Source organism: Roseateles amylovorans, from assembly GCF_025398155.2.
GTDB classification, from domain to species: domain Bacteria; phylum Pseudomonadota; class Gammaproteobacteria; order Burkholderiales; family Burkholderiaceae_C; genus Roseateles; species Roseateles amylovorans.
This window is the reverse complement of sequence record NZ_CP104562.2, coordinates 1,605,765-1,662,394: the sequence shown is the minus strand read 5'-3', so window position 1 is coordinate 1,662,394 and position 56,630 is coordinate 1,605,765. Positions and strand designations below refer to the sequence as shown.

Sequence of the window (56,630 nt, the reverse complement as noted above, 5' to 3'; positions counted from 1 at the left end):
GCCAGGGCCTTCCAGTCCGGCAATCCCTCACCGGTGTAGTTCATCAGCTCCACATGCGCCACCACCGACAACATGCGGTCGCGCACCTCCTTCTGGAAACCGTTCATCACCGACAGCACGATGATCAAGGCGGCGACGCCCAGCGCGATGCCCAGCATCGACACACCGGAAATGAAGGAGATGAAGCGGTTGCGTCGCCCTCCGCGCCCGGCCCGGGTGTAACGCCAGCCGACCTGCAACTCATATGGCCAATTCATAGGGACGGGATGCTAACCGTAAGCGGCGGTCCGGGACGCCGATCGGCCGATTCCTCCCCCCATCCGGCGGTAAGACTGGCGGTGGATCCGGGTCTCCGACAACCTGTCGGATTCACCCGTTTGCGGACGAAAGTCACACGTGAAGGCGGTCGATACGCCTGACGCACGGCGTGTAGGTGATCGCCTGACAGGCCGAGTGCGCAAATGCATACGCCGCACGACGAATTCCCCTGGCAGATTGCATTCGGCGTGCGGGAGAGACTTGGCTCAAGGGAGTTGAGCCGCCATGAAAATCGCATTGATCGACGGATCCGAAATCTTTCGCCGCCAGGTGACCGAACTGCTGCAGGACATTCCCGGCGCGACCGTGGTCTGCCAGGCCGAACACGAAGATGTGGGCGTGCTGACGGTAGGCCTGTGCGCGCCGGACGTGGTGCTGGTGGACCTGACGCTGACCAGCGGCTCCGGGCAGTCCGTGCTGACGCGCCTTCGCCGGGCGGGCTACACCGGCACGGTGTATGTCGTCACCGCCTGCGATGAAACCGAGCACGGGCCCCGCTGCGGGGAACTCGGTGCGGACGGCTTCTACGACAAACAATACGACCTGCATCGGCTGATGACCGCGCTGAACGTCCTGGCCACGGCGCCACGACTCGGTGCGCAGGCGCGGCTGCGGATCGCCAATCTCTGGAGCTGAGCGGGTTCTCTCGTTCTCTGGTTCTCTGGTTCTCTGGTTCTCTGCCTCTGGATTTGCTTGGAATCGTCGGGAACTTTCTTGAGCTGAGCGTCTCCGGAGAAGGCGCCGCACACCGGCCACCGCTCGTACTGCGTTGGCGCGGCGCGGAGCCGGAGAAGCCGGCGGCCTCGTGTCGTCAGGCGCTTCGCATTCCTCCCCGAGGCCGCCGGCTTCTCCGACTCGAACCACCGAGCACCCCGCCGACAGCACGACCGCCACCATCTCAATGAACGACTGGACTGGACCGGTCCGGACGTGCGGTGCTGCGTGTGGTGTGGCGTGGCGTGGCGTGGTGTGGTGTGGTGTGGTGTGCTGGGTCGTAGTGAGCTAGGCTGTGGTGAAGGCAAAGATCCACGCCGTCTCGCAGGGTGCGGGCCAGAGGCCGCGCGGAGGAATGCGGAGCGCCTGACGGAGCGCGGCCTCTGGCTCGCGCCCTGATGCTCGGTCGACCGCAGGACCTCTCTCAGCGCCTGGACTTAGGAGGACGCCACACCGACCACCGCTCGCACTGCGTTGGCGCGGCGCGGAGCCGGAGAAGCCGGCGGCCTCGTGTCGTCAGGCGCTTCGCATTCCTCCCCGAGGCCGCCGGCTTCTCCGACTCGAACCACCGAGCACCCCACCGACAGCACGACCGCCACCATCTCAATGAACGACTGGACTGGACCGGTCCGGACGTGCTGTGCTCCGTGTGGTGCGTGTGGTGTGGCGTGGTGTGGTGTGCTGAGTCGTAGTGAGCTAGGCTGTGGTGGAGGCAAAGATCCACGCCATCTCGCAGGGTGCGAGTCAGAGGCCGCGCGGAGGAATGCGGAGCGCCTGACGGAGCGCGGCCTCTGGCTCGCGCCCTGATGCTCGGTCCACCGCAAGAGGTGGCCCCGCGCCCCAACGTGAGGGACGGGGAGCAAGCAACTGCTCCCCATGAATCCGCGTTCAGTGGGCCTCGTCCCAGTTGGCCCCCACCCCCACTTCGGCGAGCAGCGGCACCTTGAGTGCCGCGACGCCTGCCATCAGGGTGGGCACCTCGGCCTTGACCCAGTCGAGTTCGGCGTCCGGCACTTCGAAGACCAGTTCATCGTGCACCTGCATGACGACGCGTGTCTTCTTGCCTTGCTCATCGAGGGCCTGCTGCACCGCGATCATGGCGAGCTTGATGAGGTCAGCGGCGGTGCCTTGCATCGGGGCATTGATCGCCTGGCGCTCGGCGCCGCTGCGGCGTGGGCCGTTGCCGGAGTTGATCTCGGGCAGCCAGAGGCGGCGGCCGAAGACGGTCTCGACGTAGCCCTTTTCCTTGGCGAACAGCTTGGTCTCGTCCATGTAGCGACGCACACCGGCGAAGCGGGTGAAGTAGCGGTCGATGTAGTCCTTCGCCGACTTCTGCTCGATGCCCAGCGACTGCGCCAGCCCGAAGGCGCCCATCCCGTAGATCAGGCCGAAGTTGATGGTCTTGGCATAGCGCCGCTGTTCCGGCGTGACCGCGTCCAGCGCGGCGCCGAAGACCTCTGCCGCAGTGGCGCGGTGGACGTCCTGGCCCTCCTGGAAGGCCCGCAGCAGGCCGGGATCCTCGCTGATGTGCGCCATGATGCGCAGCTCGATCTGCGAATAGTCGGCACTGACGATGTGGTGTCCCGGCGGCGCGATGAAGGCCTCGCGCACGCGACGTCCCTCGGCCGTGCGGATGGGGATGTTCTGGAGATTGGGCTCGTTGCTCGACAGGCGCCCCGTCACCGCCACCGCCTGGGAATAGGTGGTGTGGACCCGACCGGTCTCGGGGTTGACCATCAACGGCAGCTTGTCGGTGTAGGTGCTCTTGAGCTTGGCCAGCGCGCGGTATTCCAGGATCTTGGCCGGCAGTGGGAAGTCGGCCGAGAGCTTCTCCAGCACTTCTTCATCGGTGGACGGCGCGCCCGTCGCGGTGCGCTTGACCACCGGCAGGCCCAGCCGGTTGAACAGGATTTCGCCAATCTGCTTGGGCGAGCCCATGTTGAAAGGCTGGCCGGCGATGTCGTAGGCGGCCTGTTCGGCTGCCACCATGCGCAAGCCGAGTTCGGCGCTCTGGGTCTGAAGCTTGGCCGAGTCGATCAGCACCCCGGTGCGCTCGATGCGCGCCAGCAGGGCCGAAACCGGCATTTCGATCTTCTCGTAGATGAATTGCAATCCCTGGTCGGCTTCCAGGCGCGGCATCAGGATCTGGTGCACATGCAGGCACATCTCCGAGTCCTCGCAAGAGTACTCGGCGGCCTTGGCCACCTCGACCTGCGCAAACGGAATCTGATGCGCGCCCTTGCCGCACAGGTCCTCGTAGCTCAGACCCTTGCGACCGAGCACGCGGTCAGCCAGCGCTTCCAGGCCGTGGCTGCGGTGCGCCTCCAGCACATAGCTTTCCAGCATGGTGTCGTAAGCCGTGCCTTGGACCGCGATGCCGTGGTTGGCCAGCACATGGGTGTCGTACTTGACGTTCTGGGCCACCTTTTTCTTGAGCGGATCTTCCAGCCACGGCTTGAGCTTGGCCAGCACCACGTCCATCGGCAGCTGTTCCGGCGCGTCCGGGCCCTCGTGACGCAGCGGGATGTAGGCCGCTTCGCCCGGCTTCACGCTGAAGCTGATGCCCACGATGTGCGCCTTCATCGCATCCAGCGAATCGGTCTCGGTGTCGAACGCCGCCAGGTCGGCGGCGTTCAGCCGCTCGATCCAGGCGTCCAGCCGGGCCATGTCGACAATGGTCTCGTACTGCTTGTCCAGCGGAATCGCCGGCGTGGGCACGTCGGCATACGGCTCCTGCGGCCGGGCACCACCCAGATCGGCTTCCGGTGCGGCGTGCTTGGGCGTCGCGCCGCCAAGCTTGCTTTCCAGCTCGCGCTTCAAGGTCTTGAAGCCGTGGCGATGGTAGAACTCCAGCAGACCGGCCTCGTCGACCGGATTGAAGGCCAGCGATTCCAGCGCCGGCCAGCCGGCCACATGCACGCACAGGTCGCAATCAACCTTCACCGTCACCAACTGGCGCCCCATGGGCAGCCAATCCAGCGCCTTGCGCAGGTTGTCGCCGGCCACGCCCTTGATCTTGTCGGCGCTGGCGATGACACCATCCAGCGAGCCGTGTTCGGCGATCCACTTCGCCGCGGTCTTGGGACCGACCTTTTCCACCCCCGGCACGTTGTCGACGGTGTCCCCCATCAGCGTCAGGTAGTCAATGATCCGGTCGGGCGGCACGCCGAACTTGGTCATCACGCCCGCCTCGTCCAGGCGCTCGTTGGTCATGGTGTTGATCAGCTGCACATCCGGCGTGACCAGTTGGGCCAGGTCCTTGTCGCCGGTGGAGATCAGCACCTGGTGTCCGGCCTGGGCGGCCACGCGCGAGAGCGTGCCGATGCAGTCGTCCGCTTCGATGCCGGGCACGGTCAGCACCGGCCAGCCGAGCAGCTTCACCACCTCGTGGATGGGTTCGATCTGTTCGCGCAGCGCATCAGGCATGGGGGCGCGCTGGGCTTTGTAGTCGGGATACCACTCATCGCGGAAGGTGGGGCCGGGCGCGTCGAACACGCAGGCGGCATGTTCGGCGCCGGCATCCTCGCGCAGCCGCTTCAGCATGGCCACCATGCCATGGATGGCGCCAGTGGGCTGGCCCTGGGGACCCCGCAGGTCCGGCATGGCGTGGTAAGCGCGGTAAAGGTAGCTGGAGCCGTCGACCAGCAGCATCAGGGGTTTGCTCATCCCCCCATTGTTGCAAAGGCCCGCGCCTCTCCTGTCAGCATCTTGCGGCGGGCGCGATGCAGGCCGCGACGGGTCGACCCGCCCCCAGGGGCATAATCCCGGCATGAACATCACCCGCCTCGTCACGTTGTTGAGCCTGTTGGGCGCCGGCCTGGCCGGCGCGTCCGCCCAGGCGGCCGAGACACCGCCCGAGCCGCCCGCCCAGTTGCGTGACGTGCCGGACGTGAAGGTCGAACGGATCGTCCAGGAAGACGATCAGGTTCGGATCGAGGAAACCCGGGTGCGGGGCCTGACTCAAAAGGTTGTGGTCAAGAACAAAGACGGCAAGACGCCCGAGTACGAGATCCTGCTCGGCGACACCGGTCGCGACATTCCCGTCCGCCAGGGCGCCGACCGGGGCAATGCCGGTCAGCGGGTCTGGCGTTTGCTGAGCTTCTGAGCGTCCGCCGGCCACCGACCCGACCGCGCAGCCCGTCCAGCCTTGCGCACCTGCGTCGTTGTGGCCCTCGATTGATCCTCGATTGACCCCTCACCGTTCATGGCCGTATTTACCGACGTCACGTCCGACCAGGCGCAGGCGCTGCTGGACGCGCTCTCCCTGGGCGAACTTCAGTCCCTCCAGGGCATCAGCGCCGGGATCGAGAACACCAACTACTTCGTCACCACCGCCCGCGGCGAGTATGTGCTGACCCTGTTCGAGCGCCTGAGCTTCGAGCAACTGCCCTTCTATCTGGAACTGATGCGTCATCTGGCGGCCAAGGGCCTGCCGGTGCCCGCGCCCCAGCCCGATGCGCAGGGCTGCATCCTGCATCGCCTCAACGGCAAGCCCGCGGCGGTGGTGAACAAGCTGCGCGGCGGCCATCAGCTCGCGCCGGACCAGTTCCATTGCGAGCAGGTCGGCGCCGGACTGGCCCGGATGCATCTGGCGGGACAGGATTTCCCGATGCACCAGGACAACCTGCGCGGCTTGGCCTGGTGGCGCGAGACGGTGCCGGTCGTCCTGCCGCATGTCTCGCCCCAGGAGGCCGACCTGCTGCGCAGCGAGCTGGCTTTCCAGGAACAGCTCGGCCCGGCGGCGGCGCTGTTGCCGCGCGGTCCGGTGCATGCGGATCTGTTCCGGGACAACGTGATGTTCGAAGGCCTGCCGGGCCGGGAGCAGCTCAGCGGCTTCTTCGATTTCTATTTCGCCGGCGTCGACAGCTTCCTGTTCGACCTGTGCGTGTGCCTGAACGACTGGTGTGTCGACCTCGACAGCGGCCGGCTCGACGAACAGCGCGCCGCCGCCTTCGTGGCGGCCTATGAAGCCGTGCGCCCGCTCAGCGGGGCGGAGCACCGGCTGCTGCCGGGCCTGCTGCGTGCCGCCGCGATGCGTTTCTGGGTGTCGCGGCTGTGGGACTTCCACCTGCCGCGGGAGGCCAGCCTGCTCAAGCCGCACGACCCCACCCATTTCGAGCGCATCCTGCGCGAGCGCATCGCCACGCCATGGCATGCGCTGGAGTCCCTGCCATGATCCTGCATCTTCAAACGGTCCCGCCGCGCAACGGCTTTGTGTGGGTGCGCCACGGCTTGAAGGTGATGCAGCGCAAACCGTTCGCGCTGATGGGCCTGTTCGCGCTCGCCATCGTGGTGCCCGGGGTCGTCAGCATCGTGCCGGTGATCGGCCCGCTGCTGGCGCTGGCCGTCCTGCCGCTGATCTCGCTGGGGTTCATGCTGGCTTCGCACCAGGTCCTGCAATCCCTGACCCCGACCGCCGCCGTCTTCGCCCAGCCGCTGCAGCTCACGCCGGAGCGCCGCAAGGCGCAGTTGCTGCTGGGCCTGGCCTATGCGGTGTTGTTCATCCTGATCATGCTGCTCAGCCAATGGGTGGACGCCGGCGCGACCGATCGCTTCCGCACCGCGATGCAGGCGGGCCCGAAAGCGGATCCGCAACTCGTGGCCGCCGCCGCGCTGGACCCCAACCTGCTGGCCAGCATGCTGACCCAGTCGGTGCTGCTGACGCTGATCTCCATCCCCTTCTGGCATGCCCCCGCCCTGATTCACTGGGGCGGACAGAGCGTGCTGCAGGCGTTGTTCTCCAGCACCCTGGGCGTCTGGCGCAACAAGGGCGCCTTTGCCATGTCGGGCCTGGCCTGGATCGGACTGGTGTTCGGCGCGTCGATGGTGGTGTCGCTGGTGCTGGCGCTGCTGGGGCTGGCCAATCTGATGTTCATCGCCTCGGTGCCCCTGGTGCTGGTGATCGGCACGGCGTTCTACTGCTCGCTTTATTTCACCTTCATCGACTGCTTCATGTTCGGCGCGCCGCGTGATCTGCCGATTCCGCCGCCGCACCCGCCGCTGCCGCCCTCCCTGCCTGGGGGGATGCCGCCGATGGAGCGGACCGATGCGGCATCATCGGCATCGGCCCCCTCGCAGCCACCGCCCAGCGCACCTGCAGCCGGGCACGACGACACAGCCCCCTCGTCGACCGGCACTGGCACTGGCACTGGCACAGCAACTGATCCTCACGCCGCTGCACCTGCCCAGGGCACTCCCGCCGACACGCCACCGCGCGCACAGTGATCGATCGCCGCGCCGTCGTCACGGCGTTGACATGCTGCGTTTACAGAATGCGCCCGCAACCATTATTTGCGGAGCCATTCCATGAGCATGCAGCAGCCAGGCGATCAGTCCAGCCAGGTCAACGAGTACGACGAAGAAGCGATCGTCAACACCTCGAGCAACGCGCACTTCAGTGACATCCTCGCGGCCCGACTGAGCCGTCGTGTCGCCCTCAAGGGCGGCATCAGCACCACCGCCGTCGCACTGCTCGGCGGCGGCGCATTGAGCGCCTGCGGTGGTGGTGACTCTTCCGATGCTGCCCCTGCGCCAGCCCCGGCTCCCGCACCGGCCCCAGCACCGGCGACACCGCCCAAGCTCGGCTTCACCGCCGTGGCCAAGAACAAGAACGACCTGGTCACCGTGGCCGAGGGCTACAACGTCAGCATCCTGCATGCACTCGGCGATCCGATGCACTTCGGCGACGAGTCCTGGAAGGACGACGGCTCCGAGACGCCCGACTCCTACAACCGCCGCATCGGCGACGGCCACGACGGCATGTACTACTTCGGTTTGTCCGAAGCCGGTGCCTACCAGGCCGACCGCGGCGACCGCGGCCTGCTGGCGGTGAACCACGAGTACGTTGTGGCGCCTTACGTGCTGCATCCGGCCGGCCGCACGGCAGGCGCTGCTCGCAATGCGACCGAAGTCGAGAAGGAAATCTACGCCCACGGCATCAGCGTGGTCGAGACCAAGCGCGACAACGCCAGCGGCGCCTGGTCGATGGTGCGCGGCTCGCGCTACAACCGTCGCGTGACCTCCGCCACCACGATGGACATCACCGGCCCGGCGCGCGGCAATGCGTTGCTGGCGACCAAGTTCAATGCGGCCGGCCAGCAGACCCGCGGCACCAACAACAACTGCGCCAACGGCTACACGCCGTGGGGCACCTACCTGACCTGCGAAGAGAACTTTCTCAACGTGATCAGCCGTGCCGCTGGCGATGACGCCACCCGCAGCGCCAAGGAAATCGCCGGCCTGAACCGCTACGGCCTGCCGCAGAACCGCAAGAGTCCCTACCTGTGGGAGACCGCCGGCACCGACGACCTGTTCGCGCGCTGGAACTCGTCCATCACCGGCGCCACCGCGGCCGACGACTATCGCAACACCATCAACACCTTCGGCTGGGTGGTGGAGATCGACCCGTTCGCGCCCACGTCGACACCGGCCAAGCGCACCGCCCTGGGCCGCTTCAACCATGAAGGCGCCTGGCCGGCGCCCGCCGTCGCGGGCAAGCCCATCGTGTTCTACATGGGTGACGACTCGCGCAACGAGTACATCTACAAGTTCGTCTCCAAGGCGGTCTGGGATGCGGCTGATGTGGGCAAGGGCATGACCGCCGGCGCCAAGTACCTGGACGAAGGCACGCTGTACGTGGCCCGCTTCAATGCGGACGGTACCGGCGACTGGCTGGAGCTCACCTTCGGCAAGAACGGCCTGGACGCCACCAACACGGCCTATGCCTTCGCCGACCAGGGCGACGTGCTGGTCCACAGCCGCCTGGCGGCCGACAAGCTCGGCGCGACCAAGATGGACCGCCCGGAGTGGGGCGCGGTCCATCCGACCACAAGCGAGGTCTACATGACCTTGACCAACAACAACGACTCGAACCGCGTGCCGCCGACTGCGACGCCGACCGGCCGCCAGGCCCGGCCCGATGCCGCCAACCCGCGTTACTACGAGGACCCCAAGGGCACCAGCAACCAGAAGGGCAACCCGAACGGCCACATCATCCGCTGGCGCGAGAACGCCACTGACGTCACCAAGCTGAACTGGGACATCTACCTGTTCGGTGCGCAGGCCGATGCCGCTGCGGACGTGAACCTGTCCGGCCTGACCGATGTGAACGATTTCTCCAGCCCCGACGGCTTGTACTTCGACAAGCGTGGCCTGCTGTGGATCCAGACCGACGACGGCGCCTACACCGATGTCACCAACTGCATGATGCTGGCCGCCGTTCCGGGCAAGGTGGGTGACGGTGGCGTGGCGACCGCTGCGGGCGGCACCAGCACGATCGCCGGCGCCAAGGCGACCGCCGACACGGTGCGCCGCTTCCTGGTCGGACCGAAGGAATGCGAGATCACCGGCATTGCGATGACGCCGGACAACAAGACGCTGTTCTTCAACGTGCAGCATCCCGGTGAAGATGGCACGCCCGACTGGGCCGGCAAGACCTTCGGCAGCTACTGGCCGGCCAACCAAGCCGACCAGACGGTGAAGAAGCGCCCGCGCTCCGCGACGGTCGTCATTACCCGCAAGGACGGTGGCGACATCGGGATCTGACGCCCGTCCTCAGAGAGGCATGCAAGGCCCGCCACATGGCGGGCCTTTTTCATGCGCGTTCCATCACCTCACCGGCCCACCGCCGCACCAAGCCGCCGGGACGACCGATTGATGGGAATCGGCCAGCCAACGATCAAGGCATCAGGCATCAGGCATCAGGCGATCGAGCGATCAAGCCGTCGATCTGTCAGTGGGTCTGTAGATATCGGTCGACCAGTCGGCGAAACGATCGCCGAGAGCCGCTCAGTCGCGGATGGCCATGATGGCTTGCCGCACCACCTCGCGCTCCATCGCCGGGACGGCGAACAGCGTCACGCCCAGTTCCTGGGCCGCTCGCAGCACGGTGGGCAGCCCGACACCGGCGCCGCCCTTCTCGATGTTGATCATCGTCTGGCGGGAAATGCCCAGCGCATCGGCGGCTTCGACCAACGGAATGCGTCGGCGGGTGCGGGCCGATCGAATCGCCGCGCCAAGCGACGCGGCATCCAGGACCGTCGGGTCGTGAGGGGGATCAATGGGAATAACAGTTCGCATGGAGATTCCAGAACCTGAAAAGTTTCAATGCAACCTCCCTCCCAGTCGCGAGTCCGATCTCCAGGCGGACGCCCGGATCTCGGCGATGCACGCGCGCAGCTCCTGCCCAACTCTAACTGTTTCTGAAAAACGGCGTTGTCAGGGCCTCATCGCGGGGTCATCGCGGGGTCATCGCGGCGTCATCACCGCGTCTGGCGACTGCACGGCCCATCGGCCCGAGAGGCGCCCCGGCATGCGGCGGGAGATGCGGCGGGAGATGCGGCGGGCGATGCGGTGCGAGACGCGCCGCGCACGCGCCGCCGGGCCCTCTCGCTCAGTCGATCGGCGTCAGCTTGGCCACGCTCAGCGCCAGCCACTTCACGCCGTGGCGGCCGAAGTTCACCTGGGCGCGGGCATCCGGTCCACTGCCTTCCAGCGTGAGCAGCACGCCCTCGCCGAATTTGGTGTGGAACACGCCCTTGCCGACCCGCAGACCGCCATGTTCGTCGCCCGTCTTTTGTGCGGCCGACTGCTTCATCGACTGCGGCACCGGCGCAGAGGCAAAGGACGGCGGTTCCACCCGGCCCGCGCCCACCATGGACTTCAGCCCGGATCCGCGCTGCCAGGCTTGCTGATAGTCGCGCGCAAAGCCTGAGCCGAAGCCCTGGTTGCGAGGGGTCAGCCACTTCAGCGTCTCCTCGGGGAGCTCCTCCATGAAGCGGCTCTTGATGTTGTAGCGGGTCTGGCCATGCAGCATCCGCGTCTGGCAGAAGCTGATGTAGAGCCGCTGCCGCGCACGGGTGATCGCCACATACATCAGACGGCGCTCTTCCTCCAGACCGTCCGAATCGGACATCGAGTTCTCGTGCGGGAACAGGCCCTCTTCCAGGCCGGTGATGAAGACCGCATCGAACTCCAGGCCCTTGGCCGAGTGCACTGTCATCAGCTGCACCGCATCCTGGCCCGCCTGCGCCTGGTTGTCGCCAGCCTCCAGCGAGGCATGGGTGAGGAAGGCAGCCAGCGGCGACATGATCTCGCCGGTCTCCGCATCCGGCGTCGCCGGATTGGCGGGCGCAATCGCCGCGGGCAAGCCGTCGGCAATCTGGCCGGGGGAGTGCTCATCCACCGGCAGCGCAATCGCGTCCTTGCCGAAGCCCTCCTGGGTGACGAAGGCCTCGGCGGCATTCACCAGTTCGCCCAGGTTCTCCAGCCGCTCTTCGCCTTCTTTCTCGGCGCGGTAGAAATCCGCCAGACCGGAGGTCTCGATCACATGCTCGATGATCTCCCGCAGCGTCAGGCCGGTGGTGGCTTCGCGCATGGCATCGACCATGCCGACGAATCCACCCAGGCTCGCGCCGCCGCGACCGCTCACCGAGCCGATGCTCTGATAGAGCGATCGGCCGCTCTGGCGAGCGCCGTCCTGAAGCAGTTCCACCGTGCGGGCGCCGATGCCGCGCGCCGGGAAATTCACCACGCGCAGGAAGCTGGTGTCGTCGTTGGGGTTCTCGATCAGGCGCAGATAGGCGAGCGCGTGCTTGACTTCGGCCCGCTCGAAAAAGCGCAGGCCGCCATAGACGCGGTACGGGATGCCCGCATTGAACAGCGCCGATTCAATCACCCGCGATTGGGCATTGCTGCGATAGAGCACCGCGATCTCGCTGCGCGCCAGCCCTTGCCGATGCAGCGCCTGCGCCTCCTCCAGCAGCCACTGGGCCTCGGCGAAGTCGCTATTGGCCTCATGCACCCGCACCGGCTCGCCCGGGCCGGCCTCGGTCCGCAGGTTCTTGCCCAGGCGGTGGCTGTTGTTGCTGATCAGCGCATTGGCCGCATCCAGAATGTTGCCGAAGCTGCGGTAGTTCTGCTCCAGCTTGACGACCTTGCGCACCCGGTATTCACGCTCGAAGTCGCTCATGTTGCCCACGCGCGCACCGCGGAAGGCGTAGATGCTCTGGTCGTCATCGCCCACCGCGAACACGCCCTGCCCGTTGCCGGGTGGCGCGAACATCTTCAGCCAGGCGTACTGCAGCTTGTTGGTGTCCTGGAACTCGTCCACCAGCACGTACTGGAAGCGACGCTGGTAATGCTCGCGCACGGCGGCGTTGTCGCGCATCAGCTCGTAGGACCGCAGCATCAGCTCGGCGAAGTCCACCACGCCTTCGCGCTCGCACTGGTCCTCGTAGGCCTGGTAGATCTCGACCAGCTTGCGGGTCTGCTCATCGCGCAGATCGATGTCGCGCGGCCGCATGCCGTCTTCCTTGGCGCCGGCGATGAACCACGAGACCTGCTTGGGGACGAAGCGTTCCTCGTCCAGCTTCATCGCCTTGATGACGCGCTTCACGGCGGAGACGGTGTCGCCCGCATCCAGGATCTGGAAACCCTGGGGCAGGCCCGCCAGCTTCCAGTGCGCCCGCAGGAAGCGGTTGCACAAACCGTGGAAGGTGCCCAGCCACATGCCGCGCACATTGACCGGCAGCATCGCCGACAACCGGGTCACCATTTCCTTGGCGGCCTTGTTGGTGAAGGTCACCGCCATCACGCCGGCCGGTGTGGTGAGGCCCTGGCTCATGAGCCAGGCGATGCGGGTGGTCAGCACCCGGGTCTTGCCCGAACCGGCACCGGCCAGGATCAATGCTGGCTCCTGTCCCAGCGTCACGGCTGCATATTGCTCGGGGTTGAGGTTGTCCAGCAGACCGCGCGGCGAACGCGGGCTGAACAGGTCATCTTGAGACGCGCCGGGCGCACCGAAATCCTGGGAATTCATCCAGCCATTCTAGAGAGGCTGGCATCATGCCGCCTCCATGAAGCCAGAAAAAACCCGCACGGCCCCTGCCAGCCGCCCTTCCAGCACCGCTGGCGACAACACCGGAGTCGCTCAAGCGCCGTCCGCCATGCCGTGCCCGTGTGAAAGCGGCCGCTCCTACGACGCCTGCTGCGGTGTGCCGCACCGGGCCTTCACGGCCGACGGCGCCCGCATCGCGTCGACGGCCGAAGCCCTGATGCGCTCCCGTTACAGCGCCTTCGTGCTGGATCTGACCGACTACCTGCTCGCCACCTGGCATCCGGACACCCGACCCGCCTCACTGGCGCCGAACGAGCCCGGCCTGCAGTGGCTGGGGCTGTCGGTGAAGCGACATGTGCAGCAGGATGAGGACCACGCCACCGTCGAATTCGTGGCCCGCAGCAAGCTCGGTGGCCGCGCCCATCGGCTGCATGAGACCAGTCGATTCGTCCGTGTCGCCGGGGCCTGGCTGTACCTGGACGGCGACCTGCGTTGACCGGGACCCACATCGCTTCCGCCATGACTGGCCAGCCCTTGCCGCCCGACGCTGAGTTGCAGCCCAGGTCGACGTCTGCCGATCGTGCGACGTCGCCGCACACGGACATCGCCGTCGGCATGCACATCTCCACCGAGCCGACCGATGCGGCGCATGAAGCGCCTGTCGTGCACGTCGCGCCGGTGGCGCCATTGAAGCTGCTCTACCTCGACGATGCGCTGGCCGTGATCGACAAACCGGCCGGGCTGCTGGTGCATCGCACCGCCCTGGATGCGCATGAGGACGACGCCGCCCTGCAACGGCTGCGCGATCAACTGGGGCGGCCCGTCTGGCCGGTGCATCGGCTGGATCGCGGCACCTCCGGCGTGCTGGTGTTCGCGCTGAGCGCCGAGGTGGCCAGCCAGATGGGCGTGGCGCTGGCAGAGCGCCTCACCCACAAGCGCTACCTGGCACTGGTCCGAGGCTGGCCCGCTTCTGCACACGGCGTCATCGACCATCCGCTGGCGCGCGATCCGGAATTGCCGTCCGCCGGACAGCCCCATCTGGAGGCCCAAACCGCATGGTCCTGCCTGCACCGGCTGACCTTGCCGGTGAGCACAGACGCCCGTTTCCCCACCACCCGCGTCAGCGTATGGGCCTGTGAACCGGTGCAGGGGCGTCGGCATCAGATCCGTCGACATCTCAAGCATGTCGCCCATCCCATCATCGGCGACGCGAATCATGGCAAGGGGCCGCTGAACCGGGCCCTTGCCGCGCATTTCGGCCTGCAGCGGCTGTGGCTGCATGCCCATCGGCTGCAGTTCAACCATCCGGTCACCGGAGCGCCGCTCAGCCTGGAGGCGCCGCCCGGGCCGGAGTGGGCCGGGTTGCTCGCAGCAGACGATCAGAACGACCCGACGGCCTGAGCCGCCACGGCGCCTCAACCGAAACGCACCGCGTAGATCGGTGGCAGCGTGTGGGAGACGCTGCGCCAGTGGTCGCCGGCATCTCCGGTGGCCCAGAGATTGCCGGTTGTGCTGCCCATCAGCAGGCGCCGTCCATCCTCATGGGCGACCAGGCCATGGCGATAGACCAGGTCATAGCAATGCTGTTGCGGAAGCCCGGACCGCAAGGTGTCGAAGCTGCGTCCGCCGTCCCGCGTCCGGTTGACGACCAATGCGCCATCGACCGGCAGGCGCTTCTCATCCTTCACACCGGGCACGAACCAGGCGGTGAGCGGATCGCCCGCATGGGCCGCCACGCCGAATCCGAAGCCTGAGATCGGCGGATCGAGCGCTTGCCAGTTGGCGCCCGCATCGTCACTGCGCCACACACCGTTGTGATGCTGGCACCAGAGCACCCGGGGGTCGGCCTCGCAGGCGACGATGCGATGCGGATCCTGCGTGTTCTCATCGCCGGCCTGCTCCGGCGGCATGAACGCCGCAAGCATGCCCTTGGCGCTCAGGCGCCACGTGGCGCCCCCATCGTCGCTGCGCCACGCGCCGCCGCAGGAGATGCCCAGCAACAGCCGGTCCGGATCGGCCAGATCGATGCAGATTGAATGGATGCCCGGCGCGTCATAACCCCCGCCAAACCAGCCCAGCCGCTCGGCCCGATGCCACAGCGAATCGACCAGTCGCCACGACGCGCCCTCATCGCCACTGACAAACAATCCGCCCGGAATCGTCCCCGCCCAGATCCGACCATCCGCGCCGCGCTCCAGGGACCAAATCTGCCGCACCGTCCACGCCGGACCTTCAGCGTCCGGCGGCTGCGGCGGAAAAGCAGGCGACGGCAGTTCCTGCCAGCTCACGCCGCCGTCATCCGACCCTTGAAGCTTGACCCCGAAGTGCCCCAGGTTCAACGCGGCCAGCATGCGACCGCCGCCCGGCGGCGCAGGCAACAGCATGGTCACCGGATCACCGACAAAGCTGTGTCGGCCGAGGGTCCAGGCATCGCCGGCCCGCTGGTTCATCTCGAACAATCCCTTGCGGGTGGCTACCCATGCAGTGGTGCTCATGGTGGTCTCCGGTGACGGCTCTCAGCGTTTGGCTGGCGTTTGGCTGGCATAAGGTGAGCCCGGCATCAGCCGCCCGACAGCGCCTGCAGCACGTAGACACGGGCAGACGGCGACAGGGGATCGGCCAGGGTCTGTCGATCCCTCGCCCGCTGACCGTCGATGAACACGGCCACATGCGGCCGCAGTTGCCCCTGCTCATCGAGGATGTAGCCGCGCAGCCGGGGATTCAGGTCAAACGCCTGACCGAGCGCATCCGCCAGCGTCGCCGCCTCGCAGTCGAGCTTGGGCGTGTCGACATAGCGATGCAACTGGGCGGTGAATTCCAGGTGAGCCATGAGGCGCGATCCTGCGCCGGTCGTGCGCCCTTGAACAGTGCCGAGCGGCGGCTGCGCGCCCCAGAAAACCGGGGCGCCGCTGGCTTCCGAGGTCGGCCCCCGACGCCGCGCCGAACGCGCCCTGCCCCGTCGGAAGGAAGCGGAAATGAAAAACGCCGCACAAGGCGGCGTTTTGAGCGGCGTTCAGAGCGGTGGTCAGGGCGGTTGCCCCGTTCCTCGACCGGGGGACGCGCAGCGGCTGGATCAGGCGCCCGCGCGTCCCCGGGATCGGTCAGGCAGAACCGAAACGAGCTCAGTTCCGGATCAGATGATCAAAGGCGCTGAGTGCCGCCTTCGCGCCGTCGCCGGCCGCGATGATGATCTGCTTGAACGGCACCGTCGTCGCATCACCGGCGGCAAACACGCCGGGCACCGAGGTCTGACCCTTGGCATCGACAATGATCTCGCCGTGCTTGGACAGCTCCACCACACCGCGCAACCACTCGGTGTTGGGCACCAGACCGATCTGCACGAACACGCCTTCCAGCTCGATCCGCTTGGCTTCGCCCGTAGCCCGATCGGTGTAGTTCAACCCGTTGAGCTTGCCGCCGGCGCCGGTGAACTCGGTGGTCTGGGCCTGCTTGATGATGGTGACGTTCGGCAGGCTTTCCAGCTTCCGGACCAGCACCGCATCAGCACGCAGTTGATCGCCGAACTCCAGCAAGGTCACATGGGCCACCAGGCCGGCCAGGTCGATGGCCGCTTCCACGCCGGAATTGCCACCACCGATCACCGCCACCCGCTTGCCCTTGAAGAGCGGACCGTCACAGTGCGGGCAATAGGCCACGCCCTTGTTCTTGTACTCTTCCTCGCCCGGCACATTCACATTGCGCCAGCGCGCGCCGGTCGACAGGATCACCGTCTTGCTCTTGAGCGATCCCCCGTTGGCCAGCTGGATCTCGATCAGGCCGCCAGGTGTGGCCGCAGGCACCAGTTGATCGGCCCGCTGCAGGTTCATGACGTCCACACCGTAGTCCTTCACATGGGACTCCAGCGCCATCGCGAACTTCGGACCGTCGGTCGACAGCACCGAGATGTAGTTCTCGATGGCCAGCGTGTCGTTGACCTGGCCGCCGAAACGCTCCGCCGCGACGCCAGTGCGGATGCCCTTGCGCGCTGCATAAACCGCCGCCGCCGCGCCGGCAGGACCGCCGCCGACCACCAGCACGTCGAACGCTTCCTTGGCGGAGAGCTTCTCGGCGTCCTTGGCGGCAGCGCCGGTGTCGAGCTTGGCGACGATCTCTTCAGCCGTCATGCGGCCCGAGCCGAACTCGGTGCCGTTCAGATAGACCGTCGGCACCGCCATGATTTCGCGGGCGTTGACTTCGTCCTGGAACAGCGCGCCGTCGATGATCACCGTCTTCACACGGGGATTGAGCACCGACATCAGCGACAGCGCCTGCACCACGTCCGGACAGTTGTGGCAGGACAGGGACATGTAGACCTCGAAGGCATAGTCGCCGTCCAGGCCCTTGATCTGGTCGATCGTCGATGGCTCGACCTTCGGCGGATGACCACCGGTCCACAACAGCGCCAGCACCAGCGAGGTGAACTCGTGGCCCAGCGGGATGCCGGCGAAGCGCAGGCTCTGCTCGGTGCCGGTGCGCTTGAGGCTGAAGGACGGGCGACGGGCATCGGCGCCGTCGAGCTTCAGCGTGATCTTGTCGGACATCGATGCGACGTCCTGCAGCAGCTGCTTGAGCTCTGCGGAGCTCTCAGAGTCACTCAGCGAAGCCTCGATCTCGAACGGCAGCGTCACCCGCTCCAGATAGGCCTTGAGCTGCGCCTTGAGGTTGTCGTCCAACATCGTTACTTCCTTTCTTAGATTAAGCGACTTTGAGAACCGGCCTCCCTGGATCACGACGATCCGACTGAACGACGTCAGGGCGGCCAGATTCCCACCCGCAGGCCGACGGGGCCCGCGGGTGATGCATTGGCATGCAATGGGTGAGGAACATCCTCAACCGGTCAAACGGATTTAGATCTTGCCGACCAGGTCCAGCGACGGAGCGATGGTCTTCTCGCCTTCCTTCCACTTGGCCGGGCAAACTTGACCGGGGTGGCTGGCGACATACTGGGCAGCCTTGAGCTTGCGCAGGGTTTCGGTCACGTCACGGGCGATGGCGTTGTCGTGGATTTCCAGGGTCTTGATCACGCCGTCCGGATTGATCACGAAGGTACCGCGCAGGGCCAGGCCTTCTTCCGGAATGTGCACGCCGAACGCGTTGGTCAGGGCGTGGGTCGGGTCGCCGACCAGCGGGAACTTGGCCTTGCCCACAGCCGGCGAGGTCTCGTGCCACACCTTGTGCGAGAAGTGCGTGTCGGTGGTCACAATGTAGACCTCAGCACCCAGCTTCTGGAACTCGGCGTAGTTGTCAGCGGCGTCTTCGACTTCAGTCGGGCAGTTGAAGGTGAAGGCGGCCGGCATGAAAATCAGCACGGACCACTTGCCCTTCAGCGACTCTTCAGTCACGTCAATGAACTTCCCGTTGTGGAAGGCTTGCGTCTTGAAGGGCTGAACTTGGGTGTTGATCAGGGACATGTTTTCGTCTCGCTGTAAGGGTGGATGGGATGAGTTGGATCATAGGAGCATCCCCCCACTGGCGGCTTTGAATTCCCCAATGAGGCTTATTGCCATTGGCTATTGATCGGAACTATCGACTGTCATTTGGTCGATAGACAACGTTGATAGATCATGCGGGGCGGGATTTCAAGCCGTCCGTCGCCAGCGCCAGTCGTAGAGCCCCAGGCACGACACGACCTCGCACGATCAGGCACCCAGCCATCCCGCCAACCAGCGCGATCAGGCAACGGGCCACACCACCGACCAGCACGATCAAGCACCCGGCCACCGCACCACTCAGCACGATCAGGCACCCGGCCACCCCACCGCCCAGCACGATCAGGCACCCGGCCACCACACCACCCAGCACGATCAGGGGGACCGGGGCCCCGTTTGCTCCGTGTCCCTTCTTCGTCGGACTAACGTCCGCCGAATTCATTCCTGATACCTCCGCAAACGGGGCCCCGGTCCCCCTGATCCGATATACCCCCATCCAGCACCTTCAACCCCCAGCCACCACTCCCACTCATCACAAATGTCCGTGGTCGGATGACGGATGACGGATCGCCGGAGATCGAAGATGGGAAATGGGAGATGGGAGACAGAAGCTGGAAGTTGAAGGTGGGGTCTGAAATGGAAGATGGGACGCGGCACCCCGAGCACCTGAGACGGCCAAGCGCCGCCACCCACGGGCCATGGCGCGGCATTCCATGGGCTCGATGGTGAGCCGATGGGTATGGGCGGGTGGGACCCGCCACGTCATCCGTATCAGATTCGGCAGGCAGTCCTTAAAAGCGCTCGAGCGCCAGCAGATCGTCGACGCTTTGGCGGCGGCGGATCAGTCGGTCCTCGTCACCATCGATCAGCACTTCGGCAATCAGCGGACGGCTGTTGTAGTTGCTGGACATGGAAGCCCCATAGGCCCCGGTGTCGTGAATGACCAGCAGGTCGCCGACCCGGGCCTGCGGCAGGTCGCGAGTGAGGACGACACCCCCATCGCCCTGGGTGAAGACGTCGCCGGATTCGCACAGCGGCCCGGCCACCACCGTGGCCTGCGAGGGTCGGGAAAGGCCGTCCGCGGGAATCAGGCTCATGGCATGGAAGCTGCCGTACATCGCCGGCCGCATGAGTTCGTTGAAGCCCGCGTCGACGAGCACGAAGTGCTGCCGTCCCTGGGCCTTCACCGCCCGCACCTCAGCCAGCAACACGCCCGATTCCGCCACCAGGTAGCGCCCCGGCTCCAGCTCCAGCGCCAGCGCATGGCCGATCACGGACTCTGCCTCCTTCCGCGCCGCATCCCACAGGCTGAAGTAGTGGTCGATGTCGATGCCAGCCTCGCCATCGCGATACGGAATGGACAACCCGCCCCCTGCGGAGATGGCCTTCAGATCATGCCCCGCCGCCTGCACCTGCCGGACCAGCGTGACCATGGCGCCGCTGACTTGCGCCAGATGCCCGTAATCCACGCCCGAGCCGATGTGCATGTGCAGCCCGATCAAGGTCAGTCCTTGCTCCCGGATGGCCTGCAACGCCTGGGGCAACTGTTCATGCCAGATGCCGTGCTTGCTGTGCTCGCCGCCGGTGTTGGTCTTGTTGCTGTGACCGTGCCCGAAGCCGGGATTCAGCCGCAGCCACACCGGGTGCCCCGGAGAAACCGCGCCCAGTTGCGCCAGCATGTCGATAGACCCTGCGTTGACCGGTACCCGGTGCGCCACCACGGTCTCCAACGTCTCCCGATCCAGCAGGTCCGCCGTGAAGACGATGCCCGAATGCACCGCGTCATCGCCCTGGCCGACCGTGTAGCCGGCTGCCAGCGCGCGCAGGATCTCACCGCGGGAAACCGCATCCACCTTCACACCCTGCTCCCGCATCAGTCGCAGGATGTGGGTGTTGGAACAGGCCTTCTGTGCGAACCGCACCGTGTCGAAGCCCCGGAGTGCGGCGATTCGTTCCCGGATCACGGCCGCGTCGTACACCCACAGTGGCGTGCCGTAGCGCGCCGTGAGTTGCAGAAGTCGCTGGGCGCGGGCGGGACTGAGGGCTTGAGGCATGGTGATGGGGTGCAGGCTTGCATGTTGGGGAAGGATCCGCATCGACGCCGCAGCGCCATCGATCCGACGGGCAGGAGACCGATGCAGAAGCCTGCTGGAGCATCGTCGCTCCATGCCATTCAATCAAATGCTTTTGTTTCGCGATGGCATTCAGGATTGATATGCTCGTGCCGATCCGGCTCAGGTGATTGAGCTTCGACTTCTTCTGCTCGATCAGCGCGACCCATGTCCCTCACCCATCGCCACATAGAAGTGTTCCGCGCCGTGATGACGGCGGGAAGCGTCACCGGCGCCGCGCAGTTGCTGTTCACCTCACAGCCCACCGTGAGCCGGGAGCTGGCTCGGATGGAATCTTTGCTGGGCTACGCGCTGTTTGAACGGTCCGCCGGCCGCTTGCGACCGACGTCCCGCGCGCTCGCATTGTTCGACGAGGTCCAGCGGGCCTATCACGGGCTGGATCAAGTCGTCGCGAGAGCCCAATCCCTGGGCCGTGCGCAAGATGAGCGCCTGCAGGTGCTCACGCTACCCGCCCTGGCGCACGCGCTGCTTCCGGCAGCAAGTCAGCGCTGGCTGACCCGGCATCCCGAAGCCCGCCTGTCACTGACGCCGCAGGAATCACCGCTGCTGGAGGAATGGATGGCGGCGCAGCGTTTCGACCTCGGCTTGAGCGAAGTCAGCGCCGCCGTGCCGGGCACCCAGAGCGAAACGCTGGTGGCGCTCGATGAAGTCTGCGTGCTCCCGGCTGGGCATCGGCTGTCCGCGAAGGCGGTGCTGGAACCGCGTGATTTCGAAGGGGAACGCTTTGTGAGCCTGTCGGCCGAGGATCCCTATCGCCGGCAGTTCGATGCCATCTTCGCGGCAGCCGGCGTTCAACGCCGATTGCAGACAGAGACCCACAGCGCAATCGCGGTCTGCGCGTTGGTGCAACAGGGCTTGGGCGTGGCGCTGGTGAACCCGCTGACGGCCTGGGCCTGCGCCGGACCGCAGCTTCAGATCAGGCCGTTTTCGGTGTCGGTGCCGTTTCGGATCCAGGCGCTGCGTCCCTTGCATCGCCCCCGACATGCCTTGGTCGACGACTTCATCGTCGCAGTGAAGCAGGCACTCACCGCCGTCCAAGCCTGACAGAAGCGAGGCCAGGCCAGGCCAGGCGGATGCGATGCGATGCGATGCGACGCGACGCGACGCGACGCGACGCGACGAGCTTACTTGTTGACGACCGACCGCAGTGCTGGCACCGCGAGGAAGCGCTCACGCACCGAGCGTTCGATGCCGGCGGCATCCAGCCCGCACTGCGCCATCAGCTTGGCGGGTTCGCCGTGCTCGACGTAGGTGTCCGGAAGGCCCAGCTGCAACACCGGCAATGCCAAGCCCAGGGACTGCAGGCTTTCCAGCACCGCACTGCCGGCGCCGCCCATCACGCAGCCGTCCTCGACAGTCACCAGCGCATCATGGGTGCGCGCCAGTTCCGCCACGAGCTCGACGTCCAGCGGCTTGACGAAGCGCATGTTGGCCACGCTGGCGTCCAGCGATTCAGCCGCCTTCAGCGCCGGGTAGAGCAAGGTCCCGAAGGCCAGGATGGCGATGCGGGGCGACCCATGGCCGCGTGTCTGCGCCTGCGCCGAGTGGCGACGGATCTCGCCCTTGCCCCAGGGCAGCGCCACCATCTCCTGCTGGATCACGGTGCCGACACCCGCACCACGCGGATAGCGCACCGTCACCGGGCCATCGTGCAGATGACCGGTGTACAGCGCTTGGCGGCACTCGTTCTCGTCCGCCGGCGTCAACACGCTCATGTTGGGCACGCAGCGGGTGAAGGCGATGTCGTAGTTGCCGGCGTGGGTGGCGCCGTCCGCGCCGACCAGACCCGCACGATCCAGCGCGAACAAGACCGGCAGGTTCTGCAGCGCCACGTCATGGATCAGTTGGTCGTAGCCACGCTGCAGGAACGTGGAGTAGATTGCCACGACCGGCTTGAGCCCTTCACAGGCCAGGCCGGCGGCGAAGGTCACCGCATGCTGCTCGGCAATGCCCACGTCGTAATAACGCGTCGGGAAGCGCTTGTGAAACTCCACCATGCCCGAGCCCTCGCGCATCGCGGGCGTGATCGCCACGAGCTTGGGGTCGGCTTCGGCCATGTCGCACAGCCAGTCGCCGAACACCTGGGTGAAGGTCTTCTTGGACGGCACGGTCGCCGGCTTGATGCCTTCGGCCGGGTTGAATGGTGTCGGGCCGTGGTACTTGACCGGATCGGCCTCGGCCAGCTTGTAGCCCTGGCCCTTGCGGGTGACCACGTGCAGAAACTGAGGGCCCTTCTTGTCGCGCAGGTTCTCCAGCGTGGGCACCAGCGCATCCAGGTCGTGGCCGTCGATCGGGCCGACATAGTTGAAGCCGAATTCCTCGAAGATCGTTCCGGGCACGAACATGCCCTTGGTGTGCTCTTCGAAGCGGCGCGCAAATTCATACAGCGGCGTGTTCTTCAGCACCGACTTCGCGCCCTCGCGGGCCGCAGCGTAGAACTTGCCGCTCATCAGCCGGGTGAAGTACTTGTTCAGCGCGCCCACCGGCGGGCTGATCGACATGTCGTTGTCGTTCAGGATCACCAGCACGTCGCCCAGCAGGCCGCCATGGGCCACGCCGGCATTGTTCAAGGCTTCGAACGCCATGCCGGCGGTCATCGCGCCATCGCCGATGATCGCGACCACGCGGCGGGACTCGCCCTTGAGCCGAGCCGCCATCGCCATGCCGTGAGCGGCGGAGATGGAGGTGCTGGAGTGCGCGGTGCCGAAGGTGTCGTATTCGCTCTCGTCGCGACGAGGGAAGCCGGAGATGCCGCCCTGCTGCCGCAGCGTGGGCATCGCATCGCGACGGCCCGTCAGGATCTTGTGCGGGTAGGTCTGGTGACCCACGTCCCAGACCAGCCGATCGCGCGGCGTGTCATACACATAGTGCAGCGCGAGCGTCAGCTCCACCGTGCCCAGATTGGACGACAGATGGCCGCCGGTTTTGGACACGCTGTCAAGCACATGCGCGCGCAGTTCTTCCGCGACCTGCGGAAGTTGCGCCCGCGACAGACGACGCAGATCCGCCGGGCTGTCGATGCCCTGAAGCAAGGACGGGGAAGTCGCAGAGTGATCGCTCATGACCGGACCTGTTTTCTCAGTTGTCTCGTTCGACCACCTTGTCAGCCAGCAGGCTGAGCCAGGCGGTGTCGGCCAATCCGCTGTCGGCCAGGGCCTTGTGGGCCTGGTCGCGCAGCTGCAGCGCATAGGCGCGCGCGGCATCCAGGCCGAGCACGCTGACGTAGGTGGGTTTGTTGCTGTCCTGGTCCTTGCCGGCCGTCTTGCCGAGGACCTCGGAATCCTGCGTGACGTCCAGGATGTCGTCGACCACCTGGAATGCCAGGCCGATCGCCGCACCATAGTCGCTCAAGGACGTCCAGGCGGTCTCGCTGATGTCGCCGCACGCCGCGCCCATCAGCACGCTGGCCTGCAGCAGCACGCCGGTCTTGCGCCGATGCATGTCCCGCAGCGCGCGCTCGCCCAACGGTTTGCCGACGCTGGCCAGGTCAATCGCCTGGCCGCCGGCCATGCCGTCATAACCGCTGGCGCGCGCCAGCAGCCGGCACAGCCGCGCCTGGAGCGCGGGGGCAACGCCGGTGTCAGGCGTCAACACATCGAAGGCCAACGCCTGCATCGCATCGCCGGCCAGCATGGCCTGAGCCTCGCCGTACTGCACATGCAGGGTCGGCTTGCCGCGACGCAGCACGTCGTTGTCCATGCAGGGCATGTCGTCATGCGCCAGCGAGTAGGCGTGAATCAGTTCGACGGCGCAGGCGGCGCGCATGGCGGCCTCGCGCTCACCGCCCACCGCCTCGGCCGCCGCCAGCACCAGCAGCGGACGCAGCCGCTTGCCGGCGCCCAGCACCGCGTACCGCATCGCCTCGCCCAGGCCGGCCGGAGCGGCTTCGGGCACCCAGGCCTCCAACGCCAACTCGACTTCCTGCAGCGAACGTTTCACCCAGTGCTCGAACACGCCTGCATCCACTTATTCTTCTCCCCAAGTCCTCATGTCGCCGCCTTCCACCACCTGTACTTGTTGTTCGACGGCCTGAAGCCTGGAGCGACAGAACTTGAGCAGTTCCGCGCCACGCTGGTAACTGGCCAGTAACTGGTCCAGCGGCAGTTGACCGGCTTCCATCGATTGGACCAGCCGCTCCAACTCCTCCACCGCCTGCTCGTAGCTGGCGGGTTCCGGGTTCTGGGCGGGCTGGGGAGCCGCTTTGGCACTGGCGGAAGGCTTGCTCATTTCAAAACACGAAAAAGGTGATTGTAAGCACCGGGACAGGGCGAACCCGAATCAGACCTACGGGGGGGGTGTGAGCGGGGCGCCACAGCGGTGCCGCCGCACCAGAACCGAGAGACCTGTCTCGGAGGAAGGAAAAGATGCACGGCAAGCGTGGGCGGCGAGCGGAGCAAAGGGGCGAAATGCGCCGGCACCCCGTGGGAGGGATCACAGGCCCGACACCGGGCACCCTGCAGGCCCTTGAAGTGCGGCTCCCCCGTCCCCAGGTCCTGCTTCAGCCCTCTTACAGACCCTCCGAAGCACCTGCTCGAGTCCCCTGGCCCCACCAGATGCCTGAACCAGACACCCGAGCATCACACAGATCCCCCACGACCGGTCACTTGTCAGCCCGGACCTGGCGCGACTGCACAGGAGGGCATCCGAAATACGTCAGTCCCGCACGGTCTTATAGAGGACTCGCCAGAGTTGCCCCGGGTACAATCACCGGTTCCCCTGCCCGCCCGCATGCTCTAGAAGTCGAAAAGCTATGAACCCTTTGAAACAGGGCCTGCGCGCGTTCCTTACTCGTCCATCATTCCGGCCCGCCCGATCTGGGGGGCGGCCGGTCACGGTTGACATTGGTGTCTTGGAGACCCTCTTGGATCATGTCCGACCTGAGCATCCCTCTCAGCGCCCTTGAAAGCAGCACGGCGTCCAGCCACCCTCAGCTGCCAGTCTCTTCCTACTTCGACGAGGACCTGTTCCGCCGGGAACAGGAACTGATCTTCCAGCACGGTCCGCGCTACCTCGGCCACGCCCTGGCGTTGCCCGAGGTCGGCGACTACTACGCCTTGCCCCAGGAAGGCGAAGGCCGCGCCCTGGTGCGGCATGCCCAAGGCATCGAACTGATCTCCAACGTCTGCCGCCATCGGCAGGCGGTGATGCTGCGTGGCCGCGGCAACACCCGCAGCAATATCGTCTGCCCACTGCATCGCTGGACCTACGACCTCAAGGGCGAGCTTGTCGGCGCACCGCACTTCAAGCAAGACCCCTGCCTGCACCTGAACCGCTACAAGGTCCGCGAGTGGAATGGCCTGCTGTTCGAGGACAACGGCCGCGACATCGCCGCCGATCTGGCCGCACTGGGTCCGCGCGCGGCCCTGGATTTCAGCGGCTATCAGTTGGACAAGATCCACGTCCACGAGTGCGACTACAACTGGAAGACCTTCATCGAGGTCTATCTGGAGGACTACCACGTCGGCCCGTTCCACCCCGGCCTGGGTCACTTCGTCACCTGCGACGACCTGGCCTGGGAATTCGGCCGCGACTATTCGGTGCAGACCGTCGGCGTGAACAAGGCGCTGAGCAAGCCCGGCTCGGCGGTCTATCAGAAGTGGCATGAGCAGGTGCTGGGCTTTGGCGGCGGCACCGCGCCCGATCAGGGTGCCATCTGGCTGACCTACTACCCCCACATCATGGTGGAGTGGTATCCCAACGTGCTGGTCATCTCCACGCTCTTCCCGCAAGGTCCGCAGAAGACGACCAACATCGTGGAGTTCTACTATCCCGAGGAGATCGTCGCCTTCGAGCGCGACTTCGTCGACGCGCAGCAGGCCGCCTACATGGAAACCTGCATCGAGGACGACGAAATCGCCGTGCGCATGGACGCCGGCCGCAAAGCCCTGATGGAACGCGGCGACAACGAGGTCGGCCCCTACCAGAGCCCGATGGAAGACGGCATGAAGCACTTCCACGAGTGGTACCGCGCCCTGATGAAGCGCTGACGCACCGATCGCGACCGGCACGCCGCCCGGTCGCGCCCCATCCAAACGCCCGCCGCCCACCGGTGCGCACAACGCCCTGCTCTTGCAGGGCGTTCTCGTTTTGGCGGCTCACCGCCACAGCCCGGCTCGAGGTTCAGGGTGAGAATCGGCCGCATGTCTGCATCCCTGTTGATGGTGTTGGCGACCTTGCTGTTCGCCACCATGGGTGTCTGCGTGAAGCTGGCTTCGGCCTACTACAGCGCCGGCGAGATCGTCATGTACCGCGGCCTGGTCGGCACGCTGATCCTTTTCGCGCTCACGCGCACGCGCGGGCTCTCGCTCAAGACCGCCGTGCCGGCGATGCATTTCTGGCGCAGCCTGTCCGGCGTGATCGCGCTCTCGTTGTGGTTCTTCGCCATCAGCAAGCTGCCGCTGGCCACCGCGATGACGCTGAACTACATGTCCTCGGTCTGGATGGCCCTGTTCCTGATTGGCGGCGCCGTCCTGATGGGCGCGGCGAAGGTCGATCCGCGGCTGGTCGTCACCGTGCTGCTGGGCTTCCTGGGCGTCGGACTGGTGTTGCAGCCTGCGATGGAAGAGCAGCAGATGTGGCACGCCATGGCCGGACTGGCATCGGGCATGCTCTCCGCCATGGCCTATCTGCAGGTCACCTCGCTGGGGCGCGTCGGCGAGCCGGAATATCGCATCGTCTTCTACTTCTCGATGGGCGGCGTCGTGGCCGGCGCCTTGACCACGCTGGTCTCGCACGGCGGCTGGCATGCGCATACCTGGAAGGGCGCGGCGCTGCTGCTGGCAGTCGGTCTTCTGGCCACGGGCGCTCAGTTGATGATGACCCGCGCCTACGGCACCGGCAAGCCGCTGGTCAATGCGTCACTGCAATACCTGGGCATCGTGTTCTCGGCGTTGTATGGTGTGCTGCTGTTTGGCGACCGGCTCGGTCTGCCCTCCTGGCTGGGGATCGTGTTGATCGTCGTCGCCGGACTGGGCGCCACCCTGCTGCGCGCCCGGAGCACGCCCAAGGATGCCCAGCATTCGGTCAGCGAATCCTGATGTGTGAAGGGGGATCGCCGGCCGCCGATCGCGGCGCCGACGGTCCGCCGGTCTTTCGATCCACCGATCTTCTGAACGCACCATGAGCCATCCCGTCCACCGCAGTCTTGTGTCCGTCGATCAACTGCAGGCGCTGATGGCGTCGCCGACGCCGCCGCTGGTGGTGGATGTCCGCTTCGATCTCGCCGACACCGGCGCCGGCGAACGGGCCTTCGCCGCGGCGCATCTGCCCGGCGCGTTCTATCTGCACCTGGATCGCGACCTGAGCGGCCCCAAGCAGGTGGGTGAGCACTTCCGTGGCCGTCACCCGCTGCCGGAGCGCGAGGCCTTTGCCGCCACGCTCAGGTCGCTCGGTCTGCGGCACGGCCAGCAACTGATCGCCTATGACGCCGCAGACGGCATGTATGCCGCACGGCTCTGGTGGATGCTGCGCTGGCTGGGCCATGACGCGGTGGCCGTGCTCGATGGCGGTTTCGCCGCCTGGCAGCAAGCCGGCGCAGGCACCTCTGCGGCGCCCAGCCCCCGGCCTCCCGAGGGCGACTTCGCGCTCGGCGAGGCCCTGGAGCAGCCACTGTCCGCGCAGGAACTGTTCGGACAACTGGGTCGCGTGCGGCTGATCGACGCCCGCGCCGCCGAACGCTTCCGCGGCGAGGTCGAACCGCTGGACAAGCAGGCCGGCCACATTCCTGGCGCCAGCAATCGCTTCTTCAAAGGCAACCTGACGCCGGAAGGTCGCTTCAAACCCGCCGACCAACTGCGCGCGGAGTTCCTCGCCGTCCTGGGCTCGTTTGATAGCGCAGACACCGTCCATCAGTGCGGCTCCGGCGTGACCGCCTGCCACAACCTGCTCGCGATGCATCACGCGGGTCTCACCGGCAGCCGCCTGTATCCCGGCTCGTGGAGTGAATGGAGCGCCCAGCCGCGCCTGCCGCTCGCCAAAGGCTGAGCCAAAGGCTGAATCACAGGGCCTCCACCGACCTGTTCGCGTGACCGGTGACCGGTGACAGGTGACGGTCACCCCGCCACGACTCCGCCCGCCGCCCCCGCCATGACGGCGGGAGGCCCGATGCAGGCCCGCAAACGACAGCCGGCAGCCCACAGGCACGGGGTTTGCTGCGCTGGGGCCTTCTCGGCTTGATCGGGATTGACATCGCGCAGAACCGGAGCACCATGCACGAGTCAGACTGAGCAGGCAAGTCTTGACCCTGAATTCGCCATCACCGCGCTGGCGGCGATCGCGACCTCGGGGTGAACTTCCCTTCACACGGAGGCCCGCCATGTTCCAACGCATCCTGATCCCCACCGACGGTTCGGACATCACCGCCAAGGCGGTGGACACCGCCGTCCGCCTGGCCCGCCATCACGGCGCCAAGCTCTTCGCCATCAGCGTCAAAGAGCCCTTCCCCTACAGCGCGGTGTCTGAAATGCAGCCCACCCCGCCGCAGGAATTCTTCGACGCCCAGGAACGCATCGCCCAGGAGCGCCTGAGCCAGGTACTGGCCGCCGCACGAGCCGAAGGGCTGGAGATCGAAGCCCACAGCGTCGAGGCGCTGCACGCCTGGGAGGCCATCATCGAACACGCCAAGCGTGTCGATGCCGACCTGCTGGTCATGGCCTCGCACGGCCGTCGCGGCTTTCAGGCCCTGCTGCTCGGCAGCGAGACGCAGAAGGTGCTGACCCACTGCGAGTTCCCGGTGCTGGTGGTGCGCTGAAAAGAGCAAGGGGCGCCTTGTCGCGCCCCTTGTCCTCACCTCCGACCCATCACCGCGCCGGCGCGCAGCTCAATGTGCGTGGCCGTGCCCGTGCTGGCCGCCGACCACCATCAGCACGAAGCCGATCCCGACGCCCAGCCACAGCAGCTGCAGCGCGGTGTCCTTCCACGGCAGCCGGCGCTGCAGTTGCGGAATGAGGTCAGCCACCGCCACATAGATGAAGCTGCTCGACGCCGCCACCAGCAGGTAGGGGAACAGCGACTGCCAGGGCCCGACCACGAAATAGCCCAGCAAGCCGCCCGCGACCGCCGCCAGACCAGACACCGCATTGAAGAACAGCGCCTTGCCGCGCGAGAAACCGGCGTTCAGCAGCACGATGTAGTCGCCCACCTCCTGTGGAATCTCGTGCGCGATGATGGCCATCGCGGTGACCCAGCCCAGGTGGTGGTCCGCCAGAAAGGCGGCGGCAATGATGATGCCGTCGCAGAAGTTGTGGATGCTGTCGCCCACCAGCACCGCCAGGCCGCCTCGGCCCGCCTGTTCGCGGTCGAAGTGGTGATGGTGGTGATGGCCGTCCCCCTGGTGGTGATGGGTGTGCCGGTACAGCTCCGCCTTCTCCAGCAGAAAGAAGAACATCAACCCGCCCAGCAGGGTGAGGAACAGCGAATGCGGGTCGGTGCCGCTCTCGAAGGCTTCCGGCAGCACATGCAGCAGCGCTGTGGACAACAGTACCCCCGCGGACAGGCTCACCAGATGGTGGACGATGCGACTGAGCAGGCCCACCGTCAGCATCGCCGCGATGGACACCGAAGCCAGGCCGCCGGCCAGGGTCACGAGCAGGATGTAGAACAGGGTCATGGACAAAAAAGGCGCACCTCAATGGGTGCGCCGGTAGGGATGCTGAAATTGTCTCAGACTCGTCAAGCCCCCGCCTGACCCAGGCTGTGCGCGGCGCGCCCGGATCGCCCGGATCGCCCGGATGGTCATGATGACCCTGACGGCCGGGAGCGCCGCGAGCACCGGGGACCCCGGGGGAGCCGGTCACGCCGGCCGCCGTCGATCAAACGCCGTGGGCCTTGAACCAGGCCTGGCAGCGCGTCCAGCCGTCCTTGGCATCCTCGGCGCGGAAGCTGGGTCGATAGTCCGCATGGAAGGCATGGCCGGCGTCCTTGTAGACGACGAATTCGCTGGCCTTGGCCGCTGTGCTGCCCTGCTTGAGCGCTTCCTGCATGGCTGCGACGCTGGTCAGCGGAATGCCGCCATCCTGCCCGCCATACAAGCCCAGCACCGGCGCCTTCAACTGGCCCACCAGGTCGATCGGATGTTTCGGCGTATTCGGGTTGGACTGCCCCTGCAGCCGTCCATACCAGGCCACCCCGGCCTTCACTGCGTTGCTGTGCGCCGAATACAGCCAGGTGATGCGACCACCCCAGCAGAAGCCGGTGATGCCCAGCCGCGCGGTGTTGCCGCCCTGGGCCTTGGCAAACGCGACGGTGGCATCCAGGTCGCGCAGGACCTGCTCATCCGGCACCTTGCTGATCACTTCGGCCATCAGTCGGCTGATTTCGGTGTAGGCCTTGGCATCGCCCTGGCGCAGGAACAGATCGGGCGCGATGGCGAAGTAGCCGGCCTTGGCAAACCGCCGTGCGACATCCGCAATGTGTTCATGCACGCCGAAGATCTCGCTGATCACCAGCACCACCGGCGGATGCTTCACGCCCGCCGGCCGGGCCGCATAGGCCGGCATGTTGAAGTTGCCCACCGGCACGCTCACCGGGCCGGCGTCCAGGCCCTGGGTGTCGGTGGTGATCGTCTGGGCGCTGACCGGCAGCACGGCGGCCGCAAAGCCGCTCCCTACCGCGGTTCCCACAAACGCCCGGCGGTTGAAACCGCGTTCGGGTAACAGGCTGTCGAAGTCCGCTTTCGTCATGCAATGCCTCCTTGGGTGCTGCTTGCGATGGATCGGGCCGGATCGGGGCGGGCCTGACGCCCGCAGCGCAGACACTGCAGGCCCGAAGCCGACCGTGCGCCTGGCGACGGCTGGGCGCGGCCGATTCTAGTGGCGTGTCCCGCCACTCACGGACGACCTTGAAATTGAAGGATTTCGAGGCCCCGAAACGCCGCGACAATCGCGCCCCATGAGTCAAGCGCAAGTTCCCCTCTCCCTGGCCGCCATCGACATGGGTTCCAACAGCTTCCGGCTGGAGATGGCCCATCTGCAACTGGGTCAATACCGCCGGCAGGACTATCTCAAGGAAACGGTGCGCCTGGGCGCGGGGCTGGATGCGCAGAGCATGCTCACCGAAGAAGCCATCCAGCGCGGCCTGGACTGCCTGCGCCGTTTCGCGCTGAGGCTCGACGGCCTGCCCGGCCGCCAAGTGCGGGCGGTAGCGACCCAGACGCTGCGCGAAGCCCGCAACCGCAATGCCTTCCTGGCGCGTGCCGAAGAGGTGCTGGGTTATCCGATCGAAGTGATCTCGGGCCGAGAGGAAGCACGCCTGATCTACGCCGGCGTCGCCAGGCTGCAGGAAGCCGAGCAACCCCGCCTGGTGATCGACATCGGCGGACGCTCCACCGAGATGATCCTGGGCCGCGGCACCGTGCCGCTGCGTGCCGAATCCTTCCAGGTCGGCAGCGTCAGCCTGTCGATGCGCTTCTTCCCTGACGGCCGCTTCACCGCCGAAGCCTTCCGCGCCGCGCAGGTCGCCGCCGGCGCCGAGCTCGAAGAAGCACTGACCGAATTCGCACGCCACACCGCCCAGCCGCGCTGGGAGCAGGCGCTGGGCTCGTCAGGCACCGTCGGCGCGGTGGCCCAGATCCTGGCCGCCAACGGGGTGACGGACGGCAGCATCACGCTGGACGGCCTGCGCTGGTGCATCGAGCAATGCCTGAGCGCCGGCCATGTCGAGGCCCTCAAGCTGGCCGGCCTGAAGGAAGACCGCCGCGCGGTGGTGGGCGGTGGGCTGTGCATCCTCTACACCCTGCTCACCCATTTCGACATCGACCACCTGCAACCCGCCAAGGGTGCCCTGCGCCAGGGCGTGATCTTCGATCTGGCCGAGCGGATCGATCCCAGTTTGCTGGGCACCGGCCGGGACATCCGCGAGCAGTCGGTGGCCGAGCTGCAGCGACGTTTCGCGGTCGACCGGGCACAGGCCAAGCGCGTGCGCGACCTGTCCCTTCGGCTGCACACGCAACTGGCTCCCGAGGCCAACGAAGAGCATCGCCGCGAACTCGGCTGGGCGGCGGCGCTGCATGAGATCGGCATGATGGTCTCGCACCACGACTACCACCGTCACAGCGCCTATCTGCTGTCCCATGTGGATGCGGCCGGTTTCTCGCAAAGCCAGTTGCGTCGGATCGGCGATCTGGCCCTGGGTCAGCGCGGTGGCTTGCGCAAGCTGGACGATCAATTGGGCGACGACGATCTCACCTGGCAGCTCCTGGCACTTCGGCTGGCCGCCATCAAATGCCACGCCCGCGGCGCGGTCGACGCCGGCGCGATGAAGCTGGAGCGCGACGGTCAGCAGGTCGCCATCCGGATCCGTCCGGGTTGGGTGGAGGCGCATCCCCGGGCGCATTACCTGCTGCGCGAGGAACTGGAGGCCTGGGCCAAGGTCGGCCGCGTGCAGCTCACGCTGACGACCTGAATTGCCCGGCCGCTCGCGCGGCCGTCGAGGTCAGGCGACAGGCGCTCGACACCGAGCGCCTGCCGCCATCATCTCGATCAGGCTCAATCAGCGCATCGGGCGGTGACGGCCGTCTTCGTCGACCCAATACCGACCGCCACGGCCATCCGAGTAGACCTCACGCTCCCGGCCGTCCACCATCAGACGCCCGATCAGCGCGCCTGCCACCGCACCGACGACCGCACCCGTCAGGGCATTGCCCCCGGTGGCCGCGCCAATCACCGCGCCGCCGACCGCACCGACAGCCGCGTTGCGACCGTCCTCATGCCGATGCCGATCGGACGCACAGCCCACCGTCAGGGCGGCGCACACGGCGCCCAGCGCCGCAGTTCTGAGAAGAGAGGGTGTCATGGGGAACCTTTCCGTGGGAACACTGAAGTGAAACCACGCCGCAGCGCGCCGTCCGACAGGCCCGAGGCCCGTCGACCGTCCAGCGCCACCGACGTGATCGGTGGTGTCCCCAGGATTGGGCAAAGGATGTGCCTTGCCATCGGTCGAGCGACTCCGCGCCCATCCGCGCCGGCCATCCGCACCGCCCAGCCTCGTCCCTGGAAAAGCGGACCGAAGAAGCGTCCGGAAGACGCGTTCCAGCGCCGCGCTACCGAGAGCGAAACCGAGATCGCTACCGGGATCGCTACCGGGATCGCTACCGGGCCGCGAGCCTACTCCGCATACATCCGCATCAGCGCCTGTTGCGCGCTGACGCTGGTGGTCGGATCGCCGTTCACCCGCTGGGAGGTGCCGTCCGGCCCCAGTTGCCAGGCATCCTGCGTGTCGTGCAGATAGGGCGTCAGGCCCTCATCCAGCACCCGCTGGCGCAGCTTGGGATCCAGCACCGGCCAGGCCACCTCGATGCGGCGCAACATGTTGCGGCTCATCCAGTCGGCGCTGGACAGGTAGAGCGCCTCCTGCTCGTCGGTCTTGCCCCAGCGGAAGTAGAAGATCCGCGAATGCTCCAGGAAGCGGCCGACCACCGACCGGATCAGGATGTTGTCGGTCTGCCCCGGCAAGCCCGGCGGCAGCATGCAGGCGCCGCGCACGATCAGGTCGATGCGCGCCCCCGCCTGACCGGCCTGGATCAGCGCCTGGATCAGTTCGCCATCGGTCAGTGAATTGATCTTCAGCACCACCCGCGCCGGTTCGCCCCGACGTGCCGCCTCTTCCACCAGGCTCAGCAGCTCGCACATGGTGCGGTGCAGATTGAACGGGGCCAGCAGCAGTTTCTTCGGCGCCTTGAACTTGGACAGCGAGGCCAACTGGCGGAACACCAGATCCATGTCCGCCGTCAGCTCGGGGTCGGCGGTCAGGTAGCCGAGGTCGGTGTAGAAGCGCGCCGTCTTCGGGTTGTAGTTGCCGGTGGACAGATGTCCATAGCGACGCAGCTTGCCGCCTTCGCGGCGGGTGATCAGCATCAGCTTGGCATGGGTCTTCAAGCCCACGATGCCGTACACCACCTGCGCGCCCACAGCCTCCAGCCGCTCGGCCCAGTTGATGTTGGCTTCCTCGTCGAAACGGGCCTTGAGCTCCACCACCGCCAGCACTTCCTTGCCACGGCGGGCCGCCTCGATCAGCAGGTCCGCCAGCACCGACTGGCTGCCGGTGCGATAGATGGTCTGCTTGATGGCCAGCACATCGGGATCGTCCACCGCCTCGCGCAGCATCTGCACCACCGGATCGAAGCTCTCGAACGGATGGTGCAGCAGCACATCGCCCTTGGTGCGGAGCTTGTCCAGGATGGACTTGCCCCGCGGCAACCGCCCGACCGGCCAGCTCGGCTCATAGGGCTGGAAGCGCAGCTCGTCCGCATCGGTCTGGTCGATGAGCTCGATCAGGCGCACCAGGTTCACCGGGCCGTTGACCCGGTACAGCGCCGCTTCCGGCAGCGCAAACTGCTCCAGCAGGAAGCGCGACAGCTCTTCCGGACAGGTGTTGACCACCTCAATCCGCACCGCACGGCCGAAGTGGCGGGTCGTCAGGCCGGAGCGCAGCGCATGGCGCAGGTTGGCGATCTCTTCCTCGTCCACCTCCAGGTCCGAATCCCGGGTGACACGGAACTGCGAGAACGCTTCCACCTGGCGCCCGGGGAACAGGTTTTCCAGATGCGCGCGGATCACGCTGGTGAGCAGCACGAAGCATTGCTTGCCCCCGGTGATCGCCGGCGGCAGTTTGATCACCCGGGGCAGCACCCGCGGCACCTTGACGATGGCGATCCGGGTGTCGCGGCCCAGCGCATCCTTGCCGGACAGCCGGGCGACGAAATGCAGCGACTTGTTGGCCACCTGCGGGAACGGGTGGGCCGGGTCCAGGCCCACCGGCACCAGCAGCGGCCGCACTTCCCGCTCGAAAAAGCGCGACACCCAGGCGCGCTGCTCCTCATTGCGGTCCGCATGGTTCAGGATCTGGATGCCGTAGTCGCGCAGCACCGGCATCACCTGGTCGTTGAAGATGCCGTACTGCTCGTCGATCAGGTTGTGCGCCGCGCGGGCGACCCGCTCCACGTCGCGCTGGGTCACCAGCCCGCTGCCGTCGCGCTGGGCATCCAGCATGTCGGCAAAGCGGACTTCGAAGAACTCGTCCAGATTGCTCGAGACGATGCAGATGTAGCGCAGGCGCTCCAGCAGCGGCACATCGCTGCGCTGGGCCTGGGCGAGCACGCGTCGGTTGAACTCGAGGATCGCTTGTTCGCGGTTGAGCAAAGGCACGGCGGGCACGGTCATGGGATGATTCTATGAAGCTATCGTGACAGTCCGGTGACCCTCTTTAGAGCCATCCGGGCGAAAGGGAACGGCCCGCCCTGGGGCGCAGCGAGGTCCCGGGCCGGCCATTGAAGGGAGGGCGCGAAAGCGCGGCGTCGACGTTCTCGAAGGCCGCCGGCGTCCCATCTGCCCGAGCAGCACCGCCGGGCTCAAGCCGCGGTGCGCATCGCTGCGGCCAGGGACTGCGCGGCCACGCTCGCCTCCTGGCGCCGGCGCTCGCCCCAGTCGATGATCTCCAGGTGGCCGTCGGCGTGTTCCACCAGGGCGGTCAGGCTTTCGACCCAGTCGCCGTCGTTGGCATAGAGGATGCCGTCGATGTCACGCAGTTCCGCGTGATGGATATGGCCGCAGACGACGCCCTGCACCCCCCGCTTGCGGGCCTCGCGGGCCAGCGCTTCCTCGAAATCGCTGACATAGGACACCGCCCGCTTGACCTTGAGCTTCAGATACTTGCTGAGGCTCCAGTACGGCAGCCCGAGCCGGGCCCGCATTGAGTTCAGATGGCGGTTGAGCTTGAGTGTGAACTCATAGAGCGTGTCGCCGACATGCGCCAGCCACTTGGCGCACTGGATGACCCCATCGAACAGGTCGCCGTGGGTGACCCAGAGCTTGCGGCCGTCCGCCGTTTCGTGGATCCACTCCTGGGCCACCTCGATGCCGCCGAAGCTGTGCTGCAGGTACTTGCGGGCAAATTCATCATGGTTGCCCGGCACATAGATCACCCGGCAACCCTTGCGCGCCTTGCGCAGCAGCTTCTGCACCACGTCGTTGTGGGCCTGCGGCCAATACCAGCTGCGGCGCAGCTGCCAGCCGTCGACGATGTCGCCCACCAGGAAGAGCTGCTCGCACTCCACCTCGCGCAGGAATTCCAGCAGCGCCCGCGCCTGGCAGCCCGGCGTGCCCAGGTGCAGATCGGAGATCCACACCGTTCGGAAGCGCAGCGAACCGCCCTCCTCCGCCTCGGCCCCGGGCGGTTCGTTGGACACTGCGGCGGCCATGAGGGTGTCGGTCAGCATGGCCCCACAGCTTGGGGATGGCTCATGAAACCTTGATGACCGCGCCCCAGCCTGCCTCGCTCTTTCTGAGGGGCAGACTGGGGGCAACCCGCTCCCCCACCCCGCCCCCGGCAGCAGGCGCCGATAATCGCGCCCATGCATCTGATGATTTCCCATGCCAGCGCGCTGGAGCCGCATTTCGAGGCCGCGCTGCGCGAGCTGGAGCTGCCCGCGCTGAGTCATCTGCTCGGCCTGCTGGGCCCACCCACACCGGGCGCCGACGTGGGCGACGATGAACTCACCCTCCTCCCGCCCCACGAGCGGGCCCTGGCCCAACTGCGGGGCCTGCCGGCACCGGCGGACGGTCCGATCCCGCTGGGCGCCTGGCGCCTCCGTGAATTGCGGGCTCCGCACGCTGGATCGGCAGGAGCTCCCACCGGGAAAGCCGCCGACAACGCACCGCATGACGGCTCCCATCGGGCCTCCGCCCAAGCGTCCGCCCCATCTTCCGATCACGGCGCCGATGACGACACCGATCACGCCGCCTGGGCGCTGCTGACGCCGCTGCATCTGTCCGTCGGCACCGATCAGGTCACCGCCATGGATCCGGCGGCCCTTGAGCTGGACGAAGCCGAATCGCGCGCCTTCCTGGAGGCGCTCTCCCCGGTCTTCCCCGCCGACGAGGGCTGGCGCACGCAGTGGCTCGCGGCCGACCAATGGGCCATTGCCCATGACACGCTGGAGGGCCTGCCCTCGGCCAGCCTGGACCGCATCGTCAACCGCGGCGTGGAGACCTGGATGCCGAAGGCCCGCCGACTGCGCACCCTGCTCAACGAGATCCAGATGGTGCTCCACAACCATCCGCTCAATGACGCCCGGGAGGGCCGCCGCCTGCCGGTGCTCAATGCCGCCTGGATCAGCGGCTGCGGCCGCGATGGGGGCCAGGACTTGCCAACGGACCTCATCCTGGACGACCGCCTGCGCGCGCCGATGCATGCGGGCGATCTCTACCGCTGGAGCGAGGCCTGGAAAGCGCTGGACGCCGGCCCGCTGACGCAGGCGCTGCGCCAGGTGCGCGAGGGCGGACCGCTGCGGCTCACGCTCAGCGGCGAGCGGCTGGCCCGCACCTGGGAGCGGCGCACGGGCGGCGCCTGGCAACGCCTGCGCGAGCGGCTCTCGCCGCCGCAGGTGCGTGTGGCCGACGCCTTGGGGGCCCTGTGAACGCGCCGCGCCTGCTGGTCCGCGATGTGCCGCCGGACAGCGCCTTTGCGCTGGAGCAGGCCGGCGTCTCGCCCTTGCTCGCCCGGCTGTTCGCCGCTCGCGGTGTCAGTTCCGCCGTGGACCTGGCGCCCAGCTTCAAGCATCTGCTGCGCCCCACCGACCTGAAGGACATTGACCGCGCCGCCAACCTGCTGGCCGACAGCCTGCAGGCCGGCGAGCGCCTGTGCATCGTGGCCGACTACGACTGCGACGGCGCCACCGCCTGCGCGGTCATGCTGCGCGGCCTGGCGATGCTCGGCGCCCGCGCGGGCACGCTCAGCTATGTGGTGCCCGACCGGGCGGTGCACGGCTACGGCCTGACGCCCACCATCGTCGAGCTGGCGCTTCAGCATCGGCCGCAGGTGCTGGTCACCGTGGACAACGGCATCGCCAGCCATGCGGGCGTGTCCCATGCCCGCGCACTCGGGCTGAAGGTGCTGGTCACCGATCACCACCTGCCCGCCGCCGATGCCCAGGGCCAGCCCACCGTGCCCGACGCCGATGCGCTGGTGAATCCCAACCAGCCCGGCTGCGGCTTCGAGAGCAAGAGCCTGGCCGGCGTCGGCGTGGCCTTCTACGTGTTGTGGGCGCTGCGGGATGAGCTGATCCGTCGCGATCCGTCCGCCAAGGACCGGCTGCCCAGCCTGCTCGGCGTGATGGATCTGGTCGCGCTGGGCACGGTGGCCGACGTGGTGAAGCTGGACGCCAACAACCGGCGGCTGGTGGCGCAAGGCCTGCAACGGATGCGCGAAGGCCGCATGCAGCCCGGCGTGGCCGCGCTGTTCACCGCCGCCGGGCGGGATGCCTCACGCGCGAACAGCTTCGATCTGGGCTTCGCACTCGGGCCACGCATCAATGCGGCCGGGCGGCTGGCCGACATGACCATGGGCATCGGCTGCCTGACCTGCGACGACTCCGATCAGGCGCTGGAACTCGCCCGCGAGCTGGACCGCATCAACCGCGAACGCCGCGAGATCGAGGCCGGGATGCAGGAGCAGGCCTTGGTCCTGCTTGACCGCCTGATGGCCGATCCCCGACTCAACGGCGCACCGCCGCCCGCGTTGGCGATCTTCGATGAAGACTTCCATGAGGGCGTGGTCGGCATCGTGGCCTCTCGCATCAAGGATCGGCTGCATCGGCCGGTGTTTGTCTTCGCCAAAGGGGCGGACGGCCAGTTGAAAGGCTCCGGGCGATCGATCGCCGGCTTCCACCTGCGGGATGCGCTGGACCTGATCTCCAAACGCCATCCCGATCTGCTGCGCAAGTTCGGTGGCCATGCCATGGCCGCCGGTTGCACCCTCGCGCCCGGCGGGGTGGCGGCCTTCGGTGCCGCCTTCGAGCAGATCGCCCGCGAATGGCTGGACGACGGCGCCCTCACCCGCACCCTGCGCACCGACGGGCCGCTGCCGCCCGAAGCCTTCTGCCCGGAAACCGTGCAGGAGCTCGAGGCCCAGGTCTGGGGCCAGGCCTTCGAGGCGCCGCTGTTCTGCGACCGGGTCCAGGTGATCAACCAGCGCCTGGTCGGCGAGCGCCATCTCAAGCTGCGCCTGCGGCAAGGCGCGCTGCTGCGGGATGCCATCTGGTTTGGCCACACCGAACCGCTGCCCGAGCAGGTCACCCTGGCCTATCGGCTCAGCCTGGATGAGTACCAGGGGCAGAAACGGGTGCAGATGGTGGTGGAAGCGATGGCGGAGTGATCCGCCGGGCTGGCGGACGCGCTCGTCCGCAGCAGGTCGGACAACGCCGGTCAGGCCGGCAGATGCCTGCGGGACGGTGTCAGGGCGAGGGGTCTGGTTGACACAGACCCGCGTGCGTCTTCAGCGCGGCAGGCTGCCGCGTACCCAGTCCACGATCGCCTGCGCCGGCATCGCGCCCGCCTGACGGGCCACCTCGCGGCCCCCCACAAACAGCAGCAGTGTCGGGATGCTCCGGATGGCGTAGCGCGCGCTCTGCTGCGGCGCGGCCTCCGTGTCCAGCTTCACGAACCGCAGCATCGGCAGCGCCTGAGCCGCCTTCTCGAACTGCGGCGCCATCGTCCGGCACGGGCCGCACCACGCCGCCCAGCAGTCCACCACCACCGGCAACTCGGTGCCGGCGACATAGCGGTCAAACACCTCCGGCGACAAGTCCATCGGCTTGGCCGCCATCAGCGCCGTGCCGCAGCGGCCACAGTCCGGCGATTCCGACAGCCGCTGGCGCGGCACCCGGTTCTTGGCGCCGCAGGACGGACACACGAGGTGGAGGCTGGCCGCGGTCCCGGCGCCGGTCTCGGAGGAAGGGGGGTCGAATGTGTTCATTGAGGTTGCACGCTACGCCGAGACGGCACCGGCGGCAAGCCGCATGCCCTGGAGATTTGTCTAGGGCCTGTCAACACAAATGGCGCCAAGGCGATCTGGCCGCAACAGTGGGCGCATGGAGATCACTGAACAGCACGCCCCGCCTCCTGACCCCACAGCCTCTGATCGCTGCCTTCGCCCCGATCGGCGAGGTGATCGCCACCGATGCGGCCGCCCGACACTTCCCTATCAACGGCGGCACCACCGAGCGCTGTCACGACCTCGCGCAGTTGCAGCCCGGTCCCGAGGGCCCGGGCCCGGCGGCCATTGCGACGGAATTAGATTGAGACCCGGTGCCGTCATCGCGCCCCGGTGAGGCCGGCGAGCAGTCCTTCCTCGACCCAGCGTCGCAGCAGGCCACCCACCTCGCTGACAAGGTTCGAATCGGGGAAGCGTTCGCTCAGGGCCTCGCACAGCGCAGCGAAGCTTTGGCCCTGGGCCAGGGCATCCAGCGCGGCAGCTTCCAGCGTGCCAAGGCTGCGGAAGTGCGGGCTGCTGCCGCGTCGCCAGATCAGGACATCCAGCGCCTGCACCAGCGGCTCGGCCGAGGGCGGCGTCTCATCCTGGTCCAACGCCTGCCAGATCGCCAGCGTGTTGTGGCTCAGGCGCAGACGGCGATAGCTGGGCGGCAGGCCAAAGCCCACCGTGGCCCAGGCCTCGGCCGGCAGCGCTGCCAAGTCGGCGGGGGTCAGGGCTTGCGCGTCGGCGGCATCAAAGGCCTCGCGCAGAGCCCAATCGAGCGCGGCCAGCTCGGCAATGTCGAGGTCCTGCGGATGGCGCTCGGCCAGCCAGGCCGGGAAGGCGGCGCCGAACCAGCGCAGGCTGGGTTGGCTCGAAGGGTGGGCCATCAGGTAGGCGCGCGCCTCGCGCTCGAAGGCCTGGTCGCCCAGATAGGCGGCGGTATGGCCATAGCTGTCGAGCAGGGTCTCGACCAGACGGGCGCGGTAGGCCTGGTGGTAGATCGCCAGCCGACGCTCAACGCCGATGCCGCCGGGCCTGACTGCGGCGGCGAACTGCTGCGGCTGATCCAGCAGCAGCGCCTGAAACTCGGCCTGCAGGGTTTCGAGCGTCATGCGGGGAACGCCTCCACAGCCACTTCCGATGCGATGGCACGCGCCATGTCGAGCTCGGCCAGCAGCTCCGGCAGCGGCGGGATGCGATCGTCCCGCTCAATCATGGTGGCCACCGGCCCGAAGCGGCGCAGCACCTCGCGATACAGCGCCCAGACCGGCGAGGCGACCGGGTGATCATGGGTGTCGACCAGGTGATCGCCGTAGTCGCTGTGGCCGGCCAGATGAAACTGCTGCACGCGTCCCTGCGGCAGTGCGTCCAGATAGTCCATCGCATCAAAGCCGTGGTTGACCGCGCTGACATGGATGTTGTTCAGATCGACCAGCAACAGGCAGTCGCTGCGCCGGCACAGCTCGGCCAGGAACTGCGCCTCGCTCATCGCCGATTGCTTGTATTCGATATAGCTGGAGACGTTCTCCAGCACCAGGCGCCGGCCCAGCGCGTCCTGCACCCGGGCCACATTGCCCGCGACCACGGCCAGCGCCTCCTCGGTATAGGGCAACGGCAGCAAGTCATGCATCTGGCGGCCGTGCACCCCGGTCCAGCACAGATGGTCGGAGACCCATAGCGGCTGCACCCGCTCAGTCAGCGCCCTGAGCTGGCGCAGATAGGCGAGGTCAGGACCAGCCACCGCGCCGATGGACAGCGAGACGCCGTGCATCGCCATCGGATAGCTTGCGCGGATCGCCTCCAGCATCTGCATCGGCTTGCCGCCGGGCACCATGTAGTTCTCGGAGATGATCTCCAGCCAATCGACCGGCTGGGGCTCGGCGAGAAAGGCGCTGTAGTGGGCGCTGCGCAGGCCCAGGCCGAAGCCCGGGCTGGGCCGCGTGATGGAAGACATCGGCGGCCCTTCGCTTACTTCTTGGCCACCAGATCGGCGATCACGCCGCCGGCGGTCAGGCAGTCCTTGGCCGCCATGCCCTTGAAGCCATGGCCCTTGCAGGCGTTCTGGCCCTTGCAGGCGTTCTCGCTGGTCTTGCAGTCGGAATTGCCCTTGCAGTCGTGCACGCCATAGCAATGCACCTTGTCGCTGGCGGCCACGGCCAGGCCGGCGCTGCCGGCGGGCGCCGGGGCGGCGAAAGCATTCATCGCAAACAGGGCGGCGGCGGCGGCGAGGGCGGATCCTTGGGTCTTGGTCAACATGGTGAATCTCCGTTCGGTCCCGGGGGGACCAGTGAAGCAAGTCAGATCGCTTGCGATGACTCTGTCGCACAGACCGCGCTCGACCTTACAGCACCGAACAAGATTTTTCCGCTCAGCAGAAATTGGCGAGCTCTCGCCACATTGCCAGGGGTTTTCCTGGGGTGGATGGCGATTGGGTGAAGAAACAGGTCGACCAGGGCCTGTTCACATTTCTCGCTGTCACCGCGAACGGCGCACGATGCCGGCGGCGATCGTGAGCTGGTCAAGCGCTCGGTGGCCGCCGACACGGCCGCTGCATCTGCTCATGGATCGGGCGTACGAGGGCAATGAGACCCGGCCGGCTGGGTACGGCGATTGCCGCCTCAGCTCATCTCCCACTCCCCTCTCGGAAGGACACCCCTCATGCCAAACTACAAAGACGACGGGAAACTCTGGGTCCTCGTGGCCGACGAAGGCGTCGCCCGACTCCTGCGCCTGCCCGAAGAAGGCGGTGACCTCGAAGACGTCACCACCCTCACCGACGCCGCCGCCCACGCCGACAAGGCCGACCTCCGCCGCGACGCCGAAGGCCGCCGTGGCAACAGCACCACCACCTCCGCCTCCGTCGACGAATCCCACCAGGAAGCCATCTCCTTCGCCGCCCGCGTGGCCAAAACCCTGGACGAACACCTCAACAACCACGACCTCACCCAGCTGCGCATCGTCGCCGCGCCCCGCTTCCTCGGCCTGCTGCGCAAGGCCCTCAGCGCTCAGGTCACCAAAATCGTGGTCGACGAGACCAACGTCGATGTGGTGCATGAGAGCCTGGGGCAGTTGACCTCCCGGTTGTTCCCGGAGCGGGACTTCAGTAAGACGTGATGAGGCGGGCCGACCGCCCACGTGCCGATGCGCCTGCTGCTGCAGCGGCGGCTCGCATCATGCGGTGGACGCCCGCCCCTCACGGGTCGGGCGCTCCCGTCGGGCGGCCCTCGCCGCCTGGCGCCGGCCTCCACGGTCCGTTCACCCGCCCATCTCCGTCGGGTTTCTCCCCCGCCTGCGGATCCCTTGTTTGACGCGATCAGACAGGGGATCCGTTCTGGCGCAGATCCAAAAATTGGGCAGGTTGTAAGTCTTTGTCAAAACAGTGACATTGATGGAGCGAAGAATGGGGACACCCCCTCCCGCCTGTCGCGACGTGTCGTCGTGACCCTGTCATGTCCATCTATCTGTCCTCGCCCGATCCGTTCAGCGTGGTCCTGTCGGCCATCATTCGCGATCAGCTTCTGGACATCCATTTCCAGCCCCTGGTGGAGCTGGAGCGTGCGCACATCCTGGGCTTCGAAGCCCTGACCCGCGGCCCGGCCGATTCGCCGCTGCATTCGCCGTTGGTGCTGTTCGAAACCGCTGCGCGCCTCGGGCGGCTGGTGGAGCTCGAACGCATCGTCGTCAGACGCGCGCTGCGCCGCTTCAAGGAACTGCAGCTGCCCGGGCAGCTGTTCCTCAACCTGACCGCCGATACGCTGCTGGCCACCGGCGAACACGGCGCCTTGATCGCGCGCGAGTTCGCGCAGCTCGATCTGCCCGCTTCCCGCGTGGTGATCGAGCTGACCGAAACCCGCCCCATCCTCGAACCCGAACGCCTTCAGGCGAGCATGCGCAGCCTGCGCGAACTGGGGTTCGTGGTCGCGCTGGACGACCTCGGCGAAGGCTTCGCCAGCCTGAAACGGTGGATGGACATCCGGCCCGACTTCGTGAAGATCGATCGCCATTTCATCGACGGCATCGCGCAGGAACCCCTCAAGCAGCAGTTCGTCCGCTCCATCCTCGAAATGGCCGCGCGCAGCGGCTGCACCGTGGTCGCCGAAGGGCTGGAACATCTCAGCGATCTGACCGTGCTGCGCCGCCTCGGCGTGACCGTCTGCCAGGGCTATCTGCTCGCCCGCCCCAGCGCCGCACCCCGCACAACCCTGCGCGCCGAGGTCGACGCGCTGCTGGCGCCCGAGCACCGCCGCCGCCACGCCGACTGGAGGCGCCTGCCGCCCGACGCCATCACCAATGCCGCCCAACTGGCCCGCCGCAGTCACACGGTGACGCCCAAGCTCAGCTGCCAGACCGTGGTCGACATGTTCCAGCGCGACGAGCGACTTTTCTCGATGCCGGTGCTGGATCCGCACAACCGGCCGATCGGCCTGCTGCGCTCGCTGCAAGTGCTCAAGCGCAGCGCCGAACGCTATTTCATGGACATCCACGAAAAGCGCAGTTGCACCGCGCTGATGGACCCGCACCCGCTGATCTTCGATGCCAGCACCTCGCTGCGCGACATGAGCGAGGCCATCGCCAGCCTGGACGATCGCCTGATGGTCGACGGCTTCATCGTCACCCGCGACGGCGAGTACTTCGGCACCGGCCGCAGCACCGATCTGCTCAAAGCCGTGTCCGACCTCCAAGTCCACAGCGCCCGCTATGCCAATCCGCTGACCCTGCTGCCCGGCAACGTCCCCACCGACCAGCATCTGGATGCGCTGCTGCACGAAGGTCGCGAGTTCGTCGTGGTGGCCTGGGACATCGACCACTTCAAGCCGTTCAACGACGTCTACGGCTACGCCGCCGGTGACGACATCATCAAGCTCTGCGCCCAGCTCCTGCAGACCGCCGCCGATCCGCAGCTCGATTTCGTCGGCCACATCGGCGGCGACGACTTCGTCATGGTGCTGGGCTCGGCCGACTGGACCGAACGCCTCACCCAGGTCTGCCAGGCGTTCGACCACCAACTGCGCCCCTTCTTCTCCGCCGACCACCTGGCCCTGGGCGGCTACATCACCCTGAACCGCCAGAACCAGGAATCCTTCAACCCGCTGCCCACTCTCAGCGCCGGCGTCATCCCGGTGCTCCCCGGTGCCTTCGACAGCGTGCGCGCCCTGTCCGCTGCGCTGGCCGAACCCAAGCACGTGGCCAAATGCGGCAGCGGACCGAGCCGATTCTTCGTCGACCGCCGCCGCTCGTCGCCGCCCGCCGAGGTCGAGGCCGTGATGCCGTTGGACACCAGCGACAGCACCATGGCCATGCCTTCGCTCCTAGAATCGGTGGGGTGAACCAACCTCTCCCCGCTGCCCCCACCGCCATCCCCCCCGCCCCAGCGACCGCTGGCCGGCGCCTGCCGCTGCATGCGCAGACCAATGCCGACCTGCACTGCCACTCCACCGTCTCCGACGGCACGCTGGCACCCGAGGTGCTGGCCGCACGGGCCAAGGCCAATGGCGTGGAACTGTGGGCCCTGACCGACCATGACGAGGTCGGCGGCCAGCAGCGCGCCATGGACGCGGCACTCGCGCTGGGCATGCCCTACCTCACCGGCGTGGAGATCTCGGTGACCTTCGCCGGCAAGGTGGTCCACATCGTCGGCCTGGGGTTCGATCACCGTCACCCATCGCTGGTCGATGGCCTGCGCGCCACCCGCCAAGGCCGCGGCGCCCGCGCCCGAGAAATGTCGGACGACCTGGCCAAGGTCGGCATCCGCGGCGCCTATGAGGGCGCGCTCAAGTACGTCGGCAATCCGGAACTGATTTCGCGCACCCACTTCGCCCGCTTCCTGGTCGACGCCGGTCACTGCAGCGATGTGTCGGAGGTCTTCCGCCGCTACCTCACCGAAGGCAAGCCCGGCTATGTGCCGCATCGCTGGGCCTCGCTGGGCGACACCGTGCGCTGGATCCGCGAAGCCGGCGGTGTGGCGGTGATTGCGCACCCGGGTCGCTACGGCTTCACGCCGACTGAGGAATACGCGCTCATCACCGAATTCATGGCCCATGGGGGCCGAGGCATCGAGGTGGTCACCGGCAGCCACACCAGCGCCGACATCGTCCAATACACCGGCACCGCCCAGGAATTCAACCTGCTGGCCTCGCGCGGATCCGATTTCCACAGCCCGCAGGAAAGCCGCATCGACGTCGGCAGGCTGCCGGACCATCTCTCCGGTCAGCTCAAGCCGGTCTGGACCGTCCTGGAAGATCGGATCCACTGGCCCGCCTGAACGCGGCCGGCCCTGCCTGCGGAACGCTCGCCATGGGCGTCACGCCACGGCTCGGCGGGGGGCATCGATCACAGGTGTCACCTATGCCGTCGACGCGGATAACCGCGCGCTTGCCCGACGGCGCCCCGCCACGGCCCCACAATCGGTGGCATGGCTCAGATCTTCGAAGTCCACCCCGACAACCCTCAGGCTCGTTTCCTGCGCCAGGCCGCGCAGATCCTGGACCAGGGCGGCATCGGCGCGATTCCCACCGACTCCAGCTATGCGCTGGTCTGCCGTCTGGATGACAAAGCCGCGGCCGAGGCGCTGCGTCGCATCCGCGGCGTGGATGACAAACACCACATGACCTTGCTGTGCCGCGACCTCAGCGAACTGGGCAGCTATGCGCGCGTGGACAACAAGCAGTACCGGCTGCTGAAGAACGCCACACCCGGCGCCTTCACCTTCATTCTGGAAGCCACCAAGGAGGTGCCGCGGCGGCTGTCCCACCCGTCGCGCCGCACCATCGGCCTGCGGGTGCCCGACCATCGGGTGACTCAGGACCTGCTGGCGCTGATCGGCCAACCCCTGCTGGCGACCACGCTCATTCCGCCCGGCGAGACCGAGCCGCTGAATGATCCGGAAGAGATCACCGCGCGCTACGACAAGCTGCTCCAGCTCATCATCAATGCAGGCGCCTGCGCCATGCAGCCGACCACCGTCATCGACCTCACCGAGGAACCGCCGGTGCTGGTGCGTCGCGGCTGCGGCGATCCGGCACGGTTGGGCTTGGAGATCGTCGCCGCAGACTGATCGTCCCAAGGCCGACACGGGCGCCGCGCTCGGTCGGACGCCAATGCCCCGAGCGCGTCCAGCGCTGCCTTCGCGCATTTCGCGTGCGCCTCACGTGCGCGTCCCTCTCTGGCACCCTCGCGCCCTCCAGACAGCAAAACGCCGGCATGAAGCCGGCGTTTCTCATTCCGCGTTCTAACCCTGCGGGGCCGGCGCCTGGCGTACGGCTCAGACGGCTGCAGTGATCACGATCTCGATCTTCCACTCCGGCTTGGCCAGCAAGGCCTGCACCGTCGCACGGGGCGGGGTGTGGCCGGCCGGAACCCAGGCATCCCAGGCGGCGTTCATGCCGGCCAGGTCGGCGGTGTCGGCGATGTAGAGCTGGGCGCGCAGGATCTTGGTCTTGTCGCTGCCGGCGCGGGCCAGCAGCTTGTCGATCATCGCCAGCACCTGTTCGGTCTGACCCTTGATGTCGGCGGAGGCATCTTCCGGCACCTGTCCGGCCAGGTAGACGACGCCGTTGTGCACGGCCATTTCAGACAGGCGCGGGCCGACGTCGAAGCGTTCGATGTTGCTCATTTGGAGTGATGCTTGGGCTTGGTGGAAGAGGTGTTGCCGTGCTTCTTGCTCGACGGTGTGGAGGTGGCTTTGGCGGCCTTATCGCCTTTGGCGGGATGGGCGGCGGCGCTCGCCTTCTGGCCGAGCTTGCTTTCGGTGCCCGCCATCAGCTTCTTGATGTTGGCCGAGTGGCGCCAGATCAGCAGCAGGCTCATCAGGCCGATGGCCAGCAATTCCGGACCCACGTCCCAGATCAGCATCTGGAACAACGGCGCACAGACCGCCGCGGCCAGCGAAGCCAGCGACGAGTATCGGGACAGGAAAGCCACCACGATCCAGGTCAGCAGCACCGACAGGCCCAGCCACGGGTTGATGGCCAGCAGCACGCCGGCGGCCGTCGCCACGCCCTTGCCGCCCTCGAAGCGGAAGAACACCGGCCACAGGTGGCCGATGAAAGCCGCCAGGCCGACCATCGCGGCGGTGCCTTCCTCCATGTCGAACGGGGCGCCGAACTTCAGCACCAGCACCACCGGCACATAGCCCTTGAGCGCATCGAAGAGCAGGGTGAGGATGGCCGCGGCCTTGTTGCCCGAGCGCAGCACGTTGGTGGCGCCCGGATTGCCGGAGCCATAGCTGCGCGGGTCGGACAGGCCCATCACCCGGCTGATGATGACGGCGAACGACAGGGAGCCGATCAGATAGCCGGCGAGGATCGCCAGCGCTTGGTACAGGACTGCTTGCATGGGGCGCTATTCTGCCCCGGACTTCAATGCACACTCGACCGGCCGCGCCGCCAGCACCTCCGTCAAAACCCGAGGGTCGAGGCTGACCAGGTAGCCGCGTCGCCCACCGTTGATCAGGATCCGGGGCAGCGCCAGGATGCCGGCCTCCACAAACACTGGCATCGCCTTGCGGGTGCCGAACGGCGACGTACCGCCCACCAGATAGCCGCTGTGCCGCTGAGCCACATCCGGTTTGCAGGGCTCCACCTTCTTGCAGGGAATCTGGCGCGCCAGCTCCTTGAGGCTGACGGTGCAGTCGCCATGCATCAGCACGATCAAGGGCTGCGCCTTCTCGTCCTGCATCACCAGCGTCTTCACCACCTCGTGCTCCGGAACGCCCAGTTGCTTGGACGATTCGCCGGTGCCGCCGTGCTCGACATAGTCGTAAACATGTTCACCGAAGGCGATCTTGTGCTGCCGCAGCAGCTGCGTCGCCGGGGTTTCGCTGACGTGGGTGCCCTTCTTGCTCATGGGCCCGGATTGTGAATCAGCGTCGCCCGGACGGCTTGTACCGGATTGCGGCGTGCGCACTGGCGCACCCGCTCGATCGCCATGCTGACAGCGACTGGCAGGACCACCCCGTAGGCTCTCGCGCCATCGCGGCCATCATGGCCGTCGGCAAACCGCTTTGCCACCGCCACCGCCACCGCCCCACCCTGCCCTATGTCCATGACTCAAGAAACCGCCGCACCCGCCCTCAAAGACTTGATCAATGACAGCGCCTTGCGGCATGTCGCCGACACCCTGGGCGGGTTGGCGCCGAATTTCGATCGTCGGCGCTTTCTCGCGGTCACGCGAAGCGGGCTGGCGGAGCTGTCGATTCTGCAGCGGGTTCACCGCATCGCCGAGGGGCTGTCCCAATCGCTGCCGGGCACCTATGGCGACCAACTGGCGGTGGTGATTGCCGCTGCGCCCGAACTGCGGGGCGCCTTTCTCAACATGGGCCTGTGCGACTTTGTGGCCTCCTACGGCCTGGCGGACCCCACGGCCTCGTTGAAGGCTTTGAAGCGCCTCACGCCCTACGGCACCGCGGAATTCGCGGTCCGTCCGTTCCTGCGGCAAGACCTGGCACGCACGCTCAAGGTGATGACGTCCTGGGCCGAGGACCGCAATGAGCATGTGCGTCGGCTGGCCAGCGAGGGCAGCCGCCCGCGGCTGCCGTGGTCGTTTCGTCTGGCGTCCCTGGTGACGAACCCGGCCCCGTTGGCGCCGATCCTCAATGCGCTGCGGGAGGATGAGAGCCTGTATGTGCGCCGCTCGGTGGCCAACAGCCTGAACGATGTCACCAAGGACCATCCAGACTGGGTGTTCGACCACCTGGCCGATTGGGACCTCTCCCAGCCCCGCAGCGCCTGGATCGTCAAGCATGCGTTGCGCAGCAGGATCAAGCAGGGCGACGCGCGAGCCTTGCGACTCATCGGCGCCAGCGAGGGCGCGCAGGCGCAGGTGGAGGGGCTGTCCGTCTCGCCCGCCCGCCTGTCCATCGGCGGCGAGGTGGAGATCGCGTTCACGCTGCGCTCAACCGCTGAGGTCGACCAACGACTGGTGGTGGACTACCGCATCCACTATGTGAAGAAGAACGGCAGTGCCTCGCCCAAGGTCTTCAAGCTGCGCACCGTGGCGTTGGCCGGTCTGGGCAGCGAACCGCTGCGCATCCGCCGCTCGCTGCGGGATTTCACGACGCGAACCCATCACGCCGGCACGCATCGGGTGGAGGTTCTGGTCAATGGCCAGGCCTTGGCGAGTGGGGTGTTCGAGCTGGAACGCAGCTGAGACTGACCCGCGCGCACATCGCCCGGATACCGCGCCCCGCGCCCCGCGTGCCGCGTGCCTCGTGCTGCGTTCTCCCCCCGAAGGGGTGTGTCATTTCTGGTGAAGTCCCCCATCGACCGTCCCGGGCTTGGCGACGACAATCCGTCCAAAAATATCGGGAGGAATTCCATGTCGAACACCGTGGACGAGCGCTTCGCAGCGCCGCAGGCGCATGTCGCGGACATCGCCAGCGGCGACGTCGCGCTGGCGGGCCGTTGGATCCGCCTGCTGGCGGCCATCCTCGACGGCTTGATCATCGGCGGCGCAGCTTGGCTGGTGGGCATGATCCCGGGCATCGAGTCACGTTGGGCCGACCAGACCGCCCAGGCCGGGTTCACCGGCTTCAATCCTTATGCGCTGGTCATCGGCGGCAGCCTCTTCCTGCTGATCCAGTCCTGGCCGCTGCTCACCCGCGGACAGACGATCGGCAAGATGATCTGCGGCCTGCGCATCGTCCGGTCCGACGGCGGCAAGCCCGACCCGTGGCGGCTGCTGGGCCTGCGCTACGGCCTCGGCTTCGTGATGAACACGAATGTCACCGTGTCGACGATCTACGGGCTGATCGACGGCCTGCTGATCTTCCGCAGCTCCCGCCAATGCCTGCATGACACGCTGGCCGACACCAAGGTCATCAAGCTCTGAACGCGCCGCACACGGCAGCGCCGCAGCGGATCGACACGCTGGCGCTGGCCGAAACGCCTGAGGGCATCGTCCTGTCGCTGCAGCCTGCCGGCCTGGTCGCTCGGACCCTGGCCTTCCTGCTGGATCTGCTCATCCGCCTGGCCATCAACCTGGTCGTGCTCATGGTGCTGAGTGCCCTGGGCCGACTGGGCGGCGGACTGGCGCTGATCGCCTTCTTCTGTGTCGAGTGGCTCTATCCGATCGTCTTCGAACTCACCCGCGGCGGTGCCACGCCCGGCAAGGGGGTGATGGGCCTGCGCGTGGTGATGGACACCGGCCTGCCGATCACGCCGGCAGGATCGTTCATCCGCAACCTGCTGCGGGTGGCGGATTTCCTGCCCTTCGGCTATGCCTTCGGCATCGTGACGATGCTGCTGAACCGCGAGTTCAAGCGGCTGGGCGACTTGGCCGCCGGCACCTTGGTGGTCCATGCCAAACAGGTGGTGCTGCATGACGCGCCGCCGGATGCGGCCAGCATCGCCCCCGCACGCGCCCTCAGCCTGAGCGAACGCGCCGCCATTCGCGCCTGGGCCGGTCGCGCCCGACGGCTGACGCCCGCACGCTTCGAGGAACTCGCCCAGATCGCGGCGCCGGTGCTGCCGCCGGTCCAGCCGGGCGATCCCAAGCGCAGCACCGCCGAACGCCTGCTGGGCGTGGCTCAATGGTTGATGGGGAGTCGGGGATGAGTCCCAAGCATTTCGAGGCCACCTATCAGGCGATGTGGGACACCTTCGCCGCCCAGATCGCCGAGGCCAAGCTGGGCAAGCGCACCGACGGCGCGCAGTTGGCCACCCACTATCGCCGCGTGTGCGAGCACCTGGCACTGGCGCAGTCGCGGGCCTATCCGATCCATCTGGTGAGTCGCCTGGAGTCCCTCACCCAGGACGCCCACCAACTGATCTACCGCCGCCAGGACTACGGCATGCGTCAGCTCGCCCAGTTGCTGCGGGTGGGACTGCCCAACGCGGTGCGGGCCGAGCGCCGCGTCGTGCTGCTGGCCTTGCTGCTGTTCGCGTTGCCGCTGGTGCTCTCATTGGCGCTGTCCTGGCACAGCCCCGATTTCGCTTTGCGTCTGCTCAATGCGAGTCAACTGCGCAACTATGAGGCGATGTATGCCGACGGCCAGGACGCACTCGGCCGGCTGCGCGGGGCCGACGGCGACTGGCAGATGTTCGGCCACTACATCTTCAACAACATCGGCATCGGCTTCCGCGCCTTCGGCGCCGGCATCCTCGCCGGCGTGGGCAGTGCGTTTGTCCTGATCTACAACGGCCTGCTGATCGGCGTGGTGGCCGGGCATCTGCAGCGTGTCGGTCTGGGCCACAACTTCTGGCCCTTCGTGGCGACCCATTCCGCGTTCGAGCTCACTGGCATCGTGCTGTCCGGCGCGGCAGGCCTGCGCATCGGCCTGGGCTGGATCGTCCCGGGGCGGCTGTCTCGCGGGGAAGCGCTGCGGGCCTCGGCTCGGGCCGCGATTCCGCTGGTCTATGCGGCCTTTTTCCTGTTGCTGGTGGCTGCGGGCTTCGAGGCCTTCTGGTCCTCGGCCGCCTGGATCGCACCGGCGGTCAAGTACGGCGTGGCGGCCGGCTGCTGGGCCCTGGTGCTGGCCTGGCTGTGTCTGATGGGCCGAGGGAGCGTCCATGCGCGTTGAAGGATTGGCCGTCGTGCTGCGACCCCGCAGCCAGAGCGAGGCCTGCGATCTGGGACTGGCGATGGTGCGGGCCCAGGCCGCGTCGGTCTGGCGCTGCTTCGCCCCGGTGTTCCTGGCGGTGGCGGCCTTGGCGCTGTGCACCGTGGACCTGCGGGGCTGGCTGCCCATGCTGATCATCTTCTGGCTCAAGCCGTGGCTGGACCGCACGCTGCTGTTCGTGATGTCGCGCGCCGTCTTCGGCCAGGCGACCCGTTGGAGCGACCTCTGGCAGGCGCGGCGCCAGGTGTTCGGCGGCCAGTTCCTGCGCACGCTGCTGTGGCGGCGCTTCTCGCCCTGGCGGGCCTATACCCAGCCGGTAGAGCAGCTCGAAGGGCAGCGCGGCGGCGCCCGCCGCAAGCGCGTGAGCCTGATGCTCAACGAGAACCGCGGCGCCGCCACCGGGCTGCAGACCGCCTTCGTGCATGCGGAAGCGGTGCTGGGCTACGGGCTGGTCGCGCTGCTGTGGTGGTTCGCCCCGGAGAATCGCAATGCCGGAGTCTGGGACTGGTTCTTCCATCCCGGCGCGCATGAAGCCGGCGAACTGGCCCGCGACCTCGTCTTCTCGGTGTCCTACATGGCCGTGGTGCTGTTCCTGGAACCGTTCTATGTGGCCGCTGGCTTTGCGATGTACCTGAACCGCCGCGTGGCGCTGGAAGCGTGGGACATCGAGCAGGAGTTCCGCCGTGCGTTTGCGTGAGACCGTCATCGTGCTGATGACCTTGCTCGCCGGCGCCTCGGGCCGCGCGCAAACCGCCATGCCGGCCCCGCCATCGGTGCCGGCATCGGCCGCCGTGGGATCGGCCTCCGCCGCGTCGGCGCAACCGCTGACGGCCAAGGCTGTGCGCGCCGCTGCGCGCGCCGTGGATGCCGATCCGCTGTTGCCCGGCATGGAGAAGACCAAGATCCTGCGTTTCAAGAAGCACGACGACGAAGACAAGGACGAGCCAAAGAAGGACCCGGAGGACGCCCGCTGGTGGCTCAACCTCGTGGAGAACCTGTCCACCGGCATGCGGGTGGCCATCTGGCTGATTGGCGCCGCGTTGCTGGTCTGGGTGGTGCTGCGACTGCGGGACTGGCTCAAGGGCCGGGACAGCGGCCGCGCGGCATCGGCCGCCCCACCCACCCACGTCGGGACGCTGGACATCCGCCCGGAAAGCCTGCCGGCCGACATCGGTGCGGCGGCGCGCGCGCTCTGGGCCCGGCAGGAGCCGCGTGCGGCGCTGTCGCTGCTCTATCGCGGTGCCCTGTCACGGCTGGTGCATGTGCACGGTGTCCCGATCCGCGCCGCCAGCACCGAACAGGAGTGCCTGGATCTGGCCACCGATCGACTCGCCCCGCCGTCCCACGCCTTCCTTCGCCAACTGGTGGCGGGATGGCAGACGGTGGCCTATGCCCAGCGCGCGCTGGACCCGGCTGTGTTTGAGCAGCTGTGTACCGACTTCGACACCTGCCTGTCGCCCGGAGGCCAGCCATGACGCGCGACCGCGTCATCGGTGCCCTGGTGGCGCTGGCCTTGCTGGCCGGCGGCTGGTGGTACTACACCAACACCGAATGGGTGACCCAGTCACGCTGGCGGCCAGCCAAGGGCGAAGCGCGAGACAACCCGGTCTATGCCTTCGAACAGCTGCTGCGCCACCTCGGTCTGCAGGCCGAGCACCATGACCGGCTCGACCGCCTGCCGCCGGAGGGCGGCCGTCTCATCCTGCTCTCCAACGAATGGGCCCTCATGCCTGAGCGCGCGGCCGAGCTGCGCGCCTGGGTGCAGCGTGGCGGCCACCTCATCCTGACCCGCCCGGCGGATTGGGACGACACGCCGCTTGAGAAATGGGTGCCGATCATTGCCGTCGATGTGAAGAAGCGACCGGTGCCACCGGCTGCGGCCTCGGCGGCCTCGGCGGGGCCATCCGCAGCGGCCGCCAAGGCCGGTGCCGCCGCCCAGGATGAGTCCACCTCCGACGGCCTGCCCACCACGTCATCCTCCGCCAAATGCGAGGCATCGGGCGCCGCCAGTCACTCGACGGCGAAGGACGACGCCGTCCAGTCCCCGGGCGGGAAGCCGCCGAACGCGCCGGCCCAGCCCGGCGGTGCCCACACCGAGGCCGACGACGGCTGTTCGAACGACACAGCCGCAAGCGACGCCGCCAGCGAGGACGACCAGGGGGCCGCCGAGGGAGATGACGACGAGGGAGATGGCGAAGCAGACGACGAGGACGATGACCTTGTCAGGGCTCGCGCCACGCCGCCGTTGTTCGGCAGCGTCGACCCGGTGCGGACCTGCAGCCTCTTCTACGAATCGCAGCGACTGGTGCTCACGCCGGGCTCGACCGCGCAGTGGACGATCTCCACGGGCGCTGGCTCCCAAGGGCTGCGGGTGGCGATGGGCCAGGGCAGCGTCACCGTGCTCAACGTCAACAGCCAGGCCTTCATGAACGGCAGCGCCCAGCAATGCGAGCATCCGCTGCTGCTGACCTCGGCCATCCAGGCCGCCCCCGGCGCGACGGTGTGGCTCTACCTCAACGAAAAGCGCGAAGCCCTGCTGCCGTGGCTGTGGCATCAGGGATGGATCGCCATCGTGATGGGCCTGCTCGCACTGACGGCCGCGCTCTGGCGCCACGCCGTGCGCTTCGGCCCCCGGGTGGCCCCGCTGCCGCGACTGCGTCGCTCCATCTCCGAACAGGTGCGCGGCCTGGGCGCCTATCTCCATCGCGAGGGCGCGGACGCCTTGCTCGCCGCACAGCAACGCGCCCTGGACGACACCGCCGCCCGCCACCTGCCCGGCTATCGGCGTCAGACCGTGCCGGAGCGGGTGCGCCTGGTGGCGGAGGCCACGCTGCTGGACCGGCATGACCTGGCCTCGGCGATGACGGCGCGCTTTTGCACCCGCGCCGAACTGCCGCCCCGACTGCATCTGCTCGAAACGGCGCGCCGCCGCCTTCAAGACATTCACGACGAAAGACATTCGACATGATCAAGCCCGAGGAGCTCAAGCTCGCCACCCAATGGCTGCACGCCCTGCGCGTCGAAGTGGGCAAGGCCGTGGTCGGCCAGACCCAGGCGGTGGAACAGATGCTGGTGGCGGTGGTCGCCTCCGGCCATGTGCTGGTCGAAGGCGTGCCCGGCCTGGGCAAGACGCTGCTGGCGCGTGCGCTGTCCCAAGCGCTGCAGCTGCAATACGCCCGGGTGCAGTTCACACCCGACCTGATGCCGGCGGACATCGTCGGCCACAGCGTGCTGGACGACACCGGCGCCGGCCTGGGCCGGTTGCGGGTGCGCAAGGGGCCGGTGTTCACCCACCTGCTGCTGGCCGATGAAATCAACCGCGCGCCGGCCAAGACCCAGAGCGCCCTGCTCGAAGTGATGCAGGAATACCAGGCCACACTCGAAGGCGAGACGCTGCCGCTGCCGCGTCCGTTCATGGTGATGGCCACCCAGAACCCGGTGGACACCGAAGGCACCTACCCGCTGCCGGAGGCGCAGCTCGACCGCTTCCTGCTGCAGATCCGCATCGGCTACCCGACCCACGACGAGGAGACCGCCGTGGTGCAGTTGGTCACCTCCGGTCGCGCCGGCCATGAGCTGCCGCTGCAAGCGGTGCAGCCGGTGCTGGACGATGTCCAGGTGCTGGAGCTGCAACGCCTGGCCAGCCTGGTGCATGCCGACACCAAGGTCATCGATTACGCCGTGCGGGTGGTGCGGGCTACGCGCCAGTGGCCCGGCATCGAGTTCGGGGCCGGCCCCCGGGCCAGCGTCGCCCTGGTACGTGCCGCCCGTGCAGTAGCGCTGATCGCGGGCCGCGACTTCATCACGCCGGACGACGTGGCCCGGCAGGCGCTGGCGGTGCTGCGGCATCGCGTCACCATGGCCCCGGATGCCCAGATCGAAGGCCGCGACCTGGATGA

General features: G+C 67.2%; 52 protein-coding genes (2 of these 52 cut by a window edge). 28 read left to right on the top strand and 24 right to left on the bottom strand.

What is annotated here, in order from left to right; genetic code table 11:
* On the bottom strand, positions 1-257 hold the 5' end (the start) of the coding sequence (locus N4261_RS07185; protein WP_261759509.1) for a lipoprotein-releasing ABC transporter permease subunit. The gene continues 1,003 nt to the left of window position 1, outside the view; 257 of the gene's 1,260 nt are visible here — the first part of the coding sequence; it begins with the start codon at positions 255-257; the stop codon falls past the left edge of the window.
* Positions 258-543: 286 nt separating this feature from the next.
* Between N4261_RS07185 and N4261_RS07180 the strand changes: the two genes are divergently transcribed.
* Positions 544-954, top strand: a complete 411-nt coding sequence (locus N4261_RS07180) for a response regulator (RefSeq protein ID WP_261759508.1) — start codon at positions 544-546, stop codon at positions 952-954.
* A gap of 966 nt (positions 955-1,920) precedes the next feature.
* Here N4261_RS07180 and polA read toward each other — a convergent pair.
* Positions 1,921-4,698, bottom strand: a complete 2,778-nt coding sequence (gene polA, locus N4261_RS07175; protein WP_261759507.1) for a DNA polymerase I — start codon at positions 4,696-4,698, stop codon at positions 1,921-1,923.
* 103 nt (positions 4,699-4,801) lie between these two features.
* On the opposite strand from polA, the gene N4261_RS07170 reads away from it, so the two are divergent.
* From N4261_RS07170 to N4261_RS07155, 4 genes are all read left to right on the top strand, one after another.
* The gene (locus N4261_RS07170) at positions 4,802-5,137 is read left to right on the top strand and encodes a hypothetical protein (protein ID WP_261759506.1); all 336 of its coding nucleotides are present in this window, start codon (positions 4,802-4,804) and stop codon (positions 5,135-5,137) included.
* A gap of 99 nt (positions 5,138-5,236) precedes the next feature.
* Positions 5,237-6,208 carry a homoserine kinase gene (locus tag N4261_RS07165; protein WP_261759505.1) on the top strand — a complete coding sequence of 324 codons (972 nt, stop codon included), beginning with the start codon at positions 5,237-5,239 and terminating at the stop codon, positions 6,206-6,208.
* The gene (locus N4261_RS07160) at positions 6,205-7,257 is read left to right on the top strand and encodes a BPSS1780 family membrane protein (protein WP_261759504.1); all 1,053 of its coding nucleotides are present in this window, start codon (positions 6,205-6,207) and stop codon (positions 7,255-7,257) included. Before N4261_RS07165 ends, N4261_RS07160 begins: the two co-directional genes overlap by 4 nt.
* A gap of 87 nt (positions 7,258-7,344) precedes the next feature.
* Positions 7,345-9,576 (top strand): PhoX family protein, encoded by a 2,232-nt coding sequence (locus N4261_RS07155; RefSeq protein WP_261760637.1) that lies wholly within the window; start codon positions 7,345-7,347, stop codon positions 9,574-9,576.
* A 243-nt stretch (positions 9,577-9,819) separates the two neighbouring features.
* Here the strand turns inward: N4261_RS07155 and N4261_RS07150 are convergent, their stop codons facing one another.
* Both N4261_RS07150 and N4261_RS07145 read right to left on the bottom strand, forming a co-directional pair.
* Entirely contained in the window at positions 9,820-10,110 is a 291-nt protein-coding gene (locus N4261_RS07150; RefSeq protein ID WP_261759503.1) for a helix-turn-helix transcriptional regulator, read from the bottom strand.
* Between the two features lie 313 nt (positions 10,111-10,423).
* On the bottom strand, positions 10,424-12,850 hold the full coding sequence (locus N4261_RS07145) for a UvrD-helicase domain-containing protein (protein WP_261759502.1): 2,427 nt from the start codon (positions 12,848-12,850) through the stop codon (positions 10,424-10,426).
* Between the two features lie 127 nt (positions 12,851-12,977).
* On the opposite strand from N4261_RS07145, the gene N4261_RS07140 reads away from it, so the two are divergent.
* Both N4261_RS07140 and N4261_RS07135 read left to right on the top strand, forming a co-directional pair.
* Positions 12,978-13,364 (top strand): YchJ family protein, encoded by a 387-nt coding sequence (locus N4261_RS07140; RefSeq protein WP_261760636.1) that lies wholly within the window; start codon positions 12,978-12,980, stop codon positions 13,362-13,364.
* Positions 13,365-13,387: 23 nt separating this feature from the next.
* Positions 13,388-14,269: a pseudouridine synthase gene (locus N4261_RS07135; protein WP_261759501.1), complete on the top strand. Its 882-nt coding sequence runs from the start codon at positions 13,388-13,390 to the stop codon at positions 14,267-14,269.
* Positions 14,270-14,283: 14 nt separating this feature from the next.
* Here N4261_RS07135 and N4261_RS07130 read toward each other — a convergent pair whose 3' ends face one another.
* The 5 genes from N4261_RS07130 to lysA all read right to left on the bottom strand — a co-directional run bounded on the left by N4261_RS07130 (position 14,284) and on the right by lysA (position 20,351).
* Positions 14,284-15,363, bottom strand: a complete 1,080-nt coding sequence (locus N4261_RS07130; RefSeq protein WP_261759500.1) for a WD40/YVTN/BNR-like repeat-containing protein — start codon at positions 15,361-15,363, stop codon at positions 14,284-14,286.
* A 65-nt stretch (positions 15,364-15,428) separates the two neighbouring features.
* Positions 15,429-15,698 carry a MoaD/ThiS family protein gene (locus tag N4261_RS07125; protein WP_261759499.1) on the bottom strand — a complete coding sequence of 90 codons (270 nt, stop codon included), beginning with the start codon at positions 15,696-15,698 and terminating at the stop codon, positions 15,429-15,431.
* Between the two features lie 292 nt (positions 15,699-15,990).
* Positions 15,991-17,544, bottom strand: coding sequence for an alkyl hydroperoxide reductase subunit F (gene ahpF, locus N4261_RS07120; protein ID WP_261759498.1), 1,554 nt, complete (start codon positions 17,542-17,544; stop codon positions 15,991-15,993).
* Positions 17,545-17,715: 171 nt separating this feature from the next.
* Complete coding sequence (gene ahpC / locus N4261_RS07115) at positions 17,716-18,279, bottom strand: alkyl hydroperoxide reductase subunit C (RefSeq protein ID WP_261759497.1); 564 nt, start codon at positions 18,277-18,279, stop codon at positions 17,716-17,718.
* 809 nt (positions 18,280-19,088) lie between these two features.
* A complete protein-coding gene (gene lysA, locus N4261_RS07110; RefSeq protein ID WP_261759496.1) occupies positions 19,089-20,351 on the bottom strand; it encodes a diaminopimelate decarboxylase in 1,263 nt (420 codons plus the stop codon).
* 225 nt (positions 20,352-20,576) lie between these two features.
* On the opposite strand from lysA, the gene N4261_RS07105 reads away from it, so the two are divergent.
* Positions 20,577-21,473: a LysR family transcriptional regulator gene (locus N4261_RS07105; RefSeq protein WP_261759495.1), complete on the top strand. Its 897-nt coding sequence runs from the start codon at positions 20,577-20,579 to the stop codon at positions 21,471-21,473.
* Between the two features lie 80 nt (positions 21,474-21,553).
* On the opposite strand, the gene dxs is transcribed toward N4261_RS07105, so the two are convergent.
* From dxs to N4261_RS07090, 3 genes are read right to left on the bottom strand one after another with little or no spacing between them, the layout of a single operon-like run.
* Positions 21,554-23,491 carry a 1-deoxy-D-xylulose-5-phosphate synthase gene (gene dxs / locus N4261_RS07100; protein ID WP_261759494.1) on the bottom strand — a complete coding sequence of 646 codons (1,938 nt, stop codon included), beginning with the start codon at positions 23,489-23,491 and terminating at the stop codon, positions 21,554-21,556.
* Between the two features lie 16 nt (positions 23,492-23,507).
* Complete coding sequence (locus tag N4261_RS07095) at positions 23,508-24,395, bottom strand: polyprenyl synthetase family protein (protein WP_261759493.1); 888 nt, start codon at positions 24,393-24,395, stop codon at positions 23,508-23,510.
* On the bottom strand, positions 24,396-24,656 hold the full coding sequence (locus tag N4261_RS07090; RefSeq protein WP_261759492.1) for an exodeoxyribonuclease VII small subunit: 261 nt from the start codon (positions 24,654-24,656) through the stop codon (positions 24,396-24,398).
* A 641-nt stretch (positions 24,657-25,297) separates the two neighbouring features.
* Between N4261_RS07090 and N4261_RS07085 the strand changes: the two genes are divergently transcribed.
* The 4 genes from N4261_RS07085 (at position 25,298) to N4261_RS07070 (ending at position 29,178) form a co-directional block, all read left to right on the top strand.
* Positions 25,298-26,416 carry an aromatic ring-hydroxylating oxygenase subunit alpha gene (locus N4261_RS07085; protein ID WP_261759491.1) on the top strand — a complete coding sequence of 373 codons (1,119 nt, stop codon included), beginning with the start codon at positions 25,298-25,300 and terminating at the stop codon, positions 26,414-26,416.
* 153 nt (positions 26,417-26,569) lie between these two features.
* Complete coding sequence (locus N4261_RS07080) at positions 26,570-27,466, top strand: DMT family transporter (RefSeq protein WP_261759490.1); 897 nt, start codon at positions 26,570-26,572, stop codon at positions 27,464-27,466.
* An 82-nt stretch (positions 27,467-27,548) separates the two neighbouring features.
* Entirely contained in the window at positions 27,549-28,412 is an 864-nt protein-coding gene (locus N4261_RS07075; protein WP_261759489.1) for a sulfurtransferase, read from the top strand.
* Positions 28,413-28,743: 331 nt separating this feature from the next.
* Complete coding sequence (locus N4261_RS07070) at positions 28,744-29,178, top strand: universal stress protein (RefSeq protein WP_261759488.1); 435 nt, start codon at positions 28,744-28,746, stop codon at positions 29,176-29,178.
* 69 nt (positions 29,179-29,247) lie between these two features.
* Here the strand turns inward: N4261_RS07070 and N4261_RS07065 are convergent, their stop codons facing one another.
* Together N4261_RS07065 and N4261_RS07060 are read right to left on the bottom strand one after the other, a co-directional pair.
* Positions 29,248-30,036, bottom strand: coding sequence for a ZIP family metal transporter (locus tag N4261_RS07065; RefSeq protein ID WP_261759487.1), 789 nt, complete (start codon positions 30,034-30,036; stop codon positions 29,248-29,250).
* Positions 30,037-30,238: 202 nt separating this feature from the next.
* A complete protein-coding gene (locus tag N4261_RS07060) occupies positions 30,239-31,108 on the bottom strand; it encodes a dienelactone hydrolase family protein (protein WP_261759486.1) in 870 nt (289 codons plus the stop codon).
* A gap of 208 nt (positions 31,109-31,316) precedes the next feature.
* On the opposite strand from N4261_RS07060, the gene N4261_RS07055 reads away from it, so the two are divergent.
* The gene (locus tag N4261_RS07055) at positions 31,317-32,828 is read left to right on the top strand and encodes a Ppx/GppA phosphatase family protein (protein ID WP_261759485.1); all 1,512 of its coding nucleotides are present in this window, start codon (positions 31,317-31,319) and stop codon (positions 32,826-32,828) included.
* A gap of 87 nt (positions 32,829-32,915) precedes the next feature.
* Here the strand turns inward: N4261_RS07055 and N4261_RS07050 are convergent, their stop codons facing one another.
* From N4261_RS07050 to N4261_RS07040, 3 genes are all read right to left on the bottom strand, one after another.
* Positions 32,916-33,218 (bottom strand): YMGG-like glycine zipper-containing protein, encoded by a 303-nt coding sequence (locus N4261_RS07050; RefSeq protein ID WP_261759484.1) that lies wholly within the window; start codon positions 33,216-33,218, stop codon positions 32,916-32,918.
* A gap of 311 nt (positions 33,219-33,529) precedes the next feature.
* Positions 33,530-35,584 carry a polyphosphate kinase 1 gene (gene ppk1, locus N4261_RS07045; protein WP_261759483.1) on the bottom strand — a complete coding sequence of 685 codons (2,055 nt, stop codon included), beginning with the start codon at positions 35,582-35,584 and terminating at the stop codon, positions 33,530-33,532.
* Between the two features lie 188 nt (positions 35,585-35,772).
* Positions 35,773-36,621, bottom strand: a complete 849-nt coding sequence (locus N4261_RS07040; protein WP_261760635.1) for a UDP-2,3-diacylglucosamine diphosphatase — start codon at positions 36,619-36,621, stop codon at positions 35,773-35,775.
* 153 nt (positions 36,622-36,774) lie between these two features.
* Here N4261_RS07040 and N4261_RS07035 point away from each other — a divergent pair, with 153 nt between their 5' ends.
* Both N4261_RS07035 and recJ read left to right on the top strand, forming a co-directional pair.
* Complete coding sequence (locus tag N4261_RS07035) at positions 36,775-37,839, top strand: hypothetical protein (protein WP_261759482.1); 1,065 nt, start codon at positions 36,775-36,777, stop codon at positions 37,837-37,839.
* Positions 37,836-39,575: a single-stranded-DNA-specific exonuclease RecJ gene (gene recJ, locus N4261_RS07030; protein ID WP_261759481.1), complete on the top strand. Its 1,740-nt coding sequence runs from the start codon at positions 37,836-37,838 to the stop codon at positions 39,573-39,575. Before N4261_RS07035 ends, recJ begins: the two co-directional genes overlap by 4 nt.
* A gap of 120 nt (positions 39,576-39,695) precedes the next feature.
* On the opposite strand, the gene trxC is transcribed toward recJ, so the two are convergent.
* Positions 39,696-40,175: a thioredoxin TrxC gene (gene trxC, locus N4261_RS07025; protein WP_261759480.1), complete on the bottom strand. Its 480-nt coding sequence runs from the start codon at positions 40,173-40,175 to the stop codon at positions 39,696-39,698.
* Between trxC and N4261_RS26215 the strand changes: the two genes are divergently transcribed.
* Entirely contained in the window at positions 40,166-40,501 is a 336-nt protein-coding gene (locus N4261_RS26215; protein WP_435532020.1) for an ureidoglycolate lyase, read from the top strand. The two genes, trxC and N4261_RS26215, sit on opposite strands and share 10 nt — an antisense overlap.
* Positions 40,502-40,513: 12 nt before the next feature.
* Here the strand turns inward: N4261_RS26215 and N4261_RS07015 are convergent, their stop codons facing one another.
* The 3 genes from N4261_RS07015 to bufA2 are packed head-to-tail and all read right to left on the bottom strand — an operon-like array spanning position 40,514 to position 42,431.
* Entirely contained in the window at positions 40,514-41,287 is a 774-nt protein-coding gene (locus N4261_RS07015; protein WP_261759479.1) for an HvfC/BufC N-terminal domain-containing protein, read from the bottom strand.
* Positions 41,284-42,129 (bottom strand): MNIO family bufferin maturase, encoded by an 846-nt coding sequence (gene bufB / locus N4261_RS07010; RefSeq protein WP_261759478.1) that lies wholly within the window; start codon positions 42,127-42,129, stop codon positions 41,284-41,286. Before bufB ends, N4261_RS07015 begins: the two co-directional genes overlap by 4 nt.
* A 14-nt stretch (positions 42,130-42,143) precedes the next feature.
* On the bottom strand, positions 42,144-42,431 hold the full coding sequence (gene bufA2, locus N4261_RS07005; protein ID WP_261759477.1) for a BufA2 family periplasmic bufferin-type metallophore: 288 nt from the start codon (positions 42,429-42,431) through the stop codon (positions 42,144-42,146).
* Positions 42,432-42,833: 402 nt separating this feature from the next.
* Here bufA2 and N4261_RS07000 point away from each other — a divergent pair, with 402 nt between their 5' ends.
* From N4261_RS07000 to N4261_RS06985, 4 genes are all read left to right on the top strand, one after another.
* A complete protein-coding gene (locus N4261_RS07000; protein WP_261759476.1) occupies positions 42,834-43,289 on the top strand; it encodes a host attachment protein in 456 nt (151 codons plus the stop codon).
* Positions 43,290-43,624: 335 nt separating this feature from the next.
* Positions 43,625-45,502 (top strand): bifunctional diguanylate cyclase/phosphodiesterase, encoded by a 1,878-nt coding sequence (locus N4261_RS06995; protein WP_261759475.1) that lies wholly within the window; start codon positions 43,625-43,627, stop codon positions 45,500-45,502.
* A gap of 68 nt (positions 45,503-45,570) precedes the next feature.
* Positions 45,571-46,437, top strand: a complete 867-nt coding sequence (locus N4261_RS06990) for a 3',5'-nucleoside bisphosphate phosphatase (RefSeq protein ID WP_261760634.1) — start codon at positions 45,571-45,573, stop codon at positions 46,435-46,437.
* Positions 46,438-46,587: 150 nt separating this feature from the next.
* Positions 46,588-47,229 (top strand): L-threonylcarbamoyladenylate synthase, encoded by a 642-nt coding sequence (locus N4261_RS06985; protein ID WP_261759474.1) that lies wholly within the window; start codon positions 46,588-46,590, stop codon positions 47,227-47,229.
* Between the two features lie 207 nt (positions 47,230-47,436).
* On the opposite strand, the gene N4261_RS06980 is transcribed toward N4261_RS06985, so the two are convergent.
* The 3 genes from N4261_RS06980 to N4261_RS06970 are packed head-to-tail and all read right to left on the bottom strand — an operon-like array spanning position 47,437 to position 49,019.
* Positions 47,437-47,787 (bottom strand): RidA family protein, encoded by a 351-nt coding sequence (locus tag N4261_RS06980; protein WP_261759473.1) that lies wholly within the window; start codon positions 47,785-47,787, stop codon positions 47,437-47,439.
* Positions 47,784-48,509: a glycerol-3-phosphate 1-O-acyltransferase PlsY gene (gene plsY / locus N4261_RS06975; protein ID WP_261759472.1), complete on the bottom strand. Its 726-nt coding sequence runs from the start codon at positions 48,507-48,509 to the stop codon at positions 47,784-47,786. The genes N4261_RS06980 and plsY overlap by 4 nt, the downstream gene beginning before the upstream one ends.
* Positions 48,510-48,515: 6 nt before the next feature.
* Complete coding sequence (locus N4261_RS06970) at positions 48,516-49,019, bottom strand: aminoacyl-tRNA deacylase (protein ID WP_261759471.1); 504 nt, start codon at positions 49,017-49,019, stop codon at positions 48,516-48,518.
* 198 nt (positions 49,020-49,217) lie between these two features.
* Between N4261_RS06970 and N4261_RS06965 the strand changes: the two genes are divergently transcribed.
* The 8 genes from N4261_RS06965 to N4261_RS06930 form a co-directional block, all read left to right on the top strand.
* A complete protein-coding gene (locus N4261_RS06965) occupies positions 49,218-50,321 on the top strand; it encodes a DNA alkylation repair protein (RefSeq protein WP_261759470.1) in 1,104 nt (367 codons plus the stop codon).
* A gap of 168 nt (positions 50,322-50,489) precedes the next feature.
* Positions 50,490-51,002 (top strand): RDD family protein, encoded by a 513-nt coding sequence (locus N4261_RS06960; RefSeq protein WP_261759469.1) that lies wholly within the window; start codon positions 50,490-50,492, stop codon positions 51,000-51,002.
* Positions 50,999-51,727 (top strand): RDD family protein, encoded by a 729-nt coding sequence (locus tag N4261_RS06955; RefSeq protein WP_354005411.1) that lies wholly within the window; start codon positions 50,999-51,001, stop codon positions 51,725-51,727. Before N4261_RS06960 ends, N4261_RS06955 begins: the two co-directional genes overlap by 4 nt.
* Positions 51,724-52,692, top strand: coding sequence for a stage II sporulation protein M (locus N4261_RS06950; protein WP_261759468.1), 969 nt, complete (start codon positions 51,724-51,726; stop codon positions 52,690-52,692). The genes N4261_RS06955 and N4261_RS06950 overlap by 4 nt, the downstream gene beginning before the upstream one ends.
* The gene (locus N4261_RS06945; RefSeq protein ID WP_261759467.1) at positions 52,682-53,428 is read left to right on the top strand and encodes a hypothetical protein; all 747 of its coding nucleotides are present in this window, start codon (positions 52,682-52,684) and stop codon (positions 53,426-53,428) included. The genes N4261_RS06950 and N4261_RS06945 overlap by 11 nt, the downstream gene beginning before the upstream one ends.
* The gene (locus N4261_RS06940) at positions 53,415-54,206 is read left to right on the top strand and encodes a DUF4129 domain-containing protein (protein ID WP_261759466.1); all 792 of its coding nucleotides are present in this window, start codon (positions 53,415-53,417) and stop codon (positions 54,204-54,206) included. The genes N4261_RS06945 and N4261_RS06940 overlap by 14 nt, the downstream gene beginning before the upstream one ends.
* The gene (locus N4261_RS06935; protein WP_261759465.1) at positions 54,203-55,699 is read left to right on the top strand and encodes a DUF4350 domain-containing protein; all 1,497 of its coding nucleotides are present in this window, start codon (positions 54,203-54,205) and stop codon (positions 55,697-55,699) included. The genes N4261_RS06940 and N4261_RS06935 overlap by 4 nt, the downstream gene beginning before the upstream one ends.
* On the top strand, positions 55,696-56,630 hold the 5' portion of the coding sequence (locus N4261_RS06930) for an AAA family ATPase (RefSeq protein ID WP_261759464.1). 46 nt of this gene lie beyond the right edge of the window; the window shows 935 of its 981 coding nt (coding positions 1-935); the start codon lies at positions 55,696-55,698; its stop codon lies beyond the right edge, outside the window. Before N4261_RS06935 ends, N4261_RS06930 begins: the two co-directional genes overlap by 4 nt.

Bases quoted from the DNA above. Each gene is read 5' to 3' on its own strand.
- N4261_RS07180 (WP_261759508.1), top strand. From the start codon at position 544: ATGAAAATCGCATTGATCGACGGATCCGAAATCTTTCGCCGCCAGGTG.
- polA (WP_261759507.1), bottom strand. From the start codon at position 4,698: ATGAGCAAACCCCTGATGCTGCTGGTCGACGGCTCCAGCTACCTTTAC.
- N4261_RS07170 (WP_261759506.1), top strand. From the start codon at position 4,802: ATGAACATCACCCGCCTCGTCACGTTGTTGAGCCTGTTGGGCGCCGGC.
- N4261_RS07165 (WP_261759505.1), top strand. From the start codon at position 5,237: ATGGCCGTATTTACCGACGTCACGTCCGACCAGGCGCAGGCGCTGCTG.
- N4261_RS07160 (WP_261759504.1), top strand. From the start codon at position 6,205: ATGATCCTGCATCTTCAAACGGTCCCGCCGCGCAACGGCTTTGTGTGG.
- N4261_RS07155 (WP_261760637.1), top strand. From the start codon at position 7,345: ATGCAGCAGCCAGGCGATCAGTCCAGCCAGGTCAACGAGTACGACGAA.
- N4261_RS07150 (WP_261759503.1), bottom strand. From the start codon at position 10,110: ATGCGAACTGTTATTCCCATTGATCCCCCTCACGACCCGACGGTCCTG.
- N4261_RS07145 (WP_261759502.1), bottom strand. From the start codon at position 12,850: ATGAATTCCCAGGATTTCGGTGCGCCCGGCGCGTCTCAAGATGACCTG.
- N4261_RS07140 (WP_261760636.1), top strand. From the start codon at position 12,978: ATGCCGTGCCCGTGTGAAAGCGGCCGCTCCTACGACGCCTGCTGCGGT.
- N4261_RS07135 (WP_261759501.1), top strand. From the start codon at position 13,388: ATGACTGGCCAGCCCTTGCCGCCCGACGCTGAGTTGCAGCCCAGGTCG.
- N4261_RS07130 (WP_261759500.1), bottom strand. From the start codon at position 15,363: ATGAGCACCACTGCATGGGTAGCCACCCGCAAGGGATTGTTCGAGATG.
- N4261_RS07125 (WP_261759499.1), bottom strand. From the start codon at position 15,698: ATGGCTCACCTGGAATTCACCGCCCAGTTGCATCGCTATGTCGACACG.
- ahpF (WP_261759498.1), bottom strand. From the start codon at position 17,544: ATGTTGGACGACAACCTCAAGGCGCAGCTCAAGGCCTATCTGGAGCGG.
- ahpC (WP_261759497.1), bottom strand. From the start codon at position 18,279: ATGTCCCTGATCAACACCCAAGTTCAGCCCTTCAAGACGCAAGCCTTC.
- lysA (WP_261759496.1), bottom strand. From the start codon at position 20,351: ATGCCTCAAGCCCTCAGTCCCGCCCGCGCCCAGCGACTTCTGCAACTC.
- N4261_RS07105 (WP_261759495.1), top strand. From the start codon at position 20,577: ATGTCCCTCACCCATCGCCACATAGAAGTGTTCCGCGCCGTGATGACG.
- dxs (WP_261759494.1), bottom strand. From the start codon at position 23,491: ATGAGCGATCACTCTGCGACTTCCCCGTCCTTGCTTCAGGGCATCGAC.
- N4261_RS07090 (WP_261759492.1), bottom strand. From the start codon at position 24,656: ATGAGCAAGCCTTCCGCCAGTGCCAAAGCGGCTCCCCAGCCCGCCCAG.
- N4261_RS07085 (WP_261759491.1), top strand. From the start codon at position 25,298: ATGTCCGACCTGAGCATCCCTCTCAGCGCCCTTGAAAGCAGCACGGCG.
- N4261_RS07080 (WP_261759490.1), top strand. From the start codon at position 26,570: ATGTCTGCATCCCTGTTGATGGTGTTGGCGACCTTGCTGTTCGCCACC.
- N4261_RS07075 (WP_261759489.1), top strand. From the start codon at position 27,549: ATGAGCCATCCCGTCCACCGCAGTCTTGTGTCCGTCGATCAACTGCAG.
- N4261_RS07070 (WP_261759488.1), top strand. From the start codon at position 28,744: ATGTTCCAACGCATCCTGATCCCCACCGACGGTTCGGACATCACCGCC.
- N4261_RS07065 (WP_261759487.1), bottom strand. From the start codon at position 30,036: ATGACCCTGTTCTACATCCTGCTCGTGACCCTGGCCGGCGGCCTGGCT.
- N4261_RS07060 (WP_261759486.1), bottom strand. From the start codon at position 31,108: ATGACGAAAGCGGACTTCGACAGCCTGTTACCCGAACGCGGTTTCAAC.
- N4261_RS07055 (WP_261759485.1), top strand. From the start codon at position 31,317: ATGAGTCAAGCGCAAGTTCCCCTCTCCCTGGCCGCCATCGACATGGGT.
- N4261_RS07050 (WP_261759484.1), bottom strand. From the start codon at position 33,218: ATGACACCCTCTCTTCTCAGAACTGCGGCGCTGGGCGCCGTGTGCGCC.
- ppk1 (WP_261759483.1), bottom strand. From the start codon at position 35,584: ATGACCGTGCCCGCCGTGCCTTTGCTCAACCGCGAACAAGCGATCCTC.
- N4261_RS07040 (WP_261760635.1), bottom strand. From the start codon at position 36,621: ATGGCCGCCGCAGTGTCCAACGAACCGCCCGGGGCCGAGGCGGAGGAG.
- N4261_RS07035 (WP_261759482.1), top strand. From the start codon at position 36,775: ATGCATCTGATGATTTCCCATGCCAGCGCGCTGGAGCCGCATTTCGAG.
- N4261_RS26215 (WP_435532020.1), top strand. From the start codon at position 40,166: ATGTGTTCATTGAGGTTGCACGCTACGCCGAGACGGCACCGGCGGCAA.
- trxC (WP_261759480.1), bottom strand. From the start codon at position 40,175: ATGAACACATTCGACCCCCCTTCCTCCGAGACCGGCGCCGGGACCGCG.
- N4261_RS07015 (WP_261759479.1), bottom strand. From the start codon at position 41,287: ATGACGCTCGAAACCCTGCAGGCCGAGTTTCAGGCGCTGCTGCTGGAT.
- bufB (WP_261759478.1), bottom strand. From the start codon at position 42,129: ATGTCTTCCATCACGCGGCCCAGCCCGGGCTTCGGCCTGGGCCTGCGC.
- bufA2 (WP_261759477.1), bottom strand. From the start codon at position 42,431: ATGTTGACCAAGACCCAAGGATCCGCCCTCGCCGCCGCCGCCGCCCTG.
- N4261_RS07000 (WP_261759476.1), top strand. From the start codon at position 42,834: ATGCCAAACTACAAAGACGACGGGAAACTCTGGGTCCTCGTGGCCGAC.
- N4261_RS06995 (WP_261759475.1), top strand. From the start codon at position 43,625: ATGTCCATCTATCTGTCCTCGCCCGATCCGTTCAGCGTGGTCCTGTCG.
- N4261_RS06985 (WP_261759474.1), top strand. From the start codon at position 46,588: ATGGCTCAGATCTTCGAAGTCCACCCCGACAACCCTCAGGCTCGTTTC.
- N4261_RS06980 (WP_261759473.1), bottom strand. From the start codon at position 47,787: ATGAGCAACATCGAACGCTTCGACGTCGGCCCGCGCCTGTCTGAAATG.
- plsY (WP_261759472.1), bottom strand. From the start codon at position 48,509: ATGCAAGCAGTCCTGTACCAAGCGCTGGCGATCCTCGCCGGCTATCTG.
- N4261_RS06970 (WP_261759471.1), bottom strand. From the start codon at position 49,019: ATGAGCAAGAAGGGCACCCACGTCAGCGAAACCCCGGCGACGCAGCTG.
- N4261_RS06965 (WP_261759470.1), top strand. From the start codon at position 49,218: ATGACTCAAGAAACCGCCGCACCCGCCCTCAAAGACTTGATCAATGAC.
- N4261_RS06960 (WP_261759469.1), top strand. From the start codon at position 50,490: ATGTCGAACACCGTGGACGAGCGCTTCGCAGCGCCGCAGGCGCATGTC.
- N4261_RS06950 (WP_261759468.1), top strand. From the start codon at position 51,724: ATGAGTCCCAAGCATTTCGAGGCCACCTATCAGGCGATGTGGGACACC.
- N4261_RS06945 (WP_261759467.1), top strand. From the start codon at position 52,682: ATGCGCGTTGAAGGATTGGCCGTCGTGCTGCGACCCCGCAGCCAGAGC.
- N4261_RS06935 (WP_261759465.1), top strand. From the start codon at position 54,203: ATGACGCGCGACCGCGTCATCGGTGCCCTGGTGGCGCTGGCCTTGCTG.